This window comes from Nostoc sp. ChiSLP03a (assembly GCF_034531215.2).
GTDB lineage: Bacteria > Cyanobacteriota > Cyanobacteriia > Cyanobacteriales > Nostocaceae > Nostoc.
This window is the reverse complement of the sequence record NZ_JAVRBQ020000129.1, coordinates 1-52,973: the sequence shown is the minus strand read 5'-3', so window position 1 is coordinate 52,973 and position 52,973 is coordinate 1. Positions and strand designations below refer to the sequence as shown.

Here is a 52,973-nt window from a genome sequence, read left to right as displayed (position 1 = left end):
TCTACGATCGCAACTGTTGGGTGAGCGTCTCTCGCCAAATGCTTGAGGATTTGTAATTCTACATCCATTGCCCTACTTATCTTTCAGGGTTTTCTTTTTTTATTCTTTTATTCAGAATACCTGGAAAGTGACAGAAGAGGGATAAATACAAAATTATGGAGTCTCTCAATTAACAATTGCTACAACTATAAATTAGGTTAGCGATCGCACGAAGTAATTTAGCTGGCTCCACTGGTTTGGTGATATGCTGCCCAAATCCGGCGGCAATTGCCTGTTGATAATCAACCTCACCAGCATAAGCTGTAAGGGCGATCGCGGGAATTTCCCCTCCAAGTTCTGGAGACATAGCTCTAATTTGACGAATCAGCATATAGCCGTCTAATTCTGGCATTCCAATGTCGCTCAACAGCAGATTTGGCTGGAACTGAGGCATAATTCGTAGTGCTTCCATTGCAGATGCAGCCTGGATTACTACCGCGCCAGACTGCTCCAAAATGAAGGCAATTAACTCTCGTGTATCTCGCTCATCATCCACAAGCAGAACTTTCAACCCTTTGAAATTGGGCAAATCATCAGTTTGAGAGGCAATCTGATGGCTATTTAGATCGACCTCGATTAACGGTAGCATAACTGTAAAGGTTGCTCCCTGTTCTTCACCCAAACTTTCTGCTTTAACTGTGCCGCCATGTAGCTCGACAATATGACGAACAATAGCTAATCCTAAGCCCAGTCCGCCAAATTTTCTAGTGGTTGCGCCATCAGCTTGTCGAAAGTAGTCAAAGACGAATGGTAAAAAGTCAGGGCTAATTCCCTTACCTGTATCACTGACTCGCAATTGAACTTGAGAACCAACAGACTCTAAACTGATTTCTATCTTTCCACCTTGGGGTGTAAACTTAATAGCATTGGAAACTAGATTCCAGATAACTTGCTGCAAGCGACTGGAATCACCTCTGACTAAAAATTTAGAATTTGAAGTTTGGCATCTTAAATTGTCAGGTTGCTGATTAAAATCGATAGACTCTAAATTTATTTGAGAATTGTCTAATCCAAAATCTAAAATCGTAAATCGCAAATCGATAGATTTGGCTTCAGCGGCTAGACGTACAGTTTCTATTGCTGCGGCGATCGCAGTTTCTAAATTCACATGAGCAATATTCAGACTCAGCTTACCTTGGAGAATGCGAGAGACATCCAGTAAATCTTCGATTAATTGGGTTTGCAGCTTGGCATTGCGCTCAATGGTTTCGAGAGCGCGAGTAGTGGTTTCTTCATCATACTTTTTCGTTTGTAGTAATTTCGACCATCCCAAAATCGGGTTTAGCGGCGTGCGAAGTTCGTGGGAAAGCACTGCCAAAAACTCATCTTTGATTCGATTAGCTTGGATTAATTCTTCTTTCCGTCGCTGTAACGAAGCCATTAACTGAGCGCGTTCCAGAGCAACCGCCACCTGATCGGAAGTTGCTTGTAATAAAGCTATTTCCCCAGAAGTGAAATTGGTACGGGTGCGACTGGCAAAGCAGAGGACACCAAGCAGCTTTCCTTGAGCAATTAACGGTTGACCTGCATAGGCTGTAATTCCTAAAGCATGGAGGATATTGGCATGGGGATGGGTAGAGTGCGGTACATTATTGACGACGATTTGACGGCGTTCTTGCACCACTAGTCCGCATATCCCTTGATTAAATTCCAGGTATTCAATTGCTTGAAATACTTCATCAGTAATGCCGTTCCAAGCTACTAACCGAAGTTTCTGCTTATTTTCGTGTGTATCGATTAAATAGTGAAAGTAACAGTGCAAATCCATTTGCGCCGAGAGTTTGCTAAACAAGCTGTTCATTAGATCCAAAGGGCGCTCGGTTGAAAGCAAATCACTGGTCGTTTCTGAAAGCAGTTTAAGTCTTTCACTGCGTTCTTGTAAGGCTTGTTCTGCAAGCTGACGTTCGCGAAGGGCGCGTTCGCGTTCGGTAATGTCAATTGCAACCCCTCCTACCAAGCGTTGACCAGAAACATCGGCAATGGGAAACTTATAAACAAAAAATTCGCCAAGGGTGCCATCTGTGCGTGGGGCAGACTCAATCGTTTGAACAACCTGATTCCTTTCGGCAACTATTCTAATGTTATCGAGGAGGGGTTGAGCAATTTGGACTGGGTATAAGTCAAAAATGTTTTTATCGATCGCCTTATTTGTTGCTACATTGAATGTGCTCAAATAAGTTGGACTGAGGTAAAGTACGCGTCCGTATGCATTCGTAATCCATGCGGCGGCGGGAATATTATCCATAAAAGCTTGAAATTGCTCTTGGCTCTGACTCAGTGCTTTTTTAGCTTGTTTGAGATCGCTAATATCCAGAATGAATGCGATTGATTTATGCCGAGATTCTCCTAAAAGGGAGTAGCCAACTACAACTGGGACGCTGGAACCATCTTTGCGAATAAATTCCTTCTCATAAGGAGTACAGGTTCCCTTCGCTATTGCTTCGGCAATAGCTAGTTCATCTAAATATTGATACTCAGATGGCGTGATATCAGCCCAGCTTAATCTACCTGCTTGGATATCCTCTTGGGTATAGCCGACAATTCGCAAAAACTCGTCGTTGGCTTCAGTGATGCTACCATTCACATCACCAAAGAGAATGCCAACTATATTAGCTTTCACAAAACTCCTGAGCCGTTCCTCACTTGCTTGGATTGCTGCTTCTGCCTGTTTGCGTTTGCTGATATCTGTAGTGCTACCAACTAAACGTACTGGCTTTCCATCAGCATCCCGTTGCACTACTATTCCTCGATCTAATACATAGATATACTGATTGTTTTTGTTGCGAATTCGGTATTCGGCAGCATAGCGATCGCTATTTGCCAAAGCAACTCGCGTCTCTTCTTGTACATATTGCAAATCCTCTGGATGGACAAGCTCGCGCCACCAACTACCAGTTGCTTCAGCTTCTGCGAGAGAATAGCCCAAAATTCGAGTTAACCCATCAGTTCTTTCAACGCTATCTTGTTCTATATTCCAGTCATAAATCAGACAATTGACCGCAGATGCGGCTAACTCAAACCGTTTGTTCGCTAATCTTAGACGCTCCTCTTTCTGTCGCAAAGTTCGTTCTACTTGTTTGCGTTCAGTGATGTCTTGGAAGAAAATGTCAAGACCATCTTCACTGGGATAAGCGTGAATCTCTAGCCACAAGTCATATTTGGATGGTAAGTAGTAATGATACTCGAAATGGACGGGAATTTGCTCTGCCATCGCCCGTCGGTAATTTAGCTCTAAATTTGTGCCTAACGATATAGGCCACTCCTCCCAGTGCGACTTACCAATAACCTCTGTGCGGGGTTTACCGTTAATTCGCTCTGCTTGGGCATTTTGGTAGATGATTCGCCAATCTCGGTCTAGAGTCATAAATGCATCACTCATGTTTTCTAGAGTGCGTGTGTTCCGCTGATTGGCTTGCTGTAATGCCGCTTCTGCTTGTTTGCGTTCGCGTAGCGCAGCTTGCTGTTCGCTCAAATCAACGACAAAGGCAATGACTGTTTCTTGAGTGTCTCCCAGCATTACAGAACCGAGCAGAACCGGAATGCGATCGCCATCTTTACGAATGTATTCTTTCTCAAAAGGCTTACATATTCCAGTAGTTTTTACTTCTTCCACCGAACGTTCGCTCAAAAGAAGATATTCAGGTGGGGTAATCTCGCGCCAGTTTATTTGGTTAGCAGAAAAATCTTCTCGCGTATAGCCGATTATCTTCAGAAAAGCATCATTGGCTTCGATGATGCAGCCGTTGTTCATATTAGTTACGATTACCCCAATGATGTTGGATTCTGCCAATCGGCTAAACCGCATTTCGCTATTTTGCAACAATTTGAGGCTTGTCTCTGCTTTGCGTCTAGCAGTTCGCAACTCTGAAGAAAGCGCAGTAATTAAGAAGGATACTAGTGAGAATGTGGTTAATCGTACCAGAACTTTCAGGCTGAAGAAATCGAAGGAGTAGACTGGATCGATTAAAAAATAGAGCGCAGTTGTCACAGATAAAGCGATCGCTAGCACTCCCAGTCTCATACCACCATACCAGGCGCTAACTGCCACAACAGCATAAAATAATGTAAATATGCTCGGATCGAAAACTGGCAATAATACTTTTGTCAACAGCATTGTCGTCATGACTGCCAGAATCATCACACTAAAAGCTATGAACCGAGAACGCATCATCAAAAATTTTTCAGGTACTTTCACCATCATCTTAAGAGTCCTCCCGTTGCTCCGATTTTGGGAGAGACTTGTGTGCTAGTCTTTTGTCTGCTTTGCCCATCTTCTCTAACATTTCTTCAATCAGCTTTAGTGCCATCTGTGAAGGCACTGTAGCTCCGTTCTCCCAACGATTGATTGTTCGTAGAGAAACTCCTAACTTAGCTGCAAACTTTTCTTGAGAGAGATCGAGTTGCTGCCGAAGTTGACGGATAAAATCTGAAATTTTGAGTGGCTTTTCTAGTTCCATAGTAGGAAGAGTAAGACAGATGTCTCGCCATTCGTCTCCAGCTTGAGGAAGAATTTAAATAATCATTAGTCGTTATCAATTTCATCTTTTGGCGAAACATCAAAATTCAGTTATCGTCTTCACGGCTTAGTGTTTAGTGTAGAAGGTATATCTAAAATAAACATTAAGTTTTGCTTGGTATGGGATAGCAAGATAGTATTATCTAAGGCAATTTGACTAAATAATTATTAGTGATCGCACACAGCCAAACAATTGCTAGTGCGCCACACTTTCATGATTCCTATTTAAATTAATTTGTTATATATAAAGTTAATTTTGTACTTGATAAAAGCTTTTTTATCTCGCTAGTTTAGTAACTACAGCAGTTTACAACTTCTCTACGAACCCGAACAGCATGTCGCAGACAGAGGCTACACCAAGGTTAGTACAGATAATTGTATGGTAAAACATGTTGTTATCTCTACTTTTGTACTGCATTCAACCGAACTACGTTGTCAATCTAAAATAGATTCTAAAATATGTAGTTAGTTTTACTTCTATGGTCAGATGCCAGTCAAAAAATTAGAAAGTTACGATCCACTATTGATAAAACTTTTGCCTAATCCTCATCTTTAACTGTTTTGATTAATCAACACTCCGAAAACTTATTAAACAGTCAACAGGAAAATTCACCAGATGAAGGCTATATATTTAACTGGTTTGATTGGTTTTGTCTTTGGTATCCTCCAGGGTGGTTAATTTTATTCAACCGCCATTGGCAGCACTATCACACAGATCCAGATGGTTGGAATTGGCTAGAATATGGATTATTTTTAATTCCTGGCGGATTTTATCTAGCGTTGCTGAGTCGCTGGTTGCGTTTGGGTTTTCGTTCACCTCGAAAAGAAGTTGGTGAATTCGCTCCTAAATATCAACAAGCTTTTGGCAAAGAAATTCTGGCCCCTATCGTTAAATACTATTTTCGGGGAGAGTTGCAACAAGTTGAAAACTTGCCGCCAACAGGGCCATTGATTGTGGCAATGAATCATGCCGGGATGTGTTTCCCTTGGGACTTTTTAACCTTGGCTTATTTATTAAGTGAAGCCAAAGAATGGGTAGTGCAACCCATCGCCAATCCAGTATTATTTGAGCATCCTTGGATGATTTGGTGGCTACCACCTCAATGGTCGCAGGTTTTAGGTGGTGTGCGAGCCGAATTAGATGATTTTGAGGGGGCGCTTGCTCAAGGTAAAATTCTTTTATATGCACCCGAAGGTGTTCGCGGGCCTTTGAAAGGTTGGAGAAGACGCTATCAACTAGAAAAGTTTGATGTGAGCTTTATTCAGTTGAGCGATCGCTATCATATTCCCATTCTGCCAGTAGTTTGCATCGGCAGTGAATCTCTGCATCCTTGGGCCGTTAATTTCACCAAGTTACAACGACTAGTCAAACTACCATTCTTACCTTTGTCGCCTTTAATGTTTGCCTTACTTCTGTTTCCCTCAATGGGAGTTTGGGCAATGAGAACTCGTTTGCGTTACTTTATTAGCCCTTTGCAACCAGTAGAATTGGACAACCACTCCAAGAAATGGCGTGCAGCAGCTTATCAACAAGCGCAACAATTAAGAGACAAACTGCAACTTCAAATTAATCATTTTTTGGGCATATCTTAAGCTCGACTTTATCCATTTTTTTCAAAACGGCCGTGCAATCACAGGCTGTTTTGTGCCAACAAGTTCAGCCAGTTGTTTCTGTGTTAACCCTGCTTTTGTTCTAGCTTCATAAATCAACTGTGCCACTTCTGCATTGATTGAAGCTTTTGCCACCATTGCCTCAAGCTCAGGGTCGCTGCTAGTCATTTTGTCAATGATTTTTATAGCATAATCCCTGTATAGCAAAGAATTTGAAAGCCAGTATTGTGCAACTTGGTTTCTGTCCCAAACGTCTTGACTTTTTTGTTACGAATGCTTATCCGTTAGTAACGACAACTTATGTATTCTTACCAATACAACCTGTTTTGTTACCAACACTTATTCGTTAGTAACGACAGCTTGTCCGTTTGTTACTAACATAACCTGTTTCGTTCCCAATGCTTATCCGTTAGTAACTGACTCCATTGAGGAAGCACCAAAACGATAGCCTTTGCCGTAGACTGTGTGAATCAGCGCAGTTTCTTTACCTACCTCAATCTTACGGCGCAGCAAACGAATTAATGCCGCTATCACATTACTACTAGGTTCTTCTTCTTGCCACAAATTTTGCATAATCTGGCCATGAGTTAAAAGTTGTCCAGTGTGTTCCATAAAGTATTGCAACAACTGGCTTTCCTTTTGCGATAGCTCAATTATTCGTCCTTGGCGATAGGCTACTTGATTTTCACAATCGAGTTCTAAATCAGCGACAGTAAGTCGTCCGCTGGTAGTCTCATAAGTTTGAGTACCGGAACGACGCAATAAAGCACGGACTCTTGCTAATAACTCTCGCAGTTCAAAAGGTTTAACCAAATAATCATCCGCACCAGCATCTAAACCTTGTACGCGGTCATCAAGAGTATCTTTAGCCGTCAGGAACAATACGGGAGTGGTTTTGCTTTGGCGGCGCAATTCCTGACAAATCTCTAACCCCGTTTTTCCTGGCAGCATCCAATCTAAAATAAGTAGGTCATAACTGCCTACCCGTGCAAGTTCGCTGCCAGATGTCCCATCATAAACTGCATCTACGGCATAACCTTCACGAGTTAACAAGCGGCTCAAAGGTTGAGTTAGTTCAACTTCATCATCAACTAATAAAATTCTCATGCTGCTTGTGGTAAGCATATAGAGATATTCTCAATATTATTCAACTACCAAGACGCTAAGGATACCAATAAAAAAAATGCTGACTGTTGCATTGCCAAAAGGGGAACTACTTAAAAATAGCATCCGCTTGCTACAATCTGTCGGATTAGATTTTAGTGCTTTTTTAGATTCAGGAACTCGCCAACTTCAAATTCCTGATACTAAGGGAGTTGCAAAAGCTTTACTGGTGCGGGCGCAAGATGTGCCCGTTTATGTGGAATATGGTCAAGCACAACTAGGGGTTGTTGGTTATGATGTGCTGCGGGAGAAGCAGCCGCAAGTTGCTCACTTGGTAGATTTGCAGTTTGGTCATTGTCGGATGTCAGTGGCGGTAAAAGAATCAAGTGCTTACCGATCGCCTTTAGATTTACCACCGCATGGTAGAGTTGCTTCAAAATATGTCAATTGCGCTCGTGAATATTTTCATAGTCTGGATTTACCTGTGGAAATAGTGCCATTGTATGGTTCAGTAGAGCTAGGCCCGATTACTGGAATGTCAGAAGCGATCGTAGATTTGGTTTCTACAGGGCGGACTTTACGCGAAAATGGTTTGATTGAAATTGCTAGTCTGTATGAAAGCACGGCGCGATTGATTGCTCATCCTCTGAGTTACCGCCTGAATACAGGTAATCTGAGTGATGTGATTGATAAGCTGCGCGAGGCCGTTTTGGTAGAGGTTTAATAAGCTAAAAATCTTTTAATTTGCATCTTCCAAAAAAATAAATCTCTTGTGAGGTGGGCATCTTGCCCGTCCTAGTTGTGCAAATTAAAGCAAGGGCAGCTTATCATTTGTAATTCGTAATAACGCTTCTTTAGATGCTCGTTCCTAACATCCTTGGGTAGAGACGCGATTTATCGCGTCTCTACAATTGGTCTATTTGTCGTATTCTTTTTTTAAATTGATATAACTTCTGGCTAGAGACTAGGTTTTAAAAGCCCTTACCTTTTGTTGCATAAAACACGTAGAAACTCATCACATACAAATATTAAATTTTTTATTTAACTTCTCAGCAAAAGGAATCAAAGTTATATTCATATTATTTTTGCAGATAAAGTAATCTTTTTTAATTTAAAATTTGATGCGATCGCCAATAATTTAACCAGTATTTTTTTTGAAAAAATGTTGATAATTAAAAGTAATTTAAAATTATTCTGAAGACGTAATCTGATAATATTTAGTCAAAAAAAGTAAGTGATAAGATGTTTCAAGCTACTCGCCGCCGTCTTGCAATTTGGTACACTGCCGTCACTGCTGTATTACTGCTACTGTTTGCCAGTGGCGTTTATTTATACTTTCGTACTACACTGATTGAGCGGATTGATGACACCCTTAACCATGTAGTGGAAATAGTAGAGCGTTGTCTCACAAGCAGTGGTTGTGCATCTACACTAATATTTGAGCCAATTAATACTGATGCAGATAAATTTCGCATTAATGTAGAAGCCAGTTTTGGTAATAATACCGACGCTGTAGAAGATGACCACATTGATTTAGAATGGTTTAGTCCAACTGGTAAATTACTTTGGTCAACGCTATCTGAACCCCTAAATATTCCCATTCGTGTCAATCGCACTGGTGAAACTGTACGCGTACTCAAAGCAGAGAGTGAAAATTCAAAATTCAAAATTCCTAACTCTCCACTCTTATTACGACAAGTCACCCAACGCGTAGAAGTGAAACGCCAAGTATTAGGATATCTGCGCGTTAGTCATCCTTGGTTTGAAGTTACTAAACCTAGTCGCCAGTTAATTTTTGATTTGGCATTAGGTATTGGGTTAATGTTGCTTTCTGTAGGTGCAAGTGGTTGGTTTCTTTCGGGTAAAGCGATGGAACCGGTGGGTGAATCTTATCAACGTCTTAAACAATTCACTGCTGATGCTTCCCACGAACTGAGAAGTCCGATTACTTTGATTCAAACTAATGTCCAAGTTGCGCTTGCTGACTTGGATTTAGCAGAGACAGAAACGACTACTTCTTTGCAATATCGACAACAGTTAAAGGTGGTGGAACGGTTAACGCAGCGTTTGGGTAAGTTAGTCAATGACTTACTCTTCCTAGCACGACAGGATAGTGGTATTAGCAAAGATACTTTTTCACCTTGTCCGTTGGACGCTTTGCTAATAGAGGTGGTTGAAGAACAACAATTGTTAATCCCTGAGAAAGAAATCGCTCTTTCTCTAAAGTTAGTTGACCCTCCTATCTCTGAAACTAACCCCGAATTACTGGAGAATTGGTTTACTCTTGTAGGTAATTGGGATCAATTGATGCGGCTGTTCACAAATTTAATTGCTAACGCTTTGCATTACACTCCAGCAGGTGGACGAGTGAAAGTGGAATTGGTGCGGATAGAAGGAATAAATCGTGTTTCTGGACTACGTAACACCAGTGCCCAGTTGCAAGTTAAGGTGAGCGATACCGGAGTTGGAATTCCGGCCGAAGCGCTACCACGCTTGTTTGACCGCTTTTATCGAGTAGATCCGGCACGTACTCATAGGACGGGGAATACAGCTACAGCCAGCGCTACAGGTTCAGGATTGGGATTAGCGATCGCTCAAGCTATTGTCGAACATCATCACGGTCATATTCAAGTTGAAAGTGCCCAAGGCATTGGCACTACTTTTACTATCACTTTGCCAATATCTCTTGAGTATTAATTTATTAATATATTTTTATGTCTTGTGATAGATGTAAATTTTTATTCTCTTCAATTTTACTTTAATTATTAGCAAGAAAATAAATTTTCTCGTAGTAGTTTGAATTTGACTGCGATCAAAATCTATTTAATGACAATGATTAACATTTCAAATCTTGAGAATGAAATATTTCAAAATTTTTGAGATTATTTCCGTATCTTTAGCTAGATGCGATAAATAAAGTAGTTGGTTAAATATTTAGATGTACTCAACCACCGATTAAAACCTAATTGAATTTCCGGCTAGAGAAATTTTTGTAATAAAAAAATTGAAGTTTTCTAGGAGTCAAGAATGAATATGAAGTATCACAATTTTCGCCAGTCTAGCAAGTTATTTGGCGCTCTTTGTGGGGGGTTGCTAATAAGTCTGCCAGCAATTCCTCAAGCATTAGCACAAGAATCTACTGTTAAGGTTAACCCAAGTCCCAGTATTTTTAGCGAGCCACCCTACAACCGCTCTCAAGCTCCCGGTTCGCCAGAATCAGGTGTCACGCCACCTCGCCCAGTTCCTCCGGCTGAAGGGCAAAGCTCTCCCGTACCACCACGCCCAGTTCCTGGCGATCGAACTCAACAGCCTTCATCTCCTGCGGTTTCCAATGACCAACAACCACTGGTAGAACCACGGCAAACCCCCAGTGCGACGATCGCACTTACTAATGGTATGGTTAATATCAGGTTGGTGAATAATACTGCGGCTAAGATAACTTTCCAAGTGATTGGCGATACGGCACCGCGATCGCTAGAAGGTAAGTCAGATGTAACGCTGCAAGCTTTAAAAGCACCAGTAACAGTAACATTTGAACGACAAGATAGCGGACAGTTAATAGTGACTCCACAAGCTTCTTCAGAACCAGGAAGCTTGGAAGTCACATTTAAGGAAGCTACCAATGCAGCACAAGGCAGAAGTGCTATGAGAATTGAACGAAACGGTTCAGTGTTCTTGAATTAATTTAGAGCTAGGGCGAAGGTAATTCGCGGCTACTTTTATAAATCACATAAGTGGATTTTGCCTGTGTAGACGCGGTTTCCAACCGCCCTTGTAGTGTTAAATTGACTGCTACTTTCGCTGAAGCATTTTAGTTAATTGATCCCGCAATTGCACTTCTTGCTTGCTGTCTTGCAATGTCCGCGCCAGTATAATTGCCCTTTCGTAAAAATTGCGGGCAGTTAGGTAGTTACCTTGTTGCTTATATAACTGAGCATAAGATTCAAAAGATTTTAATTCTTCGTGTAAATTTTGTAATTCTTTAGCGAGTGCTAAACGTTGTTCTAGTAAGTCAAAGGCGCGTTCGTAACGTCCGACAGCAGTGTGAGCCGTAACTAAACCATCAATTGCCCGTAATTGATTAGTGCGATCGCGATTGGTTTTAGCTGTCCGCATTGCTTCACCATAACTAGCAATGGTATCTTGATAATTTCCAGATCCTAAATAAGCGTCTCCTAAATTATTCAAGGTATTTGCTTCACCGATGGCATCGCCAGTCTGACGGCGGAAAATTAAAGCATTTTCGTACAGTTTAATCGCCTTGTTATAATCTCCCAACCTGGTACTTACCAAGCCCAAATTACTCAAAGACAGTCCTTCACCTTCAATATTTTTCACCCCGTGAGCAATTGCGAGTGCATCTTCAATTGTTTCACCAGCAGCAGCAAATTCGCCTTTTTGCAGCAGAAATGTACCGATATTATTCAGCACAAAAATCTGAGATTGCAAGTCTTTAGTATCACGAGCGATCGCTAATCCTCTTCTGAAAGCATCTTCTGCCTCTTTTGAACTACCAAGCTGCACATAAGCCTTAGCAAGCAAATTGTATGTCAAACCTTGTGCTTTCAGGTCGCCAATGGAATGATATAGTTCTAATGCTCGCAAACAAGACGCAATTGTTTTGTCGGCATGTCCTGAAGCGTATTCTTGTTGACCAATACGCAGCAAACCGTCTGCTTCATCTCTTGATTGTCGCCCAACGGAATTATTTAAAGGGCGATGTAGTTGTTCGGAAATATCAACCGCACCCGCTACAGGACTCAGCAAAAAAGCAAACAGTAAAAAGCTGTGTAAAAGTACCTGGGGAGAAGAAATCGCACCTACACAAATTAAGCCTACCTTTTGGCAGGGAAATACAAGCCGTTGTTTCATAAAAATTACCCGTAAAGTTGCGGGTTTAAGTAGAAGGTCTAAGAAAAAGTTTTAATTTTTAAAATTGAAGACAATTAATATACGCATTTCTACTTAAGTTCTGATTGAGCTAAATCTTCTCCAAAGTATATAGCACGAATATCTGTGGGCAATTTGTCCTCTAGCATACGATAGCCTTCTTGAAGAAAATTGGCTACTTCATGAGGAGCGATCGCTTCTCCTTCGGCTTGTAGATAAGCAGCGATTCTAGTTTCACTCCAGTGGAAAGTTTGAGCCATTAATACAATTAGTCGTAAAATTGGTGGTAGTTGGTCTAATGCCTGTTGTACATAGCACCATAGCGGCGGTGAAGTCGTTTGCAGAGAATAATGAATTGCTTCTGTGGGTGGTAGTTTAATCTCATTTATACAGAAAGCTGTCATATTAATTAACCAATTCTGCATGGTTAAAGCTTCCTCACCTGATTCCGAGTCAGTTAACTTGAGTCCACCGAGTTCGTAATAAATATGTCGCCAGGTAAGGGCAAACAGATAATCTGCCTGCACAGGCGATCGCGCCGAATGCCGAATTAAGGTGTAGACTATGGGGCTATAACGGCAAAAAATCACCGTAAAGTACTTTCCGGCATCTGGATAGCGCTGAAACAGAGTCAGTAATTCATGGTCACTGTGATGGAACAGCGACTTCACCAGTGGGTGATTAGCTTCGGGAAAATGAGGAATTTGCACAAGTCTTGGAGTTGATAATTGTTAAAATAGTTCTGGGAATTGCACTCCCCTAGTTAATCGCATAATATCTTGGTGTTGCTCAGTTTGTAGATGAGATTCAGACTAGTTGAGTATTGATAAACTAGAAACAAGGACTTAATTTTAGTCTTAATCGACAATCATAAAATCAACTCTCTTAAAGAATCCTTATTTGTTCATGGTTATAGTAGTTAGTGTGGTATCATCCTTGCTCAGTCCCCTTACTTTAGGCTCCTTTCTGCCTTCCCTGCCCTTAGATAGCCTGTTCTCCACCCAAGGCATTATGGTGATGCTGCTAGCAGCTTACGCTGGTGCTATGTGGATGTTTCTCACTAGTGCCCCAAAAGTACACACTGTAATGGTGTCAGATTTGGAGATTGCCCGACAGTTGTATGAAGGACTGCTAGATTTGCCAGCAGCTGAGGTGCCATTGCACTACTACTACAACTACGAACAAACTATAGGCGCAACTGGCATCGATCCGTTATATATGTCTACTGGGCCGAGCTTGTCTAGCAAAATGATGAATAATGCCAACGATGGGCTATGGTATCAATTGAAGAAAAATACCCAGTTACACGTGATTACTGGTGCGAGTTTAGGTAGCAAAAATCAGCAACGCCACGTTTGTTTTGACCACGACTGCCTGGAAATGATTTTAATGCGAGTCGAAATGCGCGGTTTGAAATTGAAGATTCGTAACCATAAACCCCTGAACTTTTTAGTCAAGGACTATGAAGGGCGAGTTATTGAGGTGGCTGAGGTAGCGAATTAGTAGTTAATGATTAAATTATTTTAAGTTGGGTGGGGCGTAGCTTGCTGCCGTAGGCATCGCTCCACCCAATATTTTTGGAATTTAGATTGACTCCATACTTAGCTCCTAATTAATGTCCCATTTCCACCCAGGCTAAAATAGGTAAATCCCCTAACTGAGATGATTTATGAACCAGCCGATATCTGAGAGAGTGCGCTGGACTACCGTCGATTTAGAGTTGTTTCCAGATAACGGAAATCGCTATGAAATTATTGACGGGGAATTATTTGTGACTAGAGCGCCTCATTGGAAGCATCAAAAAACTTGTGTCAGAATTAGCACTTCCTTGGATAACTGGTCACAAACTACTGGTCTGGGAGAAGTTGTGACGGCTCCAGGAATAATTTTTGGTGATAATGATAATGTTATTCCCGATGTTGTCTGGGCTAGCAACGAGAGATTGCCTTTACTTTTAGACGAGGCGGGGCATTTGACAGGTGCGCCAGAACTGGTTGTAGAGGTGTTATCTGCTGGTGATGAAAATGAAAAGCGGGACAGAGAACTAAAACTTAAGCTCTACTCATCACGAGGTGTCAGAGAATATTGGATTGTAGATTGGCGCAAGCAACAGGTGGAAGTATATCGACGCGAACAAGCAAGTTTAAAGTTAGTTGCTACGTTATTCAATGGTGATGAATTAAGTTCATCTATATTGCCTGATTTTAGTTGTGCGATCGCACAACTATTTACTTAACACCATATATTTTGAATATGTTAATTAATGCGGGAATTGAGATATGGATGCCGAGGAATTGCTCAGGCGTTATGCTGCTGGAGATAGAGATTTTACTGGAGTTGATTTGATTAACGCTAACTTAAGTAGAACTGACTTGCGTGGTATTGATCTGAGTAGAGCTTACTTGGATGGTGCAAACCTAATAGATGCCAGCCTCTGTGGGGCTTGTTTGGCAGGTACTCACTTCGAGAGTGCTGAAATGATTAATACTGATCTCAGACAGGCTAATCTCAGTGGTAGTCATCTGAGTGCGGATCTAAGTGGGGCTAATCTCAGTGGTGCTGACCTAAATAGGGCTGACCTGTATAGCGCCTCTTTGGAGAACGCTCTGTTGATTGACACTGATCTCTCTTATACTAAGCTGGAGGCTGCTATTTTTGAGGGGGCTAACCTCAGCTATGCTAACTTGACAGGTAGTACTGATGCTGATGTCAATAATGCTATCCTTTTCCACACCATCATGCCTGATGGAAGCATTGTGAACAATAGACCATAAGTATAAATAACAAATTAGTGCGATCGCTGCTGTCGCTAGTTAAAGATTGAAACCCAAAATTGATGAAGAATATCCAATTAACAAATGAGGAAGTAAAGCTTAACTGTGCTGTAAAAACTCAACTTTGGGCAATAACGGGTCAGTTACAATCCCCACACCGCTAAAACCCCAGCGTTTGAGCAAGTTTCCCAACTGTGTACGCGCTATAGATTCCACAGCAAAGCGATTTGCCACTTCTGCTGCGTGGGCGTTGAGATAGCTAAGGGCGTCAAAGTTTTCTTGAAACAGCAATAAATAGCCCGATGTTTCAGCATCAGGACGAGCTATCAGATAATTCCCGTCAGTTTTTGAGCGCACCAAGTAATAGACATCGGACAACATGGAAATGAAGTTTGTTGGGGAGAAAAAAGTCCTTCAAATAAAAAACATAGAGGAATATCGCACAACTTTAATTTTCGAGTATTCCTCATTGCTTTAATATCAACAATGTAATATGAAATATTTATTTATCCAAATTTGCCGCTGACGTAATCTCTGGTATCTTCCTGCTGAGGATTGTTGAAAATCACTTCTGTTGCATCATACTCTACCATATAGCCATTACGGGTTCCTGTCTCTGAAGTCCGAACATTAAAAAAGGCTGTCTTATCAGAAACACGCGCTGCTTGCTGCATGTTATGGGTGACAATGACAATAGTATATTGCTCTTTAAGTTCGTGAATCAGTTCTTCAACACGCAAGGTGGAAATAGGGTCAAGAGCAGAGCAAGGTTCATCCATCAGTATAATTTCAGGTTGTACTGCGATCGCACGAGCAATACATAACCGTTGTTGTTGTCCACCTGATAAAGACGAGCCACTTTGCTGTAGTTTATCTTTGACTTCATCCCACAAAGCTGCTTTTCTGAGACTGCTTTCTACCAATTCATCCAAATTACCTTTATAGCCGTTGATTTTGGCTCCAAAAGTAATATTGTCATAAATTGATTTGGGAAATGGGTTTGGTCTTTGAAACACCATCCCAATTCTCCGACGCACTTCTACAGGGTCGATATCGGATGCATACAAATTTTTATCGTAAAAAAGTATTTTACCTTCTGCCCGAAATGACTCAATCAAGTCATTGAGACGGTTATAGCATCGCAACAACGTACTTTTACCACAACCAGAAGGGCCGATAAAAGCAGTAACCTGATTTTTGGGTATATCTAGCCAAATATTCTGTAAGGCTAAAAACTTGCCATAGTAAACGTTGAGATTTTCAGTGCGTAAAACGGTTTCAGTGTCATTCACTGTCCTAGTATTAGTAGCCATAAATTAAATCTAGTGTTAGTTTAAGCGATGGGATATGCACTGTGGATGGTTGTTTACTAAGCTTTTTTGCGAGTTGCCCAGCGAGCGATGATACTTGTGATTAGAACCATCAATACCAAAATCAAAGATGCTGCCCAAGCTAGAGATTGCCAATTTTTAAACGGAGAAATGGCGTATTTGTAAACCAAAACAGCTAGAGAAGCTGTTGGTTGGAATAAACCATCTGGCCAAAAGTTAGAAAATAGAGCAGTAAATAGCAAAGGTGCGGTTTCTCCAGATGCTCTGGCGATCGCTAGCGTTGCCCCAGTTACAATAGCTGGTAAAGCTGCTGGTAAGACTACTTGACTTACAGTTTGAAAGTTAGTCGCTCCCAACCCTACAGAAGCTTGTCGCAAATCTTGCGATACTAACTGTAACGCTTCATCAGTAGTTCGCAGAATAATTGGCAACATCAAAATTGCCAGTGCAAACCCTCCAGCTAGAGCTGAATACGATCCTAAATTCAACTTTACCATTGTCAAAACTACAATCCCATAGGCAAATACCCCAGCAATAATGGAGGGGACTCCACTAAGGACGTTAGCTGCAAAACGCACCCATCTAGCTACTCTTGCCGAACTAAATTCTGTGATGTAAATCGCCCCTAAAACTCCAAAGGGGATACTAATCAAGGCAGCAATTCCTACCATCAGTAGCGTGCCTAAAATTGCATTACCAAAGCCTCCTCCTTTTTGGAGAGCTTTGGGTGGCAATTCCACAAACACAGCCGGACTCAAACTGCTAAAGCCTTTAATAATCACGTAAGAAAGCACTGCTAGCAAAGGTAAAAGTGCCAATACTCCGCAAGTAAAAGCGATTACGGTCATTACTGTATTAAACAGTGTCCTTTGAGAAGTGGGAGAGCGAGTTAAACTGCGCTCTGGAAAATTAGAAGTCATAATTTAACTCAAAACTAAGCTATATTCGCTTGACTCTCAAAACGATCAACTCTGCCAGAATATTGACTACCAGCGTCAAAAAAAATAGAATTAAAGCCGCGTACATTAAAGCCGCAACTTGCAAACCACTTGCTTCTGAAAATTGATTTGCCAGTAGAGAAGAAATTGTATTGGCTGGTGCTAACAAAGAGAGACTGATGTTGTTGGAGTTTCCAATTAACATCGTTACAGCCATTGTCTCTCCCATTGCGCGGCCAAGTCCCAACATCACAGCACTAACTATGCCCGAAAAGGCTGCTGGGATAAGAACTTGCAAAATCGTTTCCCAGCGGGTTGCTCCTAGCCCTATAGAGGCTTGGCGCAAGCTGGGGGGTACAGAAATCAAGGCATCGCGGGATAGAGCTGTGATGATGGGCAAAGTCATAATCGCTAATATGACTCCCGCTGGCAACATTCCTGGCCCTGTAGGAGAAGTGCTAAAAAATGGCAGCCAGCCAAAGTAACCATTGAGCCATTTTCCCAAGCTGGTTAATATTGGCACCAAAACAAAAATACCCCACACGCCATAGACAACGCTGGGAATAGCTGCGAGCAGTTCTACCGCAAAAACCAGTACCAGTTTCACTTTTGCAGGTAAAAAATCCTCGCTCAGGACAATGGCAGTACCAACACCAATTGGTACTGCTATCAGCAGACCAATAAAAGAACTCACGAGAGTTCCATAAATTTGAGGTAGCACTCCATAGCTATCATTAACTGGATTCCAAGTGGTATTAGCTAAAAAGCTGACACCAAACTGTTGAATGGCAGGCCAAGCACCAATTGCAACCTGCCACCCAATCCATAATAAAGTACCAGCAACCCCAAAAGCGAAAATTTTAGTCAGCCAGATAAAACCCAAATCTAGGGATTTTTCGGCGTCAGAGCGATTTTTCATCGCTGATGACAGATTTTGAGAATTTGTAGTCATGAATACCGACTTTCAGAATTAAATCAGAGAAAAATATGGAGGCAACCAAATTAGTAAAATTGTTGCCTCATCATCTATTTAAGCTGACTTATACAATAGTAACTCTGTGTCCAAAGTTACTACTGGATAGGCATGTTTTATTGCTTGCTTACTTGCTAGCGCTATTACCACTGGCAACAGAAATTTTGTACTCTGGACTGATTTGGTCAGCAGCAGCAGCTACCTTTGTAATCACATTTGAGGGTAAAGGAACATATCCTAATGCACTAGCTTGCTTCTGTCCATCAGTTAAAGCGTATTCGATCGCAGCTTCAATCGCCTTGGCTTTTGCCGCATTGGGGTATTTCTTGTAAGCCAAAATCCAGGTGTAAGTGACGATAGGATAGGAATCAGCCCCGTCGGGATCGGAAATGAAGGAGCGGAGATTTGCGGGTAGAGCTACTGATTCGAGAGTTTTAGAAGCGGACTCTTCACTAGCTACAACAAACTTACCACCTTTATTTTCCAAAGTAGCAAACTTGAGACTATTTTGTTTGGCATAGCCATACTCGACATAACCAATGGAACCTTGAGTTTGTTGGATTTGGGCAGTAACACCCTCGTTACCTTTAGCACCTACTCCTTTAGGCCAGTTGACGGTTTTGCCTTCACCAACTTTACTCTTCCACTCAGGGCTAATAGCGCTGAGGTGTTTTGTAAACACACCCGTAGTTCCGCTACCATCAGAACGATAAACAACCGTTATTGCCTCTTTCGGAAGCTTTGCACCTGGGTTAGCCTTGGCAATTTGGGCATCATCCCAAGACGTGATTTTGCCTAGTAGAATATCGGCGTAAACGGCTCGTGGCAGTTTAAGTTCTGGAACATCAGGCAAGTTGTAAGCCAGCACGATGCTACCAGCAGTTACAGGCAGTAAAATAACACCCCTATCTGCTGGTACTTTCTGAATTTCTTCATCCTTCATCGCAACATCGCTGGCACCAAAATCTACAGTGCCTTTGATAAATTGTTCAACTCCAGAACCGCTACCAACTGATGCATAGTCAACTTGCAGATTGGGATATTTTTTATTTAAATCTGTGAACCAGGTATCGTACAGTGGTGCCGGAAAAGACGCACCAGCCCCGCTTAACTTTACGGTTCCGCCAAGGTCTAATTTAGCTGGGCTAGAAGCAGTAGTATCTGTAGCAGTGCCAGAAGGCGTATCTTTGGTGGCTGTACCATCTGGTGTTTGCTGTCCGCCACAAGCTGCTAGGCTGATTGTCAGTGCTAACACTGAAATTGAACCTGTGAGGCGATGAGTTTTTATTGCACTAAGACGTGAGAGCATCGCTATCAATTTTTTAGTAACTTTTCAGGTGAGCGTTTCTAAGATACTCCTAAAGGACAGCAATAAAGATTAACAATAGGTTAATAGAACAAAAAATGCTTGTTTTTTTTTTGATGAAGAACAAACCCTTATTTTTAGTTTTGCTTGATAATTTTTATACTCTTACTTGACTCCCAAGTTACATCTAGCACTGGGTTAAGTAGCTCATACGCATTTACAAAACTTTATTATTAGAGTAAATTTTTTGGCTCAGTTGTGAAAAAATTTTAGTATGGAATAGCGCTTTTGCTTTGTGTCCAATACGCTTCTACCTCTTTTAAAAGAATAAAGGCTATGAATCTTATTTCACTTCCTTGGAAAGTGGCTGTTCTTGTTAGGTCTGTATTAGACTCAACTGATAAGCACTATAAATATTAAGCACTTTGTAGCTAAATTTAGGCAATTATCTGAAAAAATAGTATAAATACCAAGCTCAATAATGTAGATTTTACTGTATTTTCGGTCAAATACCAGAATTCAGAACACGCCTCAGTTAATAAAATTAGACAATAGACACCTAAGCTGAAATTCGTAGAACTGAAAAATTACATACCAAAAAGGCAAAAGAAAATATGCTAGTTCTTAAGATGTCAGCACAAATTTCATTTCAATATTAATGAATATACTAGTTGCTGTTGATTTTCCCTTTTGCTTTTCCTTGGTTGCCTGATAAATGTTTGCTGCTTCCAATCAATTACTATGGTCTATGATTGGCTTACTCCTGACAATGGGTGGTACCTTCTTAGAAGTTTATGGCATCACCTTTCCTTGGACTTGGAGTCAGCACGGAATTCAGACTTTTTCTTTAGGTGTCACTTTTCAAATTGGCGCAGTATTGTTGGTGGGTTGTTTAGGAGGCAAAAATGCGGGTGCCCTCTCGCAAATTGCCTATTTAGTCATGGGGTTAACCTTATTACCAGTATTTGCCGATGGCGGCGGTATTGGTTATGTCAAGTTGTCTCAATTTGGCTATCTACTAGGTTTTATTCCTGGAGCTTGGATTTGTGGCTTAGTTGCTTTTAAAGCGAGACCTCGACTAGAAACTCTTGCCTTTAGTTGTCTCTGTGGCTTATTAACTCTCCACCTATGCGGTATTACTTATTTAATTATTAGCTATTTTTTTCAGTGGAAAGGCACAGAAAATCTAACCTTGATACAAGCAATCCTTAGATATTCCTGGTTTGCACTACCAGGTCAACTAACCGTGGTCTGTGCAGTTAGTGTAATAGCATATATATTGCGTCACTTAATGTTTTATTAGTTCATTGCCTTTCGTCCTTTGTCATTTGTCAAAAGCTCATGACCAATGACCAATGACTAATGACCAACGACCAACGACCAATGACTAATTCGCCATGCATTTAAAAAATCGTCTTTTCTGGATCGCTGCTTTCATTGCTTTTTTCTTAGACCAAATAACAAAGTACTGGGTAGTACAAAGCTTTAGCTTGGGACAGACACTACCACTCTTACCAGGTATCTTTCACTTTACGTATGTCACTAACACTGGTGCGGCTTTTAGTCTGTTGAGTGGGAAAGTAGAGTGGTTGCGCTGGCTATCTTTAGGAGTGAGTTTAGTGTTGATAGCATTGGCGTTAATTGGTCCAACATTAAATTTGTGGGATCAGTTAGGCTATGGCTTGATTTTAGGTGGAGCTATGGGCAACGGTATCGATCGTTTTGTTTTAGGCTATGTCGTTGATTTTCTTGATTTTCGCCTGATTAACTTTGCTGTATTTAATGTGGCAGATTCATTTATTAGTATCGGTATTGTTTGCCTGTTAATTGCTTCCTTGCAAAAAACACCGACTTCAACTGGCAGATCCCATTAAACTATTAAGCCTGGGAGGATTAATCCCAGGCTATTGACTTAGTAAAACCCTTGCTCAGTCTTATATGCGAAGACTTTACTTATAAGGTTTTTATCAATTTTTATTTGTCACTTAACACCAGTTATGCAAACTGGTGCAAAAGTTCACGTAAAGATGCACCGACGATCGCTGATGGCAAACCATTATTTAGATTATGCCCCAGCTTTAAATTTAGTTACCTGTGGTAGGAGTTTTTGGTGAACTAGAGCCAGGAGTACTGGGAGAGCTACCAGGTTCGAGGCTGCTGCCAGGAGTGCCAGGAGTGCCAGGTTGTTCTGGTGTAGTTGAGCTACCTGGTTCGGTAGTGCTGCCAGGAGTAGTAGGTGCGCTTTCAGGAGTAGTTGGGCTTCCTGATGGTGGAGTTAAGTTGCTAGGTGCGCCTTCAGGAGTGGTTGAGCTTCCTGGTGGAGTTAAGTTGCTAGGTGCGCCTTCAGGAGTGGTTGGAGTAACGCTTCCTGGTGGTGGAGTTAAATTGCTAGGTGCGCCAGGTGCCGATGGGGTTGTGCTTCCTGGTGATGGAGTGGTTTCGGGAGTACCAGATCCAGAAGGAGTGCTTCCTGGTGCAGTTGTGCTGTCAGGAGTGGTGGTGCTATCAGGCGTTGTTGTTTCTGCTGGTGTTGTTTCTGCTGGTACTGTAGTGCTACCAGGAGCGCTAGGGGTGAGTGCTGTGCCACCAGGACAACGTGAATTAAGTGGAAAATTCTCGCACAGAATTTTCTTACCTTCTGGTGACAGCTTGATTTCCGCTGGTGCACTAGTGGAGTCGGTACTAGATTGGGCTATGGGGGATTTACTGGATTCGGCTACAGCAATATTAGTGGTAAGTGCCAAAGATAAAGCTGTACCAATCAAGCTCAGAGATTTTCCCATCATTTCTCAAATTAACCTCAACAGAACACTCGCCCCATTAAAGCAGATAACCAAGATTTAGAAAATCCTCCTAAATGAAGATATTTAGGTTTGTTTCAGAATATGTGGATATGTAAAATTGGTAAAAATTAAATCAGTTATTTATTGACAACTAGTGTTTCACAAGACACAAATAAAAAGTATATCTGTAGTTATTGAACTATTTATACTAGCTTATATAAGCTTTTGAAAATAATATACAGAAATATTTGTCTATATAAAAAAGTGATTAAAGTTACAACATTACTTTAGCTTTAACATAAATTAAAGTATAAATTAGCTCAAAAAGTTACGTATAGCTAATTTATGCTTTGGCTTATGAGTAAAATGATGAAAGACTAACATCTAAAATTGATTGTAATTCGCCCGATTCTTCATTAAAAACTGTGATGTGAATAGCCGATGAGTTCTCCCCAACCCCCTCACAAGCCACAAACGTTACTAGGTCAACTGACTCAAGCAGTACATACGATTCAAGCTAGGGTCGATTTTTCAAAATTGGCGCTCAAGCCTAATGCCAAAGTACCAGAACTTTGGGTGCAGGACGCGGGGGCGGATAAAGCAGAAGTATATCCACTGTTGGGCGATCGCTATATTCTTGGACGTAGCTCGAAATCCAGCGATATCGTTATCCGTAACCCTGTTGTCAGCCAAATTCACCTCTCATTATCGCGGAATTCTAGTCAGCGCACACCAGTTTTCACGATCAAAGACGAAAACTCCACCAATGGCATTTATCGTGGCAAACGTCGTGTTAGTTCTCTAGAACTGCGTCACGGCGATATTCTGACTCTGGGGGCCCCAGAACTCGCCGCTTCTGTACGGTTGCAATATGTCGACCCACCAGCATGGTATGTCAAAGCTGCAACTTGGACAGCTTATGGTGTCGGTGGCGTCACTGCCCTGTTAACATTAGTGATTGGCGTCGAATGGCTAAAATTTAAAGTCAAACCTCTACCGACAGCGACACGCGCCCCAGTAGTTGTTTACGCCCGTGATGGAGCCACTCCTCTGAGAGAACCTCGGACAATCTCTCATGTAGACATGAAGCGATTAGAGGAATTTGGCCCTTATTTGCCTGCTGCGGTAGTGGCTTCAGAAGATAGTCGTTATTACTGGCACTTTGGGGTTGATCCTCTGGGAATTTTACGAGCTGTGTTGATTAATAGCCGCACCGGAGATGTGCAACAAGGAGCTAGTACAGTAACCCAGCAAGTTGCCCGCAGTTTGTTCCGCGAGTATGTAGGCAGACAGGATACCCTTGGCCGGAAATTGCGGGAGGCAGTTGTCGCCCTAAAACTCGAAACATTTTACAGTAAAGATGATATTTTGCTGATGTACTTAAATCGGGTTTTTTTGGGAGGAGATACCTCTGGCTTTGAGGATGCAGCCCGATATTACTTTGAAAAGTCGGCTAAAGAATTAACTTTGGCAGAAGCAGCAACATTGGTAGGAATTTTACCAGCACCCAACGCCTTCGATTTTTGTGGGGATGGGCCAAATAAGCTAGAAGCAGCTGAATACCGAAATCGTGTGATTAAGCGGTTGCTGGAGATGGGCAAAATTAAACCAGAGGATGCGAACCGAGCTAGACGTTCCACTGTTCAAATTAGTCCTAAAGTGTGCGAACAGCAAGCTAAAACGATCGCACCTTATTTTTACAGTTACGTTTTCTCTGAACTCGAATCAATTTTGGGGGAGGGAGCTGCAAGAGAGGGAAACTATATCATTGAAACCAAGCTCGATCCAGCCATACAGAGACAAGCAGAAGCAGCGTTAAGTAATTCGGTCAACAACTCTGGTAGAACTTTTAATTTTTCTCAAGGGGCATTAGTCACTCTTGACTCTAGTACAGGCAGTATCCTGGCAATGGTAGGCGGGACTGATTACAAAAAAAGTCAGTTCAATCGTGCTGTTCAAGCCAAAAGACAACCAGGTTCTACCTTTAAAATCTTTGCCTATACGGCCGCGATTCAACAGGGAATTCCAGAATCAAAAAGTTATTCTTGCGCCCCTTTAACTTGGCAAGGCTTTACTTATAAACCCTGTCGTGCTGGTGCTGACACTAGTTTAGATATTGCCACCGGACTGGCGCTTTCAGAGAATCCCATCGCCTTGCGAGTTGCCAGAGAAGTCGGGCTGGATAAAGTCGTGGCAATGGCACAGCGTTTGGGGATAAAATCAAACCTCGATCCGGTTCCCGGCTTGGTACTGGGTCAAAGCGTAGTCAATGTTTTGGAAATGACTGGTGCTTTTGGCGCTATTGGTAATCGCGGTGTGTTGAATCCTCCCCATGCCATTAGCCGAATTTTAGACAGTGGTGATTGCAGCGATCGCAATGATATCAAAACCTGTCGGGTAATCTACTCCTTCGACCAAGATCCAGGTGCCAACAAACGAGTGTTAACAACTAATGTCGCCGATGAAATGACTAGTTTGATGCGCGGTGTAATCGCAAGAGGTACTGGTCGTAGTGCTGCCATTGGACTAGGCGAAGCTGGTAAAACTGGCACGACTGATAAAAACGTTGACTTGTGGTTTATTGGTTTTATCCCCAGTCAGCGACTTGTAACTGGCGTTTGGCTGGGAAACGACAATAATTCCCCGACATCTGGTAGCAGCGCTCAAGCAGCTCAATTATGGGGAAATTATATGCGGAGAATTACACGGTAATTGGGAATTGGGCATTGGGCATTGGGCATTGGGAATTGGGCATTGGGGAGCCACTGCGCTTGGGGTCTCCCCAAGTGGAGCAAGTGGCGTCATTGGCGTCATTGAGCATTGGGTATGGGGCATTAAGAATTGGGAACTATTGATCAATAAATGATCAATAGACTTTTGTGAGAAGACCTGATTTTGAGGACTTAGAAGTTTATAAACTTGCTGAAAAGCTAGCTAATGAAATTTGGCGTATTGCTAAAGGATGGGAAAATTTTACTAAAGATACACTGGGCAAACAAATTGTTCGGTCTGCTGATAGTATTTGTGCGAACATCGCAGAAGGTAGAGGTAGGTACAACGACCAAGATAATCGGCGTTTTGTCAAGATTGCGAGAGGGTCTTTGTATGAAACTATCAGTTGGTTGAGGTTAGCCTACACCAGACAGTTATTGACAAATGAACAGGTAAGCAGATTAAAACCAATTCTTGATGAACTATTACCCAAGCTCAATGCTTACCTAAAAACCATAGGAAATAGGGAATAGCAACTTAATTCTCTTGCCCCATACCCCATACCCATACCCAATGCCCAATGCCCAATGCTCCATGCCCCATGCCCCATACCCAATTACTGATATCCCTTCCAAGGAGTGACTTCCAGCTTGCCGTTAGGCTTGAATATTACTTGAAAGTGGGCTAGAGGTTCTTTGTCATTGGGAGGAGCTACATTAGAACCATAAATGTCGTTAAACATCTTAGGAAGAGGTGTTTCTCGGAAATAATCAAAGGCGACTTGATTGAGTGGTTCATAGTCAGCAATTACACCATCTTTGTTGACTGCTACTCGATATTTTAAATCTCGCGTAAAGGTAGGAGTGCCACTCCAGCTTTGACGAACTGTATTATAAAGCTTTTGATTTAAACCTTTAGTGATATTAGAGTCAGTAATTTTTGCACCGACTACCTCTGGTGTCTTAGCATATCCTCGCCAAGGACTAACTTGCAGCACACCATTTGTAGTAAACACTATTCGAAATTGGGCGATTGGTTCATTAGAAATGGGAGCGCGGTTAGCAGGATTATAAAGTAGGTTAGGCAAAGGAGTTTGCCCGACTTCTTGATTGGCCTCTTTATTCACCGCTTTATAACCAACGATCGCTCCATCCGCAGCTACACCCAAACGATAGATCAAATCCTGTTGCAATCCTGAACGCTTAGTCCAAGCTGGATGAACTTGGTTATAGACTTGACGATTCAATGCACGCAACTGGGATGGATCGGTAATTTCTGGAACTGTATTTAAAAGTGCTTCTAAATCTTTAACTACTGGCTTTTCATTGGCTGTGGGTGGTGTCGTCGGTGTTGTAGCCTCGATGGGTGTTGCAGCTGCTGATGCTGGAGGATTAAGGTTGTTTGTTGTAGAGCTAGATTGTTCGTCTGGTTTAGGCTGTGGTGGACGAATTTGGGGAGGTGGAATCAAGTTAAATGCGATCGCTGCTACTGCTAAACTTGATACTCCTATGGCAGCAGGAACAGCCTGCCTGATTACAGCCTGACTAGCACCGCCATAGCGTCTAGTAACTGGTTGTAGTTCTAAGGATAATTCTGGTAAAGTCTGAGTATCAGCAAAAAACTGATCCACTGCTTCTACTAAATCAAACAACTGTACCGTATTCAAATCTATTTCAATCGGCGGACGTTTAGAATTATTAGAACGATCGAACCCCTCTGGAGCATTCTCTGAATGTATGATTAACCTGTGGCGGTTGCCGTCAATTTTTTGAAACTCTACTAGCTCCGATTCCTGGTTGTGTGCTTGCGGATTAGGTACAGTACTCAGAAATTCTTGAGCATAACCACTAACAGCCCTCACCAAACTTTCAAAAAATTCTCGCCCTCCGGTTAAAGGTTGATTGTAACCAGATAAATAGCATTCTGCATTTACCAATATTGATAATTCTGGGCGCATTTCCTGAAACTGTGCAGCCCTAGTAACATCACTTAACCCTTCTAAAAGAAGAGTACAATTAGGTAGACTGTACTTACGTTGAATATTCATTCCACTTCACCGTCAAAAAGACTAATCCAGAACCGCTGCATTCCAGCAGTACCAGTACAAAATAGTAATTGTCCTAATAAATTTATTGCTAGCGCATCTAATTTTTCATCAGAAGTTAATGCTAGTACACCAGAACGTCGAGCATTCATCCGGCTTTTAAAATGCGCTCTAAACCGCTCTAAATAATTAGATAGCCGCAAATTCTGTTCTAATGGAATCTGTTTTTCTTCCATTTGTTGACATATCATTAATAACTGACGGATGACAACAGTTAAACGCCGTGCTATATAGCAAGCAATGACCACCAAAGCTTTTGCTTCCATAATAGTTAAAGGACGGCGTATGTGCGCTCTTCTTAGCGGGTTAGAGCTACGCATCCGCCATAAATTCACCCTGTCTTTAACAATTCCTTTAAGATCCAACTCTTGAGCAAAAGCCAGGATTGCTTCCGAACCACCAAGTTCTAAAGCTTCAATTGCCAGTAAAATCAGGTCAATTTGCAGCCTGGTTCTCCGAGGACACGTTTTGGAAGCGATCGCAGGATCTGGTAAAGTATCCAGAATCATCGGCAGTGAGTCTTGGGTTGGACTGTTGAACGGCGTTAAACTTGCTGAAACATTCATTCTATAAATACCTTGTGCGGTTCCAACAGACTAGATAAAACAAATTTAAGATCGGTAGCCAAGACTTGAGCCTTAGACTTGTGGCAGTAGCATGACTACCTGATATATACATTACTTAACTCTTTCTACTCAAAGTTTTCCCTATATTGAAATCAAAATTTTAAAACATAACTAAATTCACCTCATTTCTTAGTGAAATACCTTTTATAGCTTGGTTTAGATTCTAATTATCGTCAATGAAGAGCGAAGCTTCAGCCTTTATCCCCACTTGACCCCCAGCGTATGACATTATAGTGTACGATTTTTCAGGTATCTGAAATTGGGAATGGGGAATAGGGCATTGGGCATTGGGCATTGGGCATTAGTTATCCTTTTTTGTCCCCCTTGTCTTCCCTAATTCCTGATTCCCCATGCCCCATGTCCCATTGCCGATTCCCCATTTCCTACTCCTTTATTCCCCATTTTATGGATTTAAAGTCTCTCGTTCGTAACATTCCAGATTTCCCGAAACCCGGAATTTTATTTCGGGATATTACTACGTTACTGCGCGACCCAGAGGGACTGCGCTACACTATTGACTTTTTAGCACAAAAATGCGATGAAGCTGGAATAACAGTTGATTATGTCATTGGTATGGAGTCGAGAGGATTCATTTTTGGTTCACCTCTGGCTTATAAATTAGGAGCTGGTTTTATTCCCATCCGCAAAAAAGGGAAGTTACCAGCAGCCGTTCACTCAATTGAATATCAACTAGAGTATGGTACAGATTGCCTAGAAGTGCATCAAGACGCTTTACACCAAGGTAGCCGAGTTTTGATTGTCGACGACTTGATTGCCACAGGTGGAACAGCGAGTGCCACAGCTAAATTAGTGCAGAAAATTGGCTGCGAACTAGTAGGATTTGGGTTTATTATCGAGCTACGGGATTTACAAGGGCGTACACATTTACCGGACGTGCCGATTATCTCTTTAATTGAATATTAGTCATTAATCATTAGTCATTAGTCAATAGAAAAACAACAGACAAATGACGAAGGACAAAGGACAAATGACAAATGACAAAAGACAAAGGGCAAAATATAAATGACATCTACGAAAATTTCCTTGGAGACAGGTCGGGATTGGCTAATCAGGCTAGTCACGAGCGAAACTTTTGTTTATGTGGCAAAGCGACTATTGCAGGCACTGCTAACTTTGTTGTTGGCGTCAGCGCTGTCGTTTTTCATCATTCAACTCGCTCCCGGTGATTATGTAGATACGCTGCGGCAAAATCCGAAGATATCTCCTGAAAGAATTGAGGAAATCAAACGGCAGTTTGGTCTAGATAAGTCTTGGCCAGAGCAGTTTGGGCTGTGGCTATGGCGAATCTTGACCAAAGGGGATTTTGGCACGAGTTTTATTTATCAACGTTCAGTGGCATCGCTGTTGTGGGAACGAGTACCAGCGACTTTGCTATTAGCGATCGCATCTTTAATTGTCACATGGGCGATCGCCATCCCTCTAGGGATCTTTGCTGCTGTCAAACAAAATAGGCCAGCAGACCGGATTTTACAAGTGATTAGTTACGCAGGACAAGGCTTTCCTAGTTTCATTACTGCCTTAGCGCTGCTGGTTTTAGCTCAAATCACCTCACCATTTTTTCCAGTGGGTAGCATGACTAGCATCAATCACTCAGAACTGTCGTGGTTTGGCAGAATCTTAGATATCGGCTGGCACATGATTTTACCCACCATCGCACTCTCAATTACTAGTTTTGCGGGTTTGCAACGCATCACTCGCGGCGAACTATTAGATGTCCTGCGTCAAGATTACATCCAAACGGCTCGTGCCAAAGGTTTACCAGAAAACCGCGTCATCTATGTTCATGCACTCCGCAACGCTATAAATCCCCTAATTACTTTATTAGGTTTTGAATTAGCTGGTTTATTAAATGGTGCCTTCATCGCCGAATTTTTCTTCAACTGGCCTGGTTTAGGGAGATTGGCTTTACAGGCTTTACAAGCTCAAGATTTATATTTATTAATGGCAAGCTTGGTTATGGGCGCAGTACTTCTGATTGTTGGCAATTTAATCGCCGACTTGATGCTCAAAGCAGCCGATCCACGCATTCGCCTAGAAAATCTTAATTAGCAGCAATTATAAAATTCAAAAAATCAAAACTTATTGGGCGTTTTCCAAAGTCCTGTCAACTATAAAACAACAAAGAGATAGCCAGAGTGCAGATGTTGTTGAAGAAAGTGTTGCTTATTCCTCATCCTAGAATTTGGCTACTCTCAGTTTCAAGCTATTTCTGTACGCTGCAAAAAATTGTGAATTGCTGTTTAACTTAATTATTTTACTAAGATTTAGACTTAGGTTTTTGCACTCGTGTATTTAAGAGTTTTTTCTAAGCGGGCGGCGGGAATCGAACCCGCATTAATAGCTTGGAAGGCTATAGTTTTACCACTAAACTACGCCCGCAAATTTCCAACTTTATAAATTTAACACAGTTTTTGTAAAAATTCAAGCATTTAGTTGGAATTTGCGGGTTGCATTTTGATCCTGACATACAAATTGCTCAATTCTGGTTTTGTGCCATTGTTATTGTGGGCAGCAAGAAAGTTTTCTGTTTTGAAAACTTCCCTCAAGACTTGCTCGTATGTACTTTTTTCACTTTGCAGTTTTGCTGGTTCTATTTCTAGAACTACAGCCTGTTGAAAGTTGCCATTCTGATCGATTATCAAGCTAGCCAAAAGTTGTGCTGGTTCGAGCTCCGAATTGGGGACAAGAAAACTTGGGTCTAATTGTTTTGTGTTGCTTCCCTTGTATAAAGCGATAACATCGGGTAAAGCATCTTGTCGGAATCCTTTTGATTGTATCAAGCTAATCACTTCATCTCTAGATAAGGGAGCTACTATTGCTACCGATGCTCCTCCAGTCGAAGGCGCTGGAGTTTCTCTAGTCGAAGGCGCTGGAGTTTCTCTATTTTCAGGTTCTAAAACTGGTCGATTTGATGGAATACCTGTTGGTAGTTGCGTTCCCTTTCCCAGTTTAATTTCTTGACGACGCTTCCAAGGTAAGTTACCGATTGGAACTGTAGGTGTCGGCGTGGCTTTAGCTATAGATGTCGGTGTGGCTTGAGGTGTAGGTTTCGGTGTCGGTGTGGCTTTAGCTATAGGTTTCGGTGTGGCTTTAGGTGTAGGTGTAGGTTTCGGTGTGGCTTTAGCTAAAGGTTTCGGTGTTGGCGTGGGGACTATCTGCTGTCTAGAAGGTTTGCTATTAGGTTGAGAGGCGTAAATTCGGCTCTTTTTCTGGAGATTCTCAGGAGAATTTGTTGCGCCAAAATCTTGATTTATAGGCGTAGTTCGTGCTGTTTGTGATGAACGTGCTGGTACAGACTTTTGAGTAGAGGATAGTGGCTTTGACGAAACTATTTTGGCTGTTGATTTTGATTTGATTACTGATTTTGTTTTAGGAGCAATGTCTATCAATTCAACGGGAACAGCAGATTGATTTTGCTGGGGAAACCACAGACTAAATGCATTAGATGAGCGCATCAGCCAGAACACCAGCAAGTGCAGAGAGACTGAACTGACAACGACAAAAATCCACAAACCTGGTGGATCGGTGTGTCGTCTCCAGACCTTGGCTGGAATTGGAGTTTTGTCTGCAACCGATGGTGTCATATTATATAAACTGGATATGATTATGCACTTTTACTCATTGGTAATGCTTTAAAATACCAGTCTAAATTTTAGCGATTAACCATTACCTCTGGTGAAACAGCAAAAGTTAAAACTGTTTCATCTACTCCTTTAAGTTTTAGCGGACTCCCTTTAGTAATTTCTCCTTCCTGCAAATAATCTGCTACGGCAGCAGAAACAAGAATCGTACCGGGAACAGCAGCAGCTTGCAACCTTGCGGCAATATTGACACTTGGACCAATAGCAGTATAGTCGGCGCGTTCAGCGCTACCAAACATCCCCACAACAGCAGTACCTTGGTGAATACCACACCGGAACTGTACACTAGTAAGCTTGTCGCTATCGAATACACCTTGCTCTCGCCAGCGCTGGTTCAAGTCAGCCAGTGAGTGGTGCATTGCTCTTGCTGTATTAATGGCACGACGCACTTGTTCGTTAGGGGTTAGTTCTTCCGGCGCTCCATATAAAGCTAAGATAGCATCTCCCATAAATTTATCTACAGTGCCGCCATTGCTAAAGACAACTTTGGTCATTGCTTCTAAATATTCATTTAGCAGCTCTGCAACTCGTCGGGATCTGAGAGTATTTGCTAGCTGTGTAAAACCCACAATGTCGCTAAACAAAACTGTAATTAAGCGTGGTTCTGGGCGCAAATCTAACGTTAAGTCTCCGGTTGCGGCTTTTTGCACCAATACAGCAGGCAAAAAGCGCTTTAGCACCGATTCTGTTAGATAAGTATTTAACTCCACAATTCGCCGTTCATTTTCTTTCAACGCTAAAAGATTGCGAACTTCCGCCAAAAGTTCCCGATCGTTGAATGGTTTTGCTAAATAAGCGTCCGCGCCATGTTCTGTACCTTCGATGCGGGTTTCTTCATCTACTTTCGCTGTCAGCAGAATGATTGGTGTTCCTTTCAACGTCTCCTCATTGCGGATCATCTGAATCATCTCAAGTCCGCTCACTAACGGCATCATTAAGTCAGTCACAATCAAGCTGGGTAGAATTTCCTTCGCTCTACTGTGCCCTTCATGACCGTTACGAGCTGTCTGTACATGATAGCCATTACGGCGGAAAATTTCAGATACATAGGTTCGCAAATCGGGGTTGTCATCTACAACTAAAATTGAGTGCTGAGTCTTATGTGCTGAGTCTTGAGTATCAACACTGGGGGACAGGTTTATTGTAATATCTTCAATATTGTCTGTTGTTGACTCTACTAGTTCTAAATCAGCTAATTCTACGCTAGCGCGGTTTGTATTCAGTTCAGTAGGCGTTTCTAGTACTTGCTGTGCAGGTAAATGAGCATTTCCAGTCACTAGCCATAAACTAAAAGTAGTACCTTCACCATAAACTGATTCCACAGTGACTTGACCACCATGTAATTCTACTAATTCTTTAACTAAAGCTAAACCCAAACCACTGCCTTCATAGGAGCGGTTTGCTGAACCTTCAGCTTGGCGAAAGCGCTCAAATAGGTGGGGAATTTGTTCTTTAACAATACCAATTCCAGTATCTTGCACTTGTAATATGCAGCGATCGCGCTCAGATTTTAGCCTGACACCGATCGTGCCACCTTCGGGAGTAAACTTCATGGCATTTGACAAGAGATTGTAAACCACCTTGTCAAATTTTTCCATGTCCAAGTACACCGTCGAACATTCATCTAACTGGGTGACGAGATGCAGTCTCTTTTTCTCACAATAGGGACGAAAAGATTCCACTATTTGGCTGACAAATTCGACTAGATCGCAGGGATGGAAGCTAGGCTGCATTCTCCCGGCATTCAGGCGTTGTAAATCCAGGAGTTGATTTACCAGTCGCAGCAGGCGGCGGGAGTTACGCAGGGCGATCGCACTTTGAGAGTAAGATAATCCCTCACCAGCCGCTACTGCCGACTCTAAAGGCCCTTGAATCAAGGTAATCGGTGTGCGGAACTCATGGGAAATATTTTGAAAAAATTCAGTTTTTTGTTTGTCTAATTCCAGTAAGCGTTCAGCTTGTTGGCGAGTTTTTTGATACAAGTGTGACTGCTGCACAGCGATCGCGGCTTGCGCTGCCACTGCTTTCGCCAAATCGATATCAGATGACAACCATTGGCGTACTTTTTTACCTTCGTGCAAAGTAATACTACCGATACATTTACCGTCAGCTAATAATGGCACAAACATGAGCGATCGCGCTGGCATTTTTAAAGGTAAATCAAAACCTCGCACATCTGAAGGAGAATGGCTTACATTACCAATTACCACAGGTTCATGTGTCTGTAGCATTTGTTGGAGGATGGGATTTTCCTGAATCGATGCTTGAGAATAGGGTAATCTCTGGTTTGATAAGTGATGATTGCTACTTGAATTATTATCTGGGGCTGGCGCTCTTAAATTTTCTAGATGTTGAAAACTATCATACAAACCGACACATTCAACAAACTTATCTTCCTCTGTCCACAAAGACAAGACGCACCCATCAACTTGTAAAGCTTGTCCCAATTGTTGGGTAATAGCCGCAAAAATATCTTGAGGATCTAAGCTAGAGCGAATCGCGCTAGTAATTGTATTAATCAAGCTCTCTCGCTTGGCAAGGGCACGTACTTGTTCGTAAGCATAAGCTTGAGACAAAGCCAAGGCTGCCTGATCCGCTACCATCAAAACTAACTGCACCTCATCATCGCCCCAAAAGCGAGGAACAGAACACTGGTGCAGTGCTAGCACTGCCATCAGTTCTTGTTGGCAGATCAATGGCACAACTAAACTAGAACAAATGTTAGCAGCAGCAAAAGCTTGCCCCCGCTCGCGCAGTTCGGGAGTGTTACCGTGAATGCGCTCATCATCGATCGCATCGTGAATTACTTGAACTTCGCGGGTTTCCCACACTGTCTGAGCCAAAAGAGGCAGAGGAGTTGCAGAGGATATAGCGGGCAGAGGGGAAAGACTTACTGCCACTTCCCCTTTGCTCTCTTGCACCTCTGCCTCTTCAGAAAGCGGCTTCTGATAAATAAACCCTTTATCTGCCAACTGCTCATCTTGGAAGGGACGTAGCAGACAAACATCCACCTCCAACATTTCACCCACTGTATCTACAATTGCTTGCAAAATTTGTCTGTAGTCTAAAGCACTGCGAATCGTATTGGTAACAGTATTCAGCAGCGATTCTTGACGGAGTGTGCGGGTAAGTTCGCGGGTTCTAGCTTTGAGGACATTGTGGGTATCCAAAGCTTGGCGTACCACTGCTTTGAGTTCCTCCGCCTCCCACGGTTTAGTGACATATTTAAATACCTTACCAGCGTTGATTGCTTCCACCAAGTCTTCGACATCGGTGTAGCCAGTTAAAATTATCCGAATAATATCTGGATATTGAGTTGCTGTCAGGCTCAAAAATTCTGTACCGCTCATCATTGGCATCCGCTGATCGGAGATGATCACCGCGATCTCTCCCTCTTGAGCCAGCAGATCGAGGGCCGCAGGGCCAGAGGTTGCCCTTAGCACCTTATAATCACGATAAAAAGTGCGGTAAAGCAAGTCAAGGTTGTCTGGTTCATCATCGACAACCAAAATTTTAGGCTTACTGTTTGCTTGGGATTTCATGCACCGCTTTCCTGCTGCAACGGCAGTCGGATAAAGAATAATCTGATCAGGTAAAGATTTTTCTGAGTCAGGTAAGAGCAGAGCATTTCGACCAATAGGGCTGTTTGGCTACATGACTGCTGAGTGTAGGAGCGTTTACTCACAGTAATTCGTCTCAATTGCTTGTGCCGATTACCGTTTGCGTTGGTGCAGGGTAATTGCTTTCATTGTCAGTTTTAGTGTTATAGAGTCGACGCTTGCTTGCCAAATCTTTTTTTACCTCCTGTGAGCAATGTCTGATAATACATACAGCGCTCATAGCCAGCAGAAAAATCCAGATAAAGCTGCATATTAAGTTTTCCCTCCACAGTTGTTGTAATAACACTTGCAGGTAAATTTTATTTATGGTAGTCATGGTAGAGTCGGCAAAATTAAAACAATAAGATTTAAAGCCAAAGTATACTATTAGACAAATACCTCTTTCTAATTTAGCAATCAGAACTATCATTAAGACAAGTGGTAGTGCTTGAGGACTTAGAGATTAGGGATTAGGAAACCTTACAGATTCTTGTCACAGTAACTGTACAGCTTACTTCTAGGACTTAGTAGCAAAGTAGTATCAGTGTGCGGTAACTGCAAAAACAAGTTCAGTACTGTAACCAAGGGTAGTTTGAAACCAGAGTTTGCCAATAGTGTACTTACTTAACAATTTTGGAGATGCTGCTTACAGATAAGTTATGCTATTCCTCTGCCCACTTGCTGAAAGCTCTATCACTTTAGAGATGTTTTGTGGTAATCAGTTTGATATTCTGCCTACCTAAAAGAAGGTATGCAATGAATATACTGAGTTTAAATAGATTTATGAAGTTGTAACTCCTAACAGGATGTTTGAAAAGTCGTAAAGTATACTATAAACCCCTTTCAAAACCTCTCCCCGTCGGCGTCAGCCTGCCGTTAGGCAAGCGGAGAGAGGCTTTGAAACCCCCATTCCCTCGTGAGTGTTGGGGGGCTAGGGGGGTTACATTTCCGAGGCTTTGATGTGATGAAAAATACTTGTTCATTCATCCTCTAATACTCTTTCAAAAATGCAGGTTATAAAACTCCAAACTAAAATGTAAAATTTGTTTAATCTACAAGAAAAAGCGAATTAGCAATATTGGTTCAGTTAAATCTCCTGGGCAACTCTATAAGTTCTGATTTAGTTTAAATCTTGTTTTAGGATATTTGAGAAAATTTTTGTTGAATAAAATCAATACTAAACTAGCCTTGAAATATCGGTTTTTTCATCCATACCACCAACAGCCAATCGATCCAGCTTCCTACCAATTCCAAATTCGTACAGCTACACCTGCTGATTTGATTGGTGTTGCCCAAATTATTACTGAAAGCTTTCACTCCCACAATGGTATATGGGGATGGGCTTTTCCGTTGCTACGTCTGGGTATTTACGAAGACTTAAGGCATCGGATGGCATCACCTGCGCCCCGTCATCTGTGCTTAGTTGCCCTTGAAGCTACTACTGGTGAGGCTAATAACTTAGTAGGGAGTGTGGAAATGGGTGTACGCTACAGTAGTGATTCATGGAGCGAGGTTGGTGTAGGTTTTCCTTACTTATCTAATTTAGCAGTTCACCCAAAATACCGTAGACATGGTGTGGCTTCAGGATTACTTACTAGCTGTGAAAAAGTCTCTCGCGAGTGGGGATTTCAAGACTTATATCTCCATGTTTTAGAAAATAACCATCAAGCACGACAGCTTTATTTCAAGCTGGGATATCGAGTGCATAAAGTCGAATCTAATTGGAATACATTTCTTCTAAGACGCTCAAGCCAGATGTTATTGCACAAGCGCCTGAGTGCTGATTCCATTCTCTGAGTTTTATTTTGGCAATTGTCAAGTTTTGTATTCCATTCCAATTAATTCAATAAAATCTGTAACTCATAGCGGTAATCAAACACAAACTAAGCTAAACCACGTCTACCTTTAGAACCATAATTATTTTGACTCCGAGAAAGCTCAAAACTCAAGCTAGGACTAGATAATATACTCTTTTTAATAACTCTAGGTTTTAAAATAAACGGGGTTTAATTAGAAATTTAGCCAATATTATCTAAATATCTAGATAAATCCGCTTTTATTTCCAGGATTTACTTGATTTAGCACGCAAGAGGTAACGATAAAGAAGACTCCTTGAGTTATACTAAGTTTTTTCACGCAATCAAATAGGAGTCTTAATAAATCAAAACTCAAAGATGTTTGTTAATTTACGAAGCGAGTAAAAAGCTTTTGATAATTTTTTCTCAAAAGAATATTTGATTTTAACTTAATTACGAAAAATGCCCTCGTCGCTATAAACAAATTATCTTTTTGGTAAATATTTTTAATATTAAAAAATGTTAACTTTCACTTTTGGGATTTATGCTTAACAAATTTTTGAAAGCATTCGATATAGATGAAAATGGCCTATAATGGGAACATAACGCAAAATCGCGTTGAAAGAAATCATTACTTCCTCATAATAACTTTGTAATTCATATATTCATCTTTATAAAAACTTTAAGAAAACATTAGTATGGTTTACAGACAAATCTAGTTATATCTCATAAAATATAATCACTCAATTACTGAAACAACGCCTATATATTGCTATTTTTAGTTAGATTGACCAGAAAGGTCTTGATAATAAAAGAATTCAAAAACTTGATTTGATATAACAGCTAGTTCTGTTTTGAAGTGCATACTACAACAACATTCATTAAAAGTTTAAAAAACATGGATAGCGAACAGCATCGACGCTATCAGACCTCTATGGTATCAACTTATTACCCTGAAGCTACTTTCCTTGACTCTGTTGTCATGTCAGACGGAACTGAGCAATCGCAAGGCTCGGATATCCTTACACGTTTGCACAGTGGAGAAGTTTTCATCGTCAATAGTCGTAGGCGAAATGGATTAATACTCTTTAAACGCTACCATGCAGAGTTTGCTGGGCCTGGGGCTGCTGTGGGTGGGGATTACGATTGTGATTGCCAAATGGCACTGCCCATAGGTAATCTTTCTTTATTAACTCCTGAATCTAATGAAGAACGCCAGAAGGCTTACTTGATTAGGCGACAGTGGATTCGATTGATCAAACAAATTACAGAAAATCCACTGCCTGGGCAGCGAGTCCAGAAGATTCTCGATCAATTTGAACAATACTTTCCACCAGAAATAGTGGCTCTTTTGCCGGATGTTGCTTTTGCTCTTTTAGTAGGTGTGCTGCCACAAACAGTTGGAGTAGTACGCCGTTTGGGCAGTGAGGTAAATAGCAGGTTTAATTACTGAGTAAATTGCTAAGATGACAAATTTGCCAAAGCAGCTTTTACTCGATTAACGGTGCGGGCGTTTTCTTCTATCGTTCCGACAGTAATTCGTAATCCTCCGCTAATGTGCCGTACAAGAGTGCCGAGTGTTCTAAGTTTCTGATGGAAAGTTTTTAAAGCAGCTTCTTGTGAATTAAAGCCATTTGGTTTAAGACGCAGATAAATAAAGTTGGCAGCACTTGGAGTAATTTGTAGTTTTGGTTGCTGGGATAAAATTTCGATGAGTTTAGCTCGTTCGCTCAAGGTCTGGGGAATTGATTCCAGCAAGAGTGTACGATTTTGTAAACCAACTAAGGCAGCTGCTATGGAAAAACTGGGGAGATTGTAGGGTAAGCGAACTTTTTCTAAAATGGCGATCGCTTCAGGATGAGCAACGCAATAACCAATACGGAGAGATGCCAATCGGAAAGCTTTAGAAAAAGTGCGTAATATTACCCAATTAGGATGCTTTCCTAATTCACCTACTAGGGTAGTTTGGCTGAATTCAAAGTAAGCTTCATCAATTACTACTAAAATATGCTGTGGCAAGCTTCTTAACCAAGCTAACTCTGCCTCAGTTAAGCTGTTGGCAGTCGGCGAATTGGGATGTACTACAAAAACTACGCGAATCGGAGGATTTTGAGTTTGTTCGATCGCAGACTGTGCGGCGCTTATGTCAATTTCAAAATTTGTTTCATTTCTCCCCACCGCCACTACAGGAATGCCCAAAGTTTGCGCTAAAATCCCGTACATCGAGAAAGTGGGATTGGCAACGAGAATTGACCCTTCTCCTCCTAAACAGGTGGCGATTAATAAAGAGCGGATTAGTTCATCTGAACCATTACCAACAGAAATATTGGCAGCAGTAAAGAAGGATGATGAGAGGTCGGCTGATTGATTAACGTACTGTGCGATCGCATCCTTAAGTGTTTCATGTCCGCCATCAGGATAACGATTTGTTTCAATTACTTGCTGATAAGTCCACGCTAGCTTCTCTTTTAACTCAGGAGGTAAATCGTAGGGGCTTTCATTTGTATCTAACCGATCGAACTGTGTGGCAACAGAATTGGCTGTATCGCTGCTAGGATGAGGTTTATAGGCACTGAATTGGGCTAAATCTGACCGGATGAAGGGAAGCATAGTTTTAGTCATTAGTCATTAGTCATTAGTCATTGGTCATTAGTGACTAACAAAGCACAAATGACTAAGGACATTATTTATGTGTGAGTTTAATATTTTACAACTTCAAGGTAATTGGCAAAAGAGGCGAATTGCCTGCCAAATTTCTTCCATAACATTACCCAAAGCATGATCGCTGTCGAGTTCAACTAACTCCACCCAAGGACGCGATCGCGCAAAGTCGCGACTAGCTTCTATCGGAATGACTTCATCCTTTTTTCCGTGCAAAATTAGCGTAGAGATAGGGCGTTGCAAAAGCTTTTCTTGGTATTGGGCAGCATCTGTAACGAAATCGTAACTTAAAGAAAGCGATCGCTGCTCCCCATAGTGGTAGACCATAATATATTTTTCTTGCTGCCAACGCTGTACTTCTTCATCTCCTAGCTTAGGCAACCAATGAGATAAAAAGCCAAAAGCTGGTGCTAGCAAAACTAAGCGTTGCACTTGTAAATTTTGTTGTCCCAAGTGGGCAGCGGTCAAACCACCCAAACTTGAGCCAATGAGTGTTACTGATTTAGAATCATTGCTGAATTCTGCGGCAACTTGAGCGAGCTGACGAGTGATTGTTAATTGGGAAAAATCGCCAGCATTGAGATCGGGAATTTTCAGCCTTGTCTGAATTTGGGTAAAGCGATCGCCTATATCCCGCGCTTTGGCAGATTTAGGACTAGAAGCAAATCCGTGAAGATATATGTAGTCCAAGACTGTTAATAGTTAGGAGTGAGAAGTTATAAATTTTAAGTTTTAAGTTATGAGTTTATTTTTTCAACTCATAACCCATAACTCTTATTACCGCAATGTGACAAATTCCTCTGCGGATGAGGGATGGATACCCACAGTAGCATCAAAGTCTTTTTTAGTTGCGCCCATCTTAACTGCGATCGCTACACCTTGGATAATCTCAGCGGCACTTTCACCTACCATGTGAGCGCCTAGAACTTTGTCAGTGTTGCCATCAACCACCAACTTCATCATTGTCTTCTCTTGCTTACCAGTCAAACTGTGGTACATGGGGCGGAAGCGAGTACGAAAAATTTTGACGGCATCACCAAGTTTTTCTCGTGCTTCAGCTTCTGTCCAGCCGACTGTCGCAGCTTCTGGGCTAGAAAATACGGCTGTGGGCACAGTTTGGTGACTGAATTCGCGGCGATTATTCCCAAATTCACTATCGGCAAATGCACGACCTTCCCCAATGGCCACGGGAGTTAAATTGATTCGGTCGGTGACATCGCCAACAGCAAAAATATTCGGTTGACTAGTTTGACTATATTCATTGACTGCGATCGCATTTGTGGTTGGGTATCCAGGCCCTTCGATAGAACTAGCCACAACATCAATCCCAGCGTTTTCTAAACCTAATCCATCTACATTGGGAGTCCGACCAGTCGCTACTAAAAACACATCAGCAATTAGTGGTTCTTGATCATCCCCTGATAAAGTCAGTTTCAACCCTTCTGGGACACGTTCAATTGCTTTCACCACATTATTCTTAATCAAGCGAATTCCGTGGTTCGTCATACCCTCTTCAATTTCTAGGCGGACATCTTCATCAAAACCATTCAAAATCTTTTCACCTCTGGTAATTTGTGTCACCTCAGAACCCAAACCGCGCATAATACAAGCAAATTCCGTGCCGATATAACCAGCGCCAATAATAACGAGGTGTTTTGGTTGTTCTTTTAAATGAAAGATTTCGTCGGAGGTAATCCCATGTTCCATCCCAGGTAAATCTGGCTTGACAGGACGCCCACCAACAGCAATTAAAATTTTGTCTGCTGTAACTTTACGTCCATCAACTTCTACAGTGTGGGGGTCTACCAATGTAGCGCGACCAGAAAATAGTTCTACTCCAGCTTTTTCCAAGAAGCTTATGTGCAGTTGCGATAGTCGCCGAACTTCCTTATCTATAGATGTAATGAAATATTCCCAGTCCAACTCAGCATTACCCACTTTCCAGCCATAGCCGGAAGCGTCACTGAACAGTTCGGGAAAGTGAGAGCCATAGACCATGAGTTTTTTGGGAACGCAGCCGCGAATCACACAAGTGCCACCAACTAAATCATATTCAGCGATCGCCACTTTTGCGCCGTAGCTAGCCGCTCGTTTGGAAGCCGCCAAACCTCCAGAACCCGCACCAATTACAAACAGGTCGTAATCAAAAGTCATAAGTTTATGTTCTCTTTAGCAACAAGTGAGTTCCTGGGAACTTACACACAGAACGTGATTGAACTATATAAGAATATCCGGTGAACGCTGTGTAAGTCCTGTCCTTGATTTAATCTAGCGTTAGCAGATGCTATCTGGTCGTAGGGAATATCACTTTTTGCTTTGGCGCCAGTAAAGGCATTAGTTAACAGTTGTATAGTTCTGCCCCTAATCGAGCATAAGTCTGTGTTACCGCATTGGAGCAGCTAAGTTCCACAGGAATTAGGCAAAACTACGACAAGACGTACTGTCTTCGGCTTTTGCGTAGCATTTTTTACCCCAATTAGCAATTTTTATGTACTTGGAGAGTCAGTTGGAGTGACGGGTATTACTGGTGTTACTGGTGTTACTGGTGTTACGGGTGTTACGGGTGTTGGAGTGACAGGTGTTGGAGTTACTGGTGTTACGGGTGTTACGGGTGTTGGAGTGACAGGTGTTGGAGTTACTGGTGTTACGGGTGTTACGGGTGTTGGAGTTACGGGTGTTGGAGTTACGGGTGTTACAGGTATTACTGGCGTTACGGGTGTTGGAGTTATGGGTGTTGGAGTTACGGGTGTTGGAGTTACGGGTGTTACAGGTATTACTGGCGTTACGGGTGTTGGAGTGACAGGTGTTGGTGTTACGGGTGTTACGGGTGTTACGGGTGTTGGAGTTACGGATGTTGGAGTGACGGGTGTTGGATCTGTTGGAGTGACGGGTGATGGATCTGGCGAGGTTACAGCTGTTGGAGTAACTGGAGTTACTGCTGTTACTGGTGATGGATCAGTTGGAGTGACGGGTGTAGGATCTGGAGAGGTTACAGGTGTTGGAGTTACTGGAGTTACTGGTGTTACTGGTGTTGGATCTGTTGGAGTGACGGGTGTTGGATCTGGTGAGGTTACAGGTGTTGGAGTTACTGGTGTTACGGGTGTTACAGGTGTTGGATCTGTTGGAGTGACGGGTGTTGGATCTGTTGGAGTGACGGGTAATACTGGTGTTACAGGTGTTACGGATGTTGGATCTGTTGAGGTTACAGGTGTTGGAGTTACGGGTGTTACTGGTGTTGTATCTGTTGGAGTGACGGGTGTTGGATCTGTCGAGGTTACAGGTGTTGGATTTGTTGAAGTGTTGGGTAATTTCTCAGTTGCAGTTGAGGTGTTGGGTGATTTCTCAGTTGCAGTTGAGGTGTTAGGTGATTTCTCAGTTGCAGTTGAGGTGTTAGGTGATTTTTCAGTTGCAGTTGAGGTGTTAGGTGATTTCTCAGTTTGGCCAACTGGTGGAGTTAGCTGCACAAAAGAGGGGTTTTCAATTACTCCCTCGCCTTTTATCGGTGCCTGTGCTTTCAAAGCCGCAGCAGTTTCGGCTTGAACACTGGTAATTGCAGGATCGGGCGTAGGCACAGGACTCTGCCTGTTCAAATCAAGTTCCCGAACCATCTGGCTCGTTTCATAAAAATTTCTTAGATCAAAATCATATAATCTTTGAAATTCGCCTTTAATTATAATCACCATTTGTCCTGCTTCCAACACCTGAGTTTGAGAAGCCTTCTTGTTAGAAACTTCAATGCCGCTATTTGTTAGCGCACCTACAATTGTGGTGTCTGTTTGTTGGTCGTAGCGTACAAATAATGCTGAACCACGAATTGCTGCTGCTGCATTTGGTGTTTGTATACGTGTTTGCCCTTTTCCTGGTGGGATGAGCAACAACACAGTCCCATTTGTCAGTTTAAAGTCACGAGTCTTCGGCAAAAATTGAAATAACGCCTGTTCTCCAACTCGTGCCAAAGAGCCATCATTAAAACGCAAATCTGCGAGAGAAGCTCGACCAGTTGACAGCCCGTCTCCAGGGGTCATTGCATCTAATTTGCGTGCAGGACGTTTCTTGAATTTATCTTTGGGTATCAGTTGTACGATGTTGCGGAGATTTTGAATCTCTGCTCGCGTTAGAGGAGTTGTAGCACTTACCCGATTTGGCAAAGGCAGTACTATAAGTCCCCATAAACCAATTACCAATAATGGAAACGATTTATAAAACATAGTTTGAGAAATTTTGACCTTCAACTAATATCATAAAAATTAAATTTTAAGCTAATGTTAATTGTTGTAAGAGTTTTTTAGGTAAATTATTTTAAATTTTAATTTAGATTTAATGCATAGAATAGATAATAATTGAAATAAATGACTCAGATTTGATTTTTGAAAACACTCAGTACACATCTATTGCTTTTTTTCTGTCTACCTGTTTCTTATCTACGTAAGCAAGTTCATGAATCAAATTGGATTACTAATTACTATATGTATTTAGTTGATTTAACTTTTCCTGCTGAAAAGAAAATTGTATACAATAAATTTTGTAGCATATTTAAAAGTTAGCATTTGATATAAATAATTAAAGCATAAGTACCTTACATATAATCCTTTATAATCAGTTCAGTTAGAGGATCGTTAATTATGAGGGACAATAACTTGCTAAAAATTTATTGTTAAATTACCCACTAGCTGTATTTCACTAAAAATTAAACAGCAATTTATCGGAACATCTCAGTTTGACAAAAAATCTGGGGAAAAATCCGAAAAGCAGTAATTTTAGTTTGTAGTTTCAGTATATACCTACAAAGCTAAAATAGATGCAATCAACTGTATCTTTGTAGTCGGAACTTTCGATACAGCTTGTGGGTCTACATTTGCCAAACGCAATCAATGCGATCTAACCAGATGCGACTCAAGAACTGGAAAAATTTGTTTTTTTGTATTTTGTTAACGTCCAGTGGTGCAAGCTGGTGTTGCATTAGAGTAAATGCGGCAGAATCTGCAATTACAGATGTTTTGCATTCTAATCATTTAGCAACTACACAGTTAACTCATGAGCAGTTATGTCATAAGTTGGAGCAAAAAGCAATTAACTCTTTGTGCAAGCTGTCGAGTGAGTCACATACTTTAGATTCTCGGATGCCGTTAAATCTGGCACAGCAAACACCAGAAACGACTCAAATCCCAGATCAAACCGAAGAACCTATAGATACTCAAAAGCAAAATGAACCGCCACAGCTAGAATCTCCGCCAAATAATTTGCCCATATCTCCTTCAGACTCAAAGGAGCAACTATTAAATTTGCCTGAGAAAGAGTATTCTCAAAGGCGAGATAGGTTGATAGAACTGCTACGATCGCCAAAACAACCGTTTGAATCTAATAGCGATCGCGAATTGGGGTTACGGGTGCGGTTACGACCCCTAGAACAACAACCTCTAGAACAACAGCTACCACCACCAACAGAACAACCTGTACCTCAGTTTAAACCTATCGGCTATCTGCAAGGACGTGTCGGCTACTTCCAAACGAATAACATATTTTCATCACATGATAGTCCCATAGAAGATAGTTTAATTATTTCTGGACTGACATTAGCCTCTACATATTTTCCTTTAGGATCTAAGACTTTTATAAATGGCTCAATCGATGGCAATCTGATTCGTTATATAAATCAGTCACAATATCATTACAATCAGGTGAGATTCAATCTCAGTCTTTACCAGCAGCTATCCCAACGGATGTATGGAGAAATCAGTTGGAGCAATCAACAGTTATTTTATGCCAACAGCAGCGATCGCCCCAATAGTTTCAAAGCAGGCGATCGCTTTTTAAATGAAAATTCTCTACAGCTATCTTTGGGACGCCGAGATCCCTTAACTTCAAAATTAACCCTAGATAGCTTCTACCAGTTGAGTGTAAATTTTGCCGATCCCCAAAGTCGTAATCGGATAATCAATACCTTTTGGGTATCTCTAAACTACTACTTGCAAAAGCCTCTCCAGGTCGGTATTGACTACCAAATGAGTTTATCAGACTTTACACAGCGCGATCGAGAAGACGAATTTTATCGGCTATTCGGACACTTAAATTACCAAATATCCGATACCATTTATATGAATGTCCAGGCTGGAGTAAGTTTAGGTAGTTCAACCGCCGAAAACATTGATTTTGACGGCTGGTTCTTCAGTATTAATTATGGTTTGCAATTAGGTCGGTTTTGAAATTTGTCCTTTGTCATTAGTCATTTGTCCTTTGTGATTTATCTTTTATTAAAAACTAATGACCAATGACCAATGAACAATGTGATTTATCCTTTATTAAAAACTAATGACCAATGACCAATGACTAATGACTATAAATAGGAAATCCAATCACTCCAGCTACCAGCATAAAGTTTACCCTTGCTAATACCTGCTAATTCTAAAGAAAGTAAATTCACACAAGCAGTAACGCCAGAACCGCAATATACCAATATTTCTTCAGCTGTTTTTAGCTTTTCCCACCGACGGCGTTGTTCTTCTGGAGGGAGTAGGTAGCCGGAAAAGTCTGTAACTTCTTGCCAGGGATAGTTGACTGCACCGGGAATATGTCCAGCAATTCGATCGATTGGCTCTCGTTCGCCTTGGTAGCGATCGCTCTCTCTTGAATCGACCAATACTACCTCATGGCTATCTTTCCGGCTTTTCACCTTTGTAATATCTACCACCTTTTCTGTTTGTACTTGAGGGACAAACGTACCCATTCGGGGGGAAGGAATAACATCTGTAACAGAATATCCAGCTTTTTGCCATCCAGCCAAGCCGCCATCCATTACTGCTACTTGCTCATGTCCTAGATAACGCAACAGCCACCAGAGACGAGATGCAAAAGCAAAGCGCGAATCATCATAAGCTACAACTAAACTTTTTTGGTAATTTACCCCAATCGCTGCCAATTTGTTAGCTATATCATTAGGGTTAGGTAAAGGATGTCTTCCGCCATGCTTACCCACTGGACTGGAAAGATCCTGATTCAAATCTAAGTAATATGAACCCTCTATGTGACTTGTTTGATACTGTTGTTGTCCTAGTTGTGGATCGGCTAAAGAAAAGCGACAATCCACAATAACGACTTGCGGATCTTCTAGATGTTCAAACAGCCAAGCTGGCGAAACAACAAATTGGGAATGGGGCATTGGGAATGGGGCATTGGGCATGGGACAAAATAGTACTGAGTGCTGTCTTAGGAGTTAGGAATTAATAGTTATTCTTTTCTCTCTCTGCCCCACTCCCGACTCAGCACTCATTACTCAGGACTCTTGAGGGGCATTAGTCATTATTTAGTTTTTTGTAAGATGTCAGACTTAGAGAATTTTACACCTAAGTTAACAGCAGATGGTTCTTTCACCTTTGTCTCTCAAGAGTTTGGTGAATCCTTTCACAGCCATTATGGAGCTGCACAGGAAAGTTTTTGCAAGTTTGTAGAACCTACTCAACTGGCTACAGCAGCCCAAAAACCGGTCTTGCGACTATTGGATGTTTGTTATGGTCTAGGATATAACACAGCTGCTGCTTTGCAAACAATTTGGGACGTGAATCCTAATTGTTGTGTTGAAGTAATTGGTTTAGAACTGAATCCAGCAGTGCCACAAGCGGCGATCGCTCATCAGTTGTTCGACAATTGGAACTGTAACTATATTGATGAAATTTTGAAAAAACTAGCTTTTGAGCATCAAGTACAAACACCTTGCCTGAAAGCGAAGCTATTGATTGGCGATGCTAGAACTACGATCGCGCTAGTACGTCAGTCGGGTTTCTGGGCAGATGCAATTTTCCTCGATCCCTTTTCACCACCACAGTGTCCTCAATTATGGACTGTTGAATTTATTAAACAACTCTCATTGTGTTTACATCCAGATGGTTTATTAGCGACCTATTCTTGTGCTGCTGCTGTACGTACAGCACTTTTGTCTGCTGGTTTGGTTATATCTTCTACCCCACCCGTAGGAAGGCGATCGCCTGGTACTGTGGCAACACATTCTCAAAATGCTGAGTCTAAAGACGACTCCCTACTCACTACCCTTTCAGAAGTTGAAAAAGAACACTTGCTAACTCGTGCTGCTATTCCCTATCGCGATCCTCAATTGAGCGATCCAACTGAAGTCATAGTCAGGCGGCGACAACAAGAGCAAGAAACCTCTTGCCTAGAACCTTCCTCTCATTGGCGAAAAAGGTGGTTATTGGGAACACAAGGTAGGGATTTTATGGGAACTAGTTTGTAGTTTGATTACAATATCATACAATATGCTACGTCTATGGACTGCAAGCCTAATTCAACGAGTTTTTACGAGTCAAATAGCTTAGCTATATGTTAGTATTCAATATTACATCATATTTTACGGTACTAGATTATTCCTATAACTGAATAAAAAAATTATATCTAAATGATTACTATAAAGACTTGAAACTCAAAATCCGATATTTTGATATAAAGTGTTCAATTACAACGGTTTCTGACGCCACAAGGCTAAAAAATCTCCGTAAAAAACCTGATTTAACATTTGTGATAATTTATAATACTGGAATTAAAAGCAAAAAATTTGACAACAAGATACATCTTGTTCGTAACATAAAAGATACATGCTGCGAAAAATTCAATCCGCAGCTTGACATCATCCATAATCCATATCGAAATTCTGACTCAGATACAGTCAAATCTTAAATTTGTTTTTAAAATCTAACGCTGTTAACTAACTTGTGCAAAAACTTGGAGTGCCTTTGTGATTCAATGGAAATCCAACCATACAGGCTTTACAGAAAAAATTGTTAATGGGTCAAACCCCATTAGCACAGTGAAGAGTATCGGTTCAAATCATGCTGTAGAATCGCAAAATGCGGAAGGTTATTCTTTAGGCTTATCTCAAGGAGACCTTATGCTTGAAGATAGGCAAGCAATGTTTTCTTGGATAAAATCTGATGTTAATTGTGATGAAGATTCATTGGTCTCTAGAACACTACAAGCCAAAGGTTCTAAAGTGAATGGGTTTGATTTAGATCCACCGAAGGTTTTAGTTGTTGACGATCATGCCGCCAGCCGGATGACTGCTGTTGCCCTCTTGGGGATGGAAGGATATGAAGTGATTGAGGCGGACAGTGGGTCTATTGTTGTGGGATTGGTAACTCAAAAACAACCAGATTTGATTTTGCTGGATGTGATGATGCCAGGAATGGATGGATTTGAAGTGTGCCAATTGCTTAAACAGGATGAGCAGACTAGGCTAATCCCAGTAATTTTTATTACAGCGTTAAATGACAGGCGATCACGTATTCGGGGAATTGAAGTTGGGGCAGATGATTTTCTCACCAAACCCTTCGATCGGGTGGAACTCGCAGCGCGTGTAAAGTCCTTGGTGCGGCAGAAGCGTATGAACGAAGATTTAGATCATGCCGAACAAGTACTGTTTTCCATTGCTATGTCTATCGAAAGTCGCGATCCCAATACAGGCAACCATTGCGAACGTCTAGTAAAACTGGGACAAGTTTTTGGTGAATACCTCAACCTCACACGCTATCAAATTCGAGATTTAATGTGGGGTGGTTATCTCCACGATATTGGTAAAGTGGGTATTCCCGATGCTGTGCTGCTAAAAAAAGGCAAACTCACCCCCGAAGATTGGCAAATTATGCAGCAGCACGTTTTGATTGGAGAAAAAATCTGCCAACCACTACGCAGTATGCGCGGTGTAGTTCCGATTATTCGTCATCACCACGAACGTTGGGATGGCTCAGGCTACCCCGATCGACTCAAGGGAGATGATATTCCCTACCTGGCGCAGGTATTTCAGTTAATTGATATTTATGATGCCCTAACTAGCGAACGACCTTACAAAAGAGCTTTTACTTCAACAGAAGCCCTTTTAGTGATGCAAGAAGAAGCTGATTCTGGTTGGCGTAACCCCAAACTAATGCAGCAGTTTGCAGAGTTTATTTGCTCTTGTCAGGAAAATGGGAAAAGTGGGCAGTAGGGAGTAATGATTTATAGCTGCTGTAATAAACGCTAATTTGCATTATTATAATCTCTGCTTTTTATGAGTAGAATTTATACCAACTCCTGAATTCTGACTTTTTTGATATTTTCAGTCTTCTATGATTAGCTGGTATGATTTGAGCCGAGATTTTAAAGTACTAACAGCACTAATCACAATTTCACTGATAGCTGATAGCTAATTATGGTAGTTGTAGCAATTTTAGCGGCGGGACGCGGCACACGGATGAAATCACGCTTACCCAAGGTTTTACATTCTTTAGGTGGGCGATCGCTAGTAGAGAGAGTTCTCAAAAGTGTAGAACCACTTTCGCCCTCACGGCGAATCCTGATTGTGGGATATCAGTCCGAGGAAGTGCAAGCCGCCATGCACTCGATTCCCAGTTTGGAGTTTGTCGAACAAACTGTGCAATTAGGGACAGGTCATGCTATCCAGCAATTACTTCCTCACTTGGAAAATTACACTGGAGATTTGCTGGTACTTAATGGCGATCTACCGTTAATACGCAGCGAAACTCTTCTTCAGATGTTACAAACTCATGTCCAAAATCAAAACGCTGCCACTATTCTCACCTCGCATCTACCCGATCCCACAGGCTACGGGCGCGTTTTTTGTAACGATGAAAATATTGTGCAGCAAATAATCGAACACAAGGATTGTACGGCTGCTCAACGAGAAAATCAGCGGATTAATGCTGGAGTTTACTGCTTTCGCTGGCCAGATTTAGCAAAGGTGCTTCCCCACCTAGAGGCAAACAATGCCCAAAAAGAATACTATCTTACCGATGCCGTGACTCAGGTAGGACAAGTAATGGCAGTGGATGTGGAAGATTACCAAGAAATTCTTGGCATCAACGATCGCTTGCAACTGGCAACAGCATCCGAAATTTTGCAAAAACGAGTCAAGGAAAAATGGATGCTGGCGGGTGTCACTCTCATCGACCCCACCAGCATCACCATTGATGAAACAGTGGATTTGCAACCAGATGTAATTATTGAACCCCAAACTCACCTGCGGGGAAATACGGTAATTCAAACCGGAAGTCACATCGGGCCGGGGAGTTTAATTGAAAATAGTCAATTAAGTGAAAATGTTACAGTGCAATATTCAGTAGTCATAAATAGCACCGTGCAAGCCGGAAGCCGAATTGGCCCTTATACTCATTTGCGCGGTCAGGTACAGGTGGGTGCTGGTTGCCGTGTGGGGAATTTTGTGGAATTAAAAAATACGCAATTAGGCGATCGCACCAATGCAGCCCATTTGTCATATATAGGTGATACTGTTGTCGGCAATCAGGTGAATATTGGTGCTGGTACAATTACTGCCAACTATGACGGCGTAAAGAAACATCGTACCAAAATAGGCAATCGCACCAAGACTGGTGCCAATAGCGTTTTAGTGGCTCCGCTCACTTTGGGAGATGATGTCTACATTGCAGCTGGTTCTACTGTGACAGAAGATGTGCCTGATGATTCTCTGGTAATTGCTCGTAGTCGTCAGGTGGTGAAACCAAGTTGGCAAAGGAAAAGTTAGGAATGTAATTCTAATTCTTCTTTCTGTTTCTGCTTCAGGAGAATACCACCTTCTTTTACAGGCAACCTTCGGTTGCCTGTAACCTTCTTCATATAATGATTATTATTACTGCAACAGGGAATATTTAATTTCCTGAAATTCATGTCTGAAAAGAGCCTTGGTGAATTCCACTCTTATCTAGGTTCGTCAATATTTAGATGCGTTTGCCCAGGTGATTCAAGTTAAACGTACAGATGTTGGTTACTATAATTTTGATTATTGTACTTACAGAGAAAATCAATTATTTTACACTTTAGTGAATGTTTCAAATAACTCTAGTCTAAGTATGTAAACTCTTAGGTATTATCTAAATTTTTGTACTATTAATTTAAGTATTCAGTGTTTATCCTCTTAAGTGTAAGATATCAGTTTCTGTATAATAAACAGTTAGCAGTCTCCGCACAGAGTCTTTGCACTCGTTCTTTGAGGTTATGGATGAGTCCACACTCAGAAAATTTCTGTTGTGGCAGTAGTTCGAGATGCTTTGCAAAGTATTAAAGCACTCAGTGGTGCTATCCAGCTAACACGTCATGGCAACGGACGATCAAAAGCGTTTGGTGCTGAGTTCGAGGTTACTTGCTGCCGCTGCATTTTGCCGTTAGCCTACAAAGCTTTCTGGGTATTCTCTGCCTGCAAAATATTTTAAGGCATTCATCCTTGTGCATTTCCACTATTTAGCGTCTTTTGTAACACAGAGAAACAAAAATGTTAGCAATTAGTAAGACTTCCAAAAGGCTATTGTCTGCCAGTGTACCATTTTTATCTACTTTTACCATTATTTTTCTGACAGCATCTCTAGTTAAAGCAGCTGATCTTGGAGGAGTAGACCTGTCAACTGCTCTATTTGGTAACGAAAAGCGCTTTAAATTTACTGGTGCTTATATTTCGGATGATTATTACAAAGCAACAGGTGGTGTGAATGGCTATCATGGAGGAATAGACATAGGGGCACCAATAGGAACCGAAGTTAAGACTCTTGTTTCAGGCAAAGTAGTTTTAGTAGATATGCATTGGGGATTATTAACTATTCAAGATGCTAATGGTATAAACCACATCTATAAACACTTAAGTCAGGTTCTAGTTAGTCAAGGGAGTTCTGTAACTGCTGGTCAAAAAGTTGCAAAAACAGGCATTACAGCAGCAGATGCAGCTCATTTCCACTATGAGATTACTCGTAAGGATTATGTTTATGGTGCTCTACAAATTCCAACTAAAAAAACAAAAGAGGAAGCAAGGCAACGTACCTATAATCCCTTTAAAAATTACTGGGCAATGAGACGCATTTAACTCAATGCTCCACAGCAAGGCTTGCTAGTTTTGCTGTGGAGTTATTGCAGGGTAACGATCGTATACGCTCCAGCGTTTTGCGTTGTCCGTAACGTAATTTACCTTTCTCTACTATCTTTCTGGGAAAAGGTAGAATAATATATCTCTCTTCTGTCACTTTCCGGGAGGGCGATCGCTAGAAGCCTCATGAGGCAGTCAATACAAGCTATACTATTAGAAAAAATGGGTCTTGTATTTGTTATTAGAAAAGAATCGCGCGATCGCTTGTTATACAAAAGCTCTAGAATTCAGAAATGGCAAATGTTTTCGGAGAGTGACAGAAGAGGGATATAGGACTAATATTTGATTTCTGAAAAAGCTCGGTACAACTCGAAAAGCCTAATTCCCTACTTCCCACTCCCCGCCTACGTAAATAATTTCAAAAATCAAATACGATTCCTATAGCTGATATAGCAATCCGATTTAACTTGGAAAAAAATCTAAGTATATTTTGGGGAGCCATCCGCGTGGGCGAGTTTCCCGACTTGAGCAGACTGGCATTGTGTTATAGCAACCGCCAAGGCGGTTAAGCCATAAACTGGAAGTAGACCTTGATGAAAGCTCCAGTAGAACCTCTGGGAAACTGATGCCCAAACCTTATAGTTATGACCTCCGGCAAAAAGTGATCCAAGCAATCTTGCTTG

43 protein-coding genes and 1 tRNA gene are annotated in these 52,973 nt (G+C 41.6%); 22 read left to right on the top strand and 22 right to left on the bottom strand.

Going from position 1 to position 52,973, the window contains the following annotated elements:
• Nucleotides 1–169: 169 nt before the first annotated feature.
• Both RMY32_RS21445 and RMY32_RS21440 read right to left on the bottom strand, forming a co-directional pair.
• Nucleotides 170–4,240: a PAS domain S-box protein gene (locus RMY32_RS21445; RefSeq protein WP_322713362.1), complete on the bottom strand. Its 4,071-nt coding sequence runs from the start codon at nucleotides 4,238–4,240 to the stop codon at nucleotides 170–172.
• 1 nt (nucleotide 4,241) lies between these two features.
• Nucleotides 4,242–4,496: a helix-turn-helix transcriptional regulator gene (locus RMY32_RS21440; RefSeq protein WP_322713361.1), complete on the bottom strand. Its 255-nt coding sequence runs from the start codon at nucleotides 4,494–4,496 to the stop codon at nucleotides 4,242–4,244.
• Nucleotides 4,497–5,116: 620 nt separating this feature from the next.
• On the opposite strand from RMY32_RS21440, the gene RMY32_RS21435 reads away from it, so the two are divergent.
• A complete protein-coding gene (locus RMY32_RS21435) occupies nucleotides 5,117–6,148 on the top strand; it encodes a lysophospholipid acyltransferase family protein (protein ID WP_322713360.1) in 1,032 nt (343 codons plus the stop codon).
• A gap of 21 nt (nucleotides 6,149–6,169) precedes the next feature.
• On the opposite strand, the gene RMY32_RS21430 is transcribed toward RMY32_RS21435, so the two are convergent.
• Together RMY32_RS21430 and rppA are read right to left on the bottom strand one after the other, a co-directional pair.
• Nucleotides 6,170–6,334, bottom strand: coding sequence for a helix-turn-helix transcriptional regulator (locus tag RMY32_RS21430; protein ID WP_322713359.1), 165 nt, complete (start codon nucleotides 6,332–6,334; stop codon nucleotides 6,170–6,172).
• Nucleotides 6,335–6,568: 234 nt separating this feature from the next.
• Nucleotides 6,569–7,273, bottom strand: coding sequence for a two-component system response regulator RppA (gene rppA, locus RMY32_RS21425; protein ID WP_322713365.1), 705 nt, complete (start codon nucleotides 7,271–7,273; stop codon nucleotides 6,569–6,571).
• Nucleotides 7,274–7,349: 76 nt separating this feature from the next.
• Here rppA and hisG point away from each other — a divergent pair, with 76 nt between their 5' ends.
• The 3 genes from hisG (at nucleotide 7,350) to RMY32_RS21410 (ending at nucleotide 10,954) form a co-directional block, all read left to right on the top strand.
• Nucleotides 7,350–7,994: an ATP phosphoribosyltransferase gene (gene hisG / locus RMY32_RS21420; RefSeq protein ID WP_322713358.1), complete on the top strand. Its 645-nt coding sequence runs from the start codon at nucleotides 7,350–7,352 to the stop codon at nucleotides 7,992–7,994.
• 518 nt (nucleotides 7,995–8,512) lie between these two features.
• On the top strand, nucleotides 8,513–9,967 hold the full coding sequence (locus RMY32_RS21415; protein ID WP_322713357.1) for a sensor histidine kinase: 1,455 nt from the start codon (nucleotides 8,513–8,515) through the stop codon (nucleotides 9,965–9,967).
• 336 nt (nucleotides 9,968–10,303) lie between these two features.
• Nucleotides 10,304–10,954: a hypothetical protein gene (locus RMY32_RS21410; RefSeq protein WP_322713356.1), complete on the top strand. Its 651-nt coding sequence runs from the start codon at nucleotides 10,304–10,306 to the stop codon at nucleotides 10,952–10,954.
• A gap of 108 nt (nucleotides 10,955–11,062) precedes the next feature.
• Here RMY32_RS21410 and RMY32_RS21405 read toward each other — a convergent pair whose 3' ends face one another.
• Together RMY32_RS21405 and RMY32_RS21400 are read right to left on the bottom strand one after the other, a co-directional pair.
• Nucleotides 11,063–12,142, bottom strand: coding sequence for a tetratricopeptide repeat protein (locus RMY32_RS21405; RefSeq protein ID WP_322713355.1), 1,080 nt, complete (start codon nucleotides 12,140–12,142; stop codon nucleotides 11,063–11,065).
• 89 nt (nucleotides 12,143–12,231) lie between these two features.
• On the bottom strand, nucleotides 12,232–12,870 hold the full coding sequence (locus tag RMY32_RS21400; protein WP_322691324.1) for a sigma-70 family RNA polymerase sigma factor: 639 nt from the start codon (nucleotides 12,868–12,870) through the stop codon (nucleotides 12,232–12,234).
• 196 nt (nucleotides 12,871–13,066) lie between these two features.
• On the opposite strand from RMY32_RS21400, the gene RMY32_RS21395 reads away from it, so the two are divergent.
• The 3 genes from RMY32_RS21395 to RMY32_RS21385 all read left to right on the top strand — a co-directional run bounded on the left by RMY32_RS21395 (nucleotide 13,067) and on the right by RMY32_RS21385 (nucleotide 14,934).
• On the top strand, nucleotides 13,067–13,663 hold the full coding sequence (locus RMY32_RS21395; protein WP_322713354.1) for a glyoxalase-like domain protein: 597 nt from the start codon (nucleotides 13,067–13,069) through the stop codon (nucleotides 13,661–13,663).
• A 166-nt stretch (nucleotides 13,664–13,829) separates the two neighbouring features.
• Nucleotides 13,830–14,396, top strand: a complete 567-nt coding sequence (locus tag RMY32_RS21390; protein WP_322713353.1) for a Uma2 family endonuclease — start codon at nucleotides 13,830–13,832, stop codon at nucleotides 14,394–14,396.
• A gap of 43 nt (nucleotides 14,397–14,439) precedes the next feature.
• Nucleotides 14,440–14,934 (top strand): pentapeptide repeat-containing protein, encoded by a 495-nt coding sequence (locus RMY32_RS21385; RefSeq protein ID WP_322713352.1) that lies wholly within the window; start codon nucleotides 14,440–14,442, stop codon nucleotides 14,932–14,934.
• Nucleotides 14,935–15,033: 99 nt separating this feature from the next.
• Here the strand turns inward: RMY32_RS21385 and RMY32_RS21380 are convergent, their stop codons facing one another.
• From RMY32_RS21380 to pstS, 5 genes are all read right to left on the bottom strand, one after another.
• Nucleotides 15,034–15,315: a hypothetical protein gene (locus tag RMY32_RS21380; protein WP_322713351.1), complete on the bottom strand. Its 282-nt coding sequence runs from the start codon at nucleotides 15,313–15,315 to the stop codon at nucleotides 15,034–15,036.
• Nucleotides 15,316–15,440: 125 nt separating this feature from the next.
• A complete protein-coding gene (pstB, locus tag RMY32_RS21375) occupies nucleotides 15,441–16,247 on the bottom strand; it encodes a phosphate ABC transporter ATP-binding protein PstB (RefSeq protein WP_104909556.1) in 807 nt (268 codons plus the stop codon).
• Nucleotides 16,248–16,303: 56 nt separating this feature from the next.
• Entirely contained in the window at nucleotides 16,304–17,185 is an 882-nt protein-coding gene (pstA, locus tag RMY32_RS21370) for a phosphate ABC transporter permease PstA (RefSeq protein WP_322713350.1), read from the bottom strand.
• Nucleotides 17,186–17,204: 19 nt separating this feature from the next.
• Nucleotides 17,205–18,155, bottom strand: a complete 951-nt coding sequence (gene pstC / locus RMY32_RS21365; protein WP_322694171.1) for a phosphate ABC transporter permease subunit PstC — start codon at nucleotides 18,153–18,155, stop codon at nucleotides 17,205–17,207.
• 148 nt (nucleotides 18,156–18,303) lie between these two features.
• Nucleotides 18,304–19,485 (bottom strand): phosphate ABC transporter substrate-binding protein PstS, encoded by a 1,182-nt coding sequence (pstS, locus tag RMY32_RS21360; RefSeq protein WP_322713349.1) that lies wholly within the window; start codon nucleotides 19,483–19,485, stop codon nucleotides 18,304–18,306.
• Nucleotides 19,486–20,197: 712 nt separating this feature from the next.
• Here pstS and RMY32_RS21355 point away from each other — a divergent pair.
• The 5 genes from RMY32_RS21355 to RMY32_RS21335 all read left to right on the top strand — a co-directional run bounded on the left by RMY32_RS21355 (nucleotide 20,198) and on the right by RMY32_RS21335 (nucleotide 25,510).
• Nucleotides 20,198–20,785 (top strand): biotin transporter BioY, encoded by a 588-nt coding sequence (locus RMY32_RS21355; protein ID WP_322713348.1) that lies wholly within the window; start codon nucleotides 20,198–20,200, stop codon nucleotides 20,783–20,785.
• 94 nt (nucleotides 20,786–20,879) lie between these two features.
• The gene (lspA, locus tag RMY32_RS21350; protein ID WP_289795760.1) at nucleotides 20,880–21,356 is read left to right on the top strand and encodes a signal peptidase II; all 477 of its coding nucleotides are present in this window, start codon (nucleotides 20,880–20,882) and stop codon (nucleotides 21,354–21,356) included.
• A gap of 220 nt (nucleotides 21,357–21,576) precedes the next feature.
• Nucleotides 21,577–22,326, top strand: a complete 750-nt coding sequence (locus tag RMY32_RS21345; RefSeq protein ID WP_322713347.1) for a hypothetical protein — start codon at nucleotides 21,577–21,579, stop codon at nucleotides 22,324–22,326.
• A 380-nt stretch (nucleotides 22,327–22,706) separates the two neighbouring features.
• Nucleotides 22,707–24,977, top strand: coding sequence for a transglycosylase domain-containing protein (locus RMY32_RS21340; protein WP_322713346.1), 2,271 nt, complete (start codon nucleotides 22,707–22,709; stop codon nucleotides 24,975–24,977).
• Between the two features lie 167 nt (nucleotides 24,978–25,144).
• Nucleotides 25,145–25,510, top strand: coding sequence for a four helix bundle protein (locus tag RMY32_RS21335; protein WP_322713345.1), 366 nt, complete (start codon nucleotides 25,145–25,147; stop codon nucleotides 25,508–25,510).
• Between the two features lie 83 nt (nucleotides 25,511–25,593).
• On the opposite strand, the gene RMY32_RS21330 is transcribed toward RMY32_RS21335, so the two are convergent.
• Both RMY32_RS21330 and RMY32_RS21325 read right to left on the bottom strand, forming a co-directional pair.
• A complete protein-coding gene (locus RMY32_RS21330; protein WP_322713344.1) occupies nucleotides 25,594–27,024 on the bottom strand; it encodes a DUF4335 domain-containing protein in 1,431 nt (476 codons plus the stop codon).
• Entirely contained in the window at nucleotides 27,021–27,647 is a 627-nt protein-coding gene (locus RMY32_RS21325; protein ID WP_322675299.1) for a DUF3038 domain-containing protein, read from the bottom strand. Before RMY32_RS21325 ends, RMY32_RS21330 begins: the two co-directional genes overlap by 4 nt.
• A gap of 465 nt (nucleotides 27,648–28,112) precedes the next feature.
• Here RMY32_RS21325 and RMY32_RS21320 point away from each other — a divergent pair, with 465 nt between their 5' ends.
• Together RMY32_RS21320 and RMY32_RS21315 are read left to right on the top strand one after the other, a co-directional pair.
• The gene (locus tag RMY32_RS21320; RefSeq protein ID WP_322694165.1) at nucleotides 28,113–28,631 is read left to right on the top strand and encodes an adenine phosphoribosyltransferase; all 519 of its coding nucleotides are present in this window, start codon (nucleotides 28,113–28,115) and stop codon (nucleotides 28,629–28,631) included.
• 99 nt (nucleotides 28,632–28,730) lie between these two features.
• Nucleotides 28,731–29,777 carry an ABC transporter permease gene (locus RMY32_RS21315; protein ID WP_322675301.1) on the top strand — a complete coding sequence of 349 codons (1,047 nt, stop codon included), beginning with the start codon at nucleotides 28,731–28,733 and terminating at the stop codon, nucleotides 29,775–29,777.
• Nucleotides 29,778–30,036: 259 nt separating this feature from the next.
• Here RMY32_RS21315 and RMY32_RS21310 read toward each other — a convergent pair.
• The 3 genes from RMY32_RS21310 to RMY32_RS21300 all read right to left on the bottom strand — a co-directional run bounded on the left by RMY32_RS21310 (nucleotide 30,037) and on the right by RMY32_RS21300 (nucleotide 34,911).
• A tRNA-Gly gene (locus RMY32_RS21310) sits at nucleotides 30,037–30,107 on the bottom strand.
• A 50-nt stretch (nucleotides 30,108–30,157) separates the two neighbouring features.
• Complete coding sequence (locus RMY32_RS21305; protein WP_322713343.1) at nucleotides 30,158–31,312, bottom strand: hypothetical protein; 1,155 nt, start codon at nucleotides 31,310–31,312, stop codon at nucleotides 30,158–30,160.
• Between the two features lie 68 nt (nucleotides 31,313–31,380).
• Entirely contained in the window at nucleotides 31,381–34,911 is a 3,531-nt protein-coding gene (locus RMY32_RS21300) for a response regulator (protein WP_322713342.1), read from the bottom strand.
• Between the two features lie 1,215 nt (nucleotides 34,912–36,126).
• Here RMY32_RS21300 and RMY32_RS21295 point away from each other — a divergent pair.
• Nucleotides 36,127–36,765, top strand: a complete 639-nt coding sequence (locus tag RMY32_RS21295) for an N-acetyltransferase family protein (protein ID WP_409883644.1) — start codon at nucleotides 36,127–36,129, stop codon at nucleotides 36,763–36,765.
• A gap of 897 nt (nucleotides 36,766–37,662) precedes the next feature.
• On the top strand, nucleotides 37,663–38,217 hold the full coding sequence (locus RMY32_RS21290; RefSeq protein ID WP_322713339.1) for a hypothetical protein: 555 nt from the start codon (nucleotides 37,663–37,665) through the stop codon (nucleotides 38,215–38,217).
• An 8-nt stretch (nucleotides 38,218–38,225) separates the two neighbouring features.
• On the opposite strand, the gene RMY32_RS21285 is transcribed toward RMY32_RS21290, so the two are convergent.
• The 4 genes from RMY32_RS21285 to RMY32_RS21270 form a co-directional block, all read right to left on the bottom strand.
• A complete protein-coding gene (locus RMY32_RS21285; protein WP_322713364.1) occupies nucleotides 38,226–39,374 on the bottom strand; it encodes a histidinol-phosphate transaminase in 1,149 nt (382 codons plus the stop codon).
• Between the two features lie 105 nt (nucleotides 39,375–39,479).
• On the bottom strand, nucleotides 39,480–40,115 hold the full coding sequence (locus RMY32_RS21280) for a YqiA/YcfP family alpha/beta fold hydrolase (RefSeq protein ID WP_322713338.1): 636 nt from the start codon (nucleotides 40,113–40,115) through the stop codon (nucleotides 39,480–39,482).
• 87 nt (nucleotides 40,116–40,202) lie between these two features.
• The gene (gor, locus tag RMY32_RS21275; protein ID WP_322713337.1) at nucleotides 40,203–41,579 is read right to left on the bottom strand and encodes a glutathione-disulfide reductase; all 1,377 of its coding nucleotides are present in this window, start codon (nucleotides 41,577–41,579) and stop codon (nucleotides 40,203–40,205) included.
• A 332-nt stretch (nucleotides 41,580–41,911) separates the two neighbouring features.
• Nucleotides 41,912–43,633, bottom strand: a complete 1,722-nt coding sequence (locus RMY32_RS21270) for a FecR family protein (protein WP_322713336.1) — start codon at nucleotides 43,631–43,633, stop codon at nucleotides 41,912–41,914.
• Nucleotides 43,634–44,311: 678 nt separating this feature from the next.
• Here RMY32_RS21270 and RMY32_RS21265 point away from each other — a divergent pair.
• Nucleotides 44,312–45,628 carry a hypothetical protein gene (locus RMY32_RS21265; RefSeq protein WP_322713363.1) on the top strand — a complete coding sequence of 439 codons (1,317 nt, stop codon included), beginning with the start codon at nucleotides 44,312–44,314 and terminating at the stop codon, nucleotides 45,626–45,628.
• Between the two features lie 131 nt (nucleotides 45,629–45,759).
• On the opposite strand, the gene RMY32_RS21260 is transcribed toward RMY32_RS21265, so the two are convergent.
• Nucleotides 45,760–46,581, bottom strand: a complete 822-nt coding sequence (locus RMY32_RS21260) for a sulfurtransferase (protein ID WP_322713335.1) — start codon at nucleotides 46,579–46,581, stop codon at nucleotides 45,760–45,762.
• Between the two features lie 159 nt (nucleotides 46,582–46,740).
• Between RMY32_RS21260 and RMY32_RS21255 the strand changes: the two genes are divergently transcribed.
• From RMY32_RS21255 to RMY32_RS21235, 5 genes are all read left to right on the top strand, one after another.
• Complete coding sequence (locus RMY32_RS21255) at nucleotides 46,741–47,667, top strand: tRNA (5-methylaminomethyl-2-thiouridine)(34)-methyltransferase MnmD (RefSeq protein WP_322713334.1); 927 nt, start codon at nucleotides 46,741–46,743, stop codon at nucleotides 47,665–47,667.
• Between the two features lie 498 nt (nucleotides 47,668–48,165).
• A complete protein-coding gene (locus tag RMY32_RS21250; protein WP_322713333.1) occupies nucleotides 48,166–49,410 on the top strand; it encodes a two-component system response regulator in 1,245 nt (414 codons plus the stop codon).
• A 204-nt stretch (nucleotides 49,411–49,614) separates the two neighbouring features.
• Nucleotides 49,615–50,964, top strand: a complete 1,350-nt coding sequence (glmU, locus tag RMY32_RS21245; RefSeq protein ID WP_322713332.1) for a bifunctional UDP-N-acetylglucosamine diphosphorylase/glucosamine-1-phosphate N-acetyltransferase GlmU — start codon at nucleotides 49,615–49,617, stop codon at nucleotides 50,962–50,964.
• Nucleotides 50,965–51,466: 502 nt separating this feature from the next.
• Entirely contained in the window at nucleotides 51,467–51,649 is a 183-nt protein-coding gene (locus RMY32_RS21240) for a hypothetical protein (protein WP_322713331.1), read from the top strand.
• A gap of 59 nt (nucleotides 51,650–51,708) precedes the next feature.
• Nucleotides 51,709–52,290, top strand: coding sequence for a M23 family metallopeptidase (locus tag RMY32_RS21235; protein WP_322713330.1), 582 nt, complete (start codon nucleotides 51,709–51,711; stop codon nucleotides 52,288–52,290).
• Between the two features lie 479 nt (nucleotides 52,291–52,769).
• Here RMY32_RS21235 and RMY32_RS21230 read toward each other — a convergent pair.
• Nucleotides 52,770–52,973: hypothetical protein (locus RMY32_RS21230; protein WP_322713329.1), on the bottom strand; the 204-nt coding region annotated here is incomplete at its 5' end.

What these genes read in the sequence shown, in the direction of transcription:
- RMY32_RS21445 (WP_322713362.1), bottom strand. Translation starts at nt 4,240, where the DNA reads ATGATGGTGAAAGTACCTGAAAAATTTTTGATGATGCGTTCTCGGTTC.
- RMY32_RS21440 (WP_322713361.1), bottom strand. Translation starts at nt 4,496, where the DNA reads ATGGAACTAGAAAAGCCACTCAAAATTTCAGATTTTATCCGTCAACTT.
- RMY32_RS21430 (WP_322713359.1), bottom strand. Translation starts at nt 6,334, where the DNA reads ATGACTAGCAGCGACCCTGAGCTTGAGGCAATGGTGGCAAAAGCTTCA.
- rppA (WP_322713365.1), bottom strand. Translation starts at nt 7,273, where the DNA reads ATGAGAATTTTATTAGTTGATGATGAAGTTGAACTAACTCAACCTTTG.
- hisG (WP_322713358.1), top strand. Translation starts at nt 7,350, where the DNA reads ATGCTGACTGTTGCATTGCCAAAAGGGGAACTACTTAAAAATAGCATC.
- RMY32_RS21415 (WP_322713357.1), top strand. Translation starts at nt 8,513, where the DNA reads ATGTTTCAAGCTACTCGCCGCCGTCTTGCAATTTGGTACACTGCCGTC.
- RMY32_RS21410 (WP_322713356.1), top strand. Translation starts at nt 10,304, where the DNA reads ATGAAGTATCACAATTTTCGCCAGTCTAGCAAGTTATTTGGCGCTCTT.
- RMY32_RS21405 (WP_322713355.1), bottom strand. Translation starts at nt 12,142, where the DNA reads ATGAAACAACGGCTTGTATTTCCCTGCCAAAAGGTAGGCTTAATTTGT.
- RMY32_RS21395 (WP_322713354.1), top strand. Translation starts at nt 13,067, where the DNA reads ATGGTTATAGTAGTTAGTGTGGTATCATCCTTGCTCAGTCCCCTTACT.
- RMY32_RS21390 (WP_322713353.1), top strand. Translation starts at nt 13,830, where the DNA reads ATGAACCAGCCGATATCTGAGAGAGTGCGCTGGACTACCGTCGATTTA.
- RMY32_RS21385 (WP_322713352.1), top strand. Translation starts at nt 14,440, where the DNA reads ATGGATGCCGAGGAATTGCTCAGGCGTTATGCTGCTGGAGATAGAGAT.
- RMY32_RS21380 (WP_322713351.1), bottom strand. Translation starts at nt 15,315, where the DNA reads ATGTTGTCCGATGTCTATTACTTGGTGCGCTCAAAAACTGACGGGAAT.
- pstB (WP_104909556.1), bottom strand. Translation starts at nt 16,247, where the DNA reads ATGGCTACTAATACTAGGACAGTGAATGACACTGAAACCGTTTTACGC.
- pstA (WP_322713350.1), bottom strand. Translation starts at nt 17,185, where the DNA reads ATGACTTCTAATTTTCCAGAGCGCAGTTTAACTCGCTCTCCCACTTCT.
- pstC (WP_322694171.1), bottom strand. Translation starts at nt 18,155, where the DNA reads ATGACTACAAATTCTCAAAATCTGTCATCAGCGATGAAAAATCGCTCT.
- pstS (WP_322713349.1), bottom strand. Translation starts at nt 19,485, where the DNA reads ATGCTCTCACGTCTTAGTGCAATAAAAACTCATCGCCTCACAGGTTCA.
- RMY32_RS21355 (WP_322713348.1), top strand. Translation starts at nt 20,198, where the DNA reads ATGTTTGCTGCTTCCAATCAATTACTATGGTCTATGATTGGCTTACTC.
- lspA (WP_289795760.1), top strand. Translation starts at nt 20,880, where the DNA reads ATGCATTTAAAAAATCGTCTTTTCTGGATCGCTGCTTTCATTGCTTTT.
- RMY32_RS21340 (WP_322713346.1), top strand. Translation starts at nt 22,707, where the DNA reads ATGAGTTCTCCCCAACCCCCTCACAAGCCACAAACGTTACTAGGTCAA.
- RMY32_RS21330 (WP_322713344.1), bottom strand. Translation starts at nt 27,024, where the DNA reads ATGAATATTCAACGTAAGTACAGTCTACCTAATTGTACTCTTCTTTTA.
- RMY32_RS21325 (WP_322675299.1), bottom strand. Translation starts at nt 27,647, where the DNA reads ATGAATGTTTCAGCAAGTTTAACGCCGTTCAACAGTCCAACCCAAGAC.
- RMY32_RS21320 (WP_322694165.1), top strand. Translation starts at nt 28,113, where the DNA reads ATGGATTTAAAGTCTCTCGTTCGTAACATTCCAGATTTCCCGAAACCC.
- RMY32_RS21315 (WP_322675301.1), top strand. Translation starts at nt 28,731, where the DNA reads ATGACATCTACGAAAATTTCCTTGGAGACAGGTCGGGATTGGCTAATC.
- RMY32_RS21305 (WP_322713343.1), bottom strand. Translation starts at nt 31,312, where the DNA reads ATGACACCATCGGTTGCAGACAAAACTCCAATTCCAGCCAAGGTCTGG.
- RMY32_RS21300 (WP_322713342.1), bottom strand. Translation starts at nt 34,911, where the DNA reads ATGAAATCCCAAGCAAACAGTAAGCCTAAAATTTTGGTTGTCGATGAT.
- RMY32_RS21290 (WP_322713339.1), top strand. Translation starts at nt 37,663, where the DNA reads ATGGATAGCGAACAGCATCGACGCTATCAGACCTCTATGGTATCAACT.
- RMY32_RS21285 (WP_322713364.1), bottom strand. Translation starts at nt 39,374, where the DNA reads ATGCTTCCCTTCATCCGGTCAGATTTAGCCCAATTCAGTGCCTATAAA.
- gor (WP_322713337.1), bottom strand. Translation starts at nt 41,579, where the DNA reads ATGACTTTTGATTACGACCTGTTTGTAATTGGTGCGGGTTCTGGAGGT.
- RMY32_RS21270 (WP_322713336.1), bottom strand. Translation starts at nt 43,633, where the DNA reads ATGTTTTATAAATCGTTTCCATTATTGGTAATTGGTTTATGGGGACTT.
- RMY32_RS21265 (WP_322713363.1), top strand. Translation starts at nt 44,312, where the DNA reads ATGCGACTCAAGAACTGGAAAAATTTGTTTTTTTGTATTTTGTTAACG.
- RMY32_RS21260 (WP_322713335.1), bottom strand. Translation starts at nt 46,581, where the DNA reads ATGCCCCATTCCCAATTTGTTGTTTCGCCAGCTTGGCTGTTTGAACAT.
- RMY32_RS21255 (WP_322713334.1), top strand. Translation starts at nt 46,741, where the DNA reads ATGTCAGACTTAGAGAATTTTACACCTAAGTTAACAGCAGATGGTTCT.
- glmU (WP_322713332.1), top strand. Translation starts at nt 49,615, where the DNA reads ATGGTAGTTGTAGCAATTTTAGCGGCGGGACGCGGCACACGGATGAAA.
- RMY32_RS21235 (WP_322713330.1), top strand. Translation starts at nt 51,709, where the DNA reads ATGTTAGCAATTAGTAAGACTTCCAAAAGGCTATTGTCTGCCAGTGTA.